We start from the raw sequence: 54772 nt of genomic DNA on the forward strand, positions 1-54772 counted from the left end.
GGAATCCAGCGTCCTGTCCACCCGCGTCAAGACCTACGTGAAGGGCAAGCTGGTCAGCGACGACACGCTGCCCACGGTGACGTCGCAGACGAAGAACCTGATGTCGGAACTGCTCGCCGCGCAGAGCGAGGCGCAGCGCAAGGGCCAGGCGGACTCGTCCAAGGGGACGAAGGACGCCAAGGCGGCGTAATCAGGGAGGGGTGCAAGGCCCTTTCCGCAGGCCGGCGGGTCTCCCCCGCCGGCCTGCCCCGCATTCATGGCATACAGCTCCGCCATATCCACCGCCTTGCGCGAGCTGGTCGACGGCGAGCCTTCGCGCGTCCACAGGAACGGATAGAAGCTGAAGCCCTGGTCCCCCGCCAGGGCCTGCGCATCGGCCTGCCAGCCGGGCCAGCGCAGCCCTTCGTAGAACTCCTCCAGTCCGCCGCCCAGCGCCCAGCGCAGGAAGTCGGTATAGCTCAGTTCCAGCGGTTCCCATTCCAGGGTGTCGGGCGCCCAGTAGTACAGGGCGCCCGCGTCCGCGCCCAGGCCGCCGCCATTGATGGCGAAGAAGCCGCCGACGGCATCGTCGGCGATCAGCAGGAAGCCGTTCGAGCGGCCTGCGTTCCAAGCGGCGATGTCGCGCGTGAGCCGGGGGTGTCCCGATCCCAGCACGCGCAGCCAGCCGCCATCGATGAGCAGGCCGCCGGTGCCGTGGGCGACCGCGCCCATGGGCGAGCGGGTGGTGACCTGCAGGCGGTGCAGCACGTCGCCGCAACGTTCGGACGGCGGTAGCACCTCGCAGGCCGTTTTCGCCCCGGCGGCCCAGGATTGCACCAGCGGCAGGGCGGATTCTTCGTGGTTTATCAGTTCGTGCAGGGGTTTCATCGATGGACGCGGGCTTGCCGTGTGGGCGCGGTGGCTTGCGGGCAGGGGCGCAAGACCGGCGGGTGGATGGGGTTCGGGCGCAGGATAGCCTTTACGCCTTGCCCGCTCAACCGGCCTTGGGCGTCGACGGTTCAGGACTGGGCGCCGGCCAGCTTGCGCGCCCCTTGCGACGACGCCGCGACGGCGGCGTTGGCGCGGGCGCGCATGTCCGTCTCGTAGGCGGCCAGCGCGGCCGGCAGATCGCCGTCCTGCACGGCGCGAGCCAGGTGCCCGGCCAGCCTGGCCGCGTCGTCCAGCGCCGTGTTGGCGCCCACGCCGCCGGCCGGGCTCATGGCGTGGATGGCATCGCCCAGCAGGGTCACGCGGCTGGCGGGCCAGGGCGCCAGCTCTGGCGCGCTGCGCACGGGCAGCATGGAGACCGACGTGGCGTCGGCCCGGTTGAACATGGCGCGCAGCCCGTCGGCGCCGGCTTCCAGCCTCGCGCCCAGGCGCTGCAGCAGCGCCGCGCCGTCGCGGCTGTCCGGGCCGAGCGCGTCCCGTCCGCCGATGACGGCCCAGTACAGGTAGTCGGCCACCGGCGTCAGCGCGCCGGCTTGGGCTGGGAAGCGGAACCGCATCGGGTCCACGACGATGGCGTAGTCCGGGCCGAAGACCACGGAGGTGCCGTCAGTGAGCCGGCCATCCAGGCCGGCGTCCAGCGGCGTCTTGCCGTAGATGCAGGCCGAGCCGGTGTCGGCGGGCGCGGCATGGGGCAGGCGCAGACGGCGGATCGCCGAATTGACGCCGTCGGCGCCGACTAGCGCATCGGTCCGGCGCGTGGCGCCGTCCGCCAGCGTCAGCAGGACGCCGCCGTCGTCCTGTTCCCGATAGTCGTTCACGCCTTGGCCGAAATGCACGCGGTCCTCGATCCCGAGCATGAGGATCTGGCGCAGCGTCTGGCGGTGCGCGCTGCGGTCGCCATCGTCGCCGTCGTCATCGGCGTCCGTGTCGCTCCAGGTGTCGGACGGGCGGCCCGCGACCGGCGCCAGGCGCGGATCCAGGAACTGTCCGGCCGATTGCGAGCGCGAGCAGGTCTGCAGGAACAGCTGGTATTGCGCGGGCGGCAGGCTGTCGGCCAGCGCGGCCTGGCCGGTCCGGTCGATGCGGATGCGGTAGCCCTGGGTGCGGCTGTCGGGCGCGGCGTCCTGTTCAAAGACGTCGAAGGCGATGCCCCGCTGTTTCAGGGCCTGCGCCAGGCACAGGCCGCCCAGGCCGGCGCCGGCGATGGCGATGTGGAAGGGGGAAGGGGTCATTGGGGGATTCCAGTGGATGTCGATGGAGACAGCGTAGGACGGGCCGCCGGAATCTCGGTAATGCTATTGAGCCTTAAAATAGCGAGAAATGGCCAAGCCTCGCATTCCTCCTTCCATCGAGCCCATCGAAGACGCCGGCGGGCCGGCGTTGATCGCGCTGCGCGGCGGCGACGATCCGGACAGCCCCTATCGGCTGGGCTCGCGCGAGTACGACTGGCACAGCCATGTGCGCGGCCAGCTGTTCTGCGTGGAGAGCGGGCTGGTGCATGTGCGCACCTCGCATGGGTCCTGGCTGTTGCCGCCGCAGCGCGCGGGCTGGATTCCGCCTGGGGAGCGCCATTGGGCCGGCGTCAGCGGCGCGGCCAGCGGCTGGAGCGTCATCGTCGCGCCCGGCGCCTGCTCGGCGCTGCCGGCGCGGCCCTGCGTGATCGGCATCAGCGAGCTGATGCAGGCGCTGGTGCGCCGGGCCGTAACGTGGACCGACCGGCGCGAACTGGCGCCGCCCGAGGCCCGCGTCGCCGCGGTCCTGCTGGACGAGATCCAGCGCGCGCCGCGCGAGCCGCTGCACCTGCCCATGCCGTCCGATCCGCGCCTGGCGCGCATCGCGCGCGCGGTCTACGAGCGGCCGGACGATCCCCGTTCACTGGATGACTGGGCGCGATGGGGCGCGGTCTCGCCGCGCACGCTGCGACGCCTGATGGCGGCGGAGACCGGCATGAGTTTCGGCCGCTGGCGGCAGCAGGCGGGACTGATCCACGCGCTGGAGCGCCTGGCGCAAGGCGAGGCGGTGGCAACGGTGGCCGACGCGCTGGGTTATGCCTCGCCCAGCGGTTTCATCGCCATGTTCCGGCGCGCGTTCGGCGCGTCGCCGGGCAGGTACTTCGCGCAGCGGCAGGAATGAGCGCCGCGCTGATTGCTCAATCGCGGGCCGCGGCCAGCGCCGTCTTGCCGACCATGTCGGCGATTTCGCCGACCATGGCGCGCGTCAGGCGCTTGGCGCCCAGGCGCCGCAGCAGCGCCTCGCGCGCCACGGCGAAGACGATGGCCTGTCCCAGGATGGCATGGGCCCGCAGGATGCTGTCGCGGCTGTCCGGCGCTTCCCGCCGGATGGCCGCGACCCGCTCCGTCACGGCTTCGTGCAGCGGCATGAACAGGCCGGCGTGGATCGCCTCGAATTTCGGCGTGGGTTGCAGCTGCTCGCGCGCCAGCAGCAGGCTGCGCGCGGCCGAGGCCTCGGAATCCAGCAGGGCGGTGGCGAAACCGCGCATGAGCGCCTCCAGCTGCGCCGCCGCCTCGCGGACCGTGGCGGGCGGCGCGTCGGGCAGGTCCAGGCGCGCGGCGATGTCCTGCGCGGTCTGTTCCAGCACGGCCGCATAGACGCCTTCCTTGCCGCCAAAATGATAGGGAATGGCGGATTGGTTCACGCCCGCCGCCTCCGACAGCTGGCGCGTGCGCACGCCTTCCAGGCCCAGCTGGCTGAACAGCGTCAGCCCGGCCAGCAGCAGCCGCTCGCGCGTGTCGGCGGCGCGGTCGGGGCCGGTGGGTTCTGTCGTCGATGTCTTCATGGTCGGTCTCGTTTCCTGCTACGTCATGGGCCGGGCTTCGCGAGGCGGCCCGGCCCTGTCCTCAGCCGTCGGCGCGCATCAGCCGGGTCGAGTTCTCGTTCAGCGCGATGCCCGCCTGTTCGCCCACGATCACCGTGCCGCCGATATTGGCCAGATGGCGTCCGAAGCCGCAATTGGGTTCGAACGCAAAGCACATGCCGGGTTGCAGGGGCAGTTCCCGTCCGACGGTCGGCAGCGGCCTGAGCTGCGGATAGCGGGCGGCCTCAGGCAGCGATTCTATGCCGGGCGCGGTGCCGAAGCCTACCGGACCGTAGGGATTGATGCTGTGGACCAGCGGATGCACATGCCAGCCGCCGGATGCCAGCAGGGGCGCTTCCATGGCGTCGACCAGGTCGCCGAAGGTATTGCCGGCGCGCAGCGCGGTCACGCCGGCCTCGTAGCTCGCGCGGGCCACGTCGGCGGCGCGCAGGATGTCCGGATGGACCTCGCCCACCGCGACCGCCGCCTGGTGCTGGGTTTCCATCAGGCCGTAGAGGGCGAAGATCTCCGACAGCACGATGTCGCCTTCGCGCAGGACCCTGGGCGCTTGCGAGCGGTACTGCCAGGCGGGAGGCCCCCAGCCGACATATTCCGGGCCCGTGCCCAGCAGGACCTCGGCGGTGTAGCCGCCCATGGCGAAGCAGGTGGCGGTGACGGCGGCCACCAGCTCGGCCTCGCTCACGCCCGGCCTGGCCGTGGCCCGCAGGGTTTCGCTCATGGCTTCGCCGATGGCGGCCGCGTAGCGGACCAGGCCCAGCTCTTCCTCGCTCTTGACCGAGGCGCGGCGGAAGAAGGCCTTGTACACCGGCACGAATTCCGCTTTGGGCAGGGCCTGCGCCATGCCCTGCAGCGTGCGCGCGGGCACGGCGCCATCGAAGTAGAAGGGCGGATAGGGTTCCAGCCCGATGACGCCGATGCGGCTGCCATCCAGCCCGCGCTCGGCCAGCCAGGCGCCGACGTCGCGGCCGGTCTTGCCCACGTATAGCTGTTCCGGCGCGATCCATTGCCGGTCGCCGCGCAGCGCGGCCTGGATGTGGTCCGCGATCATCAGCGAGGCGAAGGTATAGACCCTGGGCGCTTCGTCGCCGATGAAGACCACGATGGATCCGGGACGGTCGTTGCTGAAGTAGCAATCGGGGGAAAAGCCAGCCGGCGCGGCCGCCTCGCGGTCGCCGTAGACAACCAGGGCCCGCAGACCCTCGGCCTGCATGATGTCGCGGGCCAGGTCCCAGCGCCGGCTTCTTTCCGCCATCGACAGGGGGGCGGGAGGGGTGGGCATGGGGGTGCTCCTTGCTAGTGATTGGAATATTCAGAATAGTTCATTCAAATGAATGAATCAAATCGATGATTCAAGGACATGAAAAGGAAGGGATCGCGGCGCTTGCGGTCGGCGCAAGGCGGCGGGAGCGAGCGTAGGGTGGCGGCGCATGGTGGCCATCGGGTATGGGGCGGATCACATCCGGGGGAGGCGGGAGGAGTGCGACAGGATGCAACATCGCGAGCCAGGATCGGATGACTCAAGGCATAGGCTCAAGTCCGAAAAATAGGAAAAATCCTGGGGTGGATGATGGGAATCTCATGTTCCGACCCGGCATTTCCGATCAATTTAATGAGACTAGTCTTATTAAACCCAAGCTTGATTCGGTCTTCGTCTGATGTGAGTAAAGTCGGATAGTTCCTACACTTGCTCACAGTTAATCCGACAGAGGCTTGGTGCATGGCGTTGGAAATACATGGCCCCGCATCGGGCCTTTTTTTCGGACTCGGGCTGTCAACAGCTATTCCTGTCGGTGGGGATGAGCCGCGCGCCGACCATGCTTCCCTGCGATATCGGAGTCTTCCGGTGAAATGCTTCGAGCCGCATTGTGCGAGTTACGAGCCCGCCGCCATGCGGATTCTTGCCAATGGCAATGGCGCGCGCGGGAAGGCATCGCGCCACGCCCGCGATTCCGCAACGGCGGCATTCCGCCACGCGCCGGAATGCCGGATAATCCGGCGAACCGCGCTCGCGGGTGGATGCGGCGCGATGAAGGCGAGGCCCGTCGCGCGCGCGCATCTTCCGGACGACGGCGCCTCGATGCGGAAGGCAATAGGTTTCGAAGCGCAGAGGATGGCCGCGCATGACGCGCGGCCAGGTATCGAGGGAAACGCCCGCTCGTTGGCGTGGGGGGATCAATGAACGAATTCGGAGTAAGCGTCATCATCGCGGACGACCATCCCGTCACCGGGCATGGCATCGCGCAGACCCTGGCGGCGGTGCCGACCATCCAGGTCGGCGCGGTGGTCTCCAATACCACCGAGCTGATCATGAAGCTGGACGCCGGCAGCTACGACGTGGTGGTGCTGGACTACGTGATGCCGGGGCAGCAGTACGGCGACGGCCTGACGCTGCTCGCCTATCTGGCCCGCCGCTACCCGCAACTGCGCATCGTGACCATGACCATGCTGGATTCGCCTCCCGTGTTTCGCGCCATGCAGAAGATCGGCGTGCAGTGCGTGGTCAGCAAGTCGGACGCGATGTCGCATCTGGTGGCCGCCGTGCATGCCGCCGTGACCCAGGGGCAGTACCTGTCTCCGACTGTCGTGGATCTGCTGCGCAGGCCCGGCTCCGGCGCCGCCTCGAACCTGTCCAAGCGCGAGTCCGAGATCGTCCGCCTGTTCCGCGAGGGCTATAAAGTCACCGAAATCGCCGAAAAGCTCCACCGCAGCAAGAAGACCATCAGCGCGCAGAAGCTGGCCGCCATGCGCAAGCTGGGCATCACCCGCGATGCCGACCTGATCCGCTACCGCGAGACGGTCGAGGGTCTGGACGTGGAAGGCCTGGCCGATGCCCGGACCGACGGCTGAGGCCGCGACCGGGCGCGCCGACGCATGGAGACAGGCATGGACGCCGACGAGGACAGCACCGCCAGCTCCCGCGACAGGAGCGCGCGCGCCAACGTTTTTCCCAAGGCCATCCTGGTGGCGATGCGCAAGGCCACCGACGCGTCCTGCGGCGTGATCAGCCGCGCGCTGATCACGCATGATCCGGAAGCCATATGGCGCGAACTGCACGCGCTGTGCGGCGGGCTGCTGTCGCTGGGCAGCGTGGAACTGGCCGAGTTGTGCAAGGGCCTGCAGCACGTGTTGCGCGAGGAAGGCATCGAGGTGTTCGCCGGGCTCTGGCCGGCCCTGCGCGCCGAACTCATGGAAACGCTGGATGCCTTGCCGTCCGACCTGGACGACGACGTGTCGTCCTGAGCGCCGCTGCCAAGACTGCCTGCGCGCAAGCGCCGGGTGTTCCATAATCACCGCTGTCAGGATATCCGCCAACCCGCAAGCGAGCCCGCCCGATGCGACCCGATCTGAACCTGTTGTATGCGCTGGAGGCGCTGCTGGACGAAGGCAGCGTGGTGGCTGCCGCCCGGCGCATGCATCTGAGCGCGCCCGCCATGAGCCGGACGCTGGCGCGGATACGCGAAACCACTGGCGACCCCATTTTCGTGCAGTCTGGCCGCCAGCTGGTGCCCACGCCGCGCGCGCTTGAGCTGCACCAGCAGATCAAGGGCGCGCTCCAGGGCGCCGCCGGCCTGCTGGCGCCCGGGGAACAGGTGGACCTGAAACTGCTGGACGCGCGCTTCAACGTGCGCGCCAACGATATCTTCATCGGCATCCATGCGGGCCGCCTGTTGGACGCGATGCAGCAGGCCATGCCGCGCGCCACGCTGTGCTTCGCGCCGGAAGAGGACGACCTGGACGACGACGCGCTGCGCAGCGGCCGCGTGGACCTGTTCATCAGCGCCTCCCGCCCGCTGGGGCACGAGATCCGCGTGCAGCCGCTGTTTTCCGTCAGGGTGGTGGGCGTGGCCTGCGAGGACCATCCCCTGTTCAAGGACGAGATCACGCCGCGCCGCGTGGCGCGCTGGGGCCATATCGGCGTCTCGCGCCGGGGCAAGACGCAGGGGCCGATCGACGACGCGCTGGCCCGCCTGGGCCTGGACCGGCACGTGGCGCTGGTCGTGCCCACCGCCAGCAGCGCGCTGCTGGCGCTGCAAGGCTCCGACCTGATCCTGCCGCTGCCGGAACCGCTGGCGCGGCAGGCCTTGCGCATGGGCATGAAGATCCGCGCCTTCGAGCTGCCGCTGGCGCTGGACGGCGTGCTGATCACACAGGCCTGGCATCCGCGCCACCAGATGGCGCCGGCGCATCAATGGCTGCGCCGCGCGATACGCGAGCTGACCGCCGCCGACCGGGGCGAGGCCGGGCCCGATCCCGCGCGCTGACACGGGCCGGGCATCCGCCCGGCCCGCGTGGCGCCGCGCCGCCACGGCTGGGATGACGCGGCGCATGCATGCGCCGCGCGCATTGCTGGCGTGCGAAATCTCGACTTCTCCGCGCCCGGGCGCCTCCGTAGACTTTTTCCATCGCAGCAACAGAGGAGCGACGGAACATGTCCACGGCACAGGATACGCGGCCGCAACCCCCGGCCTGGCCGGGCGCCGCCTCGCGCGCCTGGACGCTGCTGCAGCGGCTGGACATCGCCACGCCGCGCGCCGCCTATGTCGCGCGCTCGCTGCTGGCGGCGGCGCTGGCGCTGGGCGTGGCCTACCTGCTGGAGCTGGAGTCGCCATACTCGGCGGCCTCGACCGTGCTGCTGGTGATCAATCCCAACCAGGGCGCGGTGATCGGCAAGGGCATGTGGCGCTTCATCGGCACGCTGATCGGCATGCTGGCCGCCTTCGCGCTGATGGCGGCGGCCGGACAGATGCCGCTGCTGTTCATCCTGGGCTTCGGCGCCTGGCTGGGCCTGTGCGTGGCGGGCATGACGGTGCTGCGCCATTTCCGCGCCTCCGGCGTGGTGGTGGCCGGCTATACCATCGGCCTGGCCACTTACGGCGCGATGGGCCATCCGGAGCGCACCTTCGAACATGTGATGGCGCGCGGCTCCACCGTGGCCGTGGGCGTGGCCTGCCTGACGCTGGTCGCCGCGCTGCTGAGCCGGCGCGGCGTGCGCGCCCGGCTGGAGGCGGCGTATGCCGGCCTGGCCGCGCGGGTGGCGCGCGCCATTGCGGCGCCTGACGGCGAGCGCGTTCGCCAGGGGCTGGTGGGCGAGATCTACGGCGTGGACGACCTGCTGGCCCTGGGCAAGGCCGAATCCGATGAGCTGGCGCGGTGCGCCGCCGCCGTGCGCAACGGCATGGCGGCCTTGTTCGGCGCGCTGGTCGGCGCGGGTGAGACCCTGCCGCCCGGCGCCGCCGCCCAGGCCCTGGCGACGCTGCGGGAACCGCTGGCGCGGGCCTGGAACGAGGCCGCCCGGGCGCTGGATGGAGGCGCGGCGGGGGCGTTCGCCGCGCGGCGCATCCTGGAGGACGCGCGCGGCGCTTGCGCGGCGGCGGCGACGGCGATCCCGCTGCCGGACGCCCAGGCGGATGCCGACTTGCTGATCGGCGCCGACCGGCTGCTCGAGCAGATCGACGCCTACCTGGATGCGTTGGCGGGACTGCAGGCCTTGGCGCGACCGTCGGCCGGCGCAAGCGGCGGCGTCGTGCCGGTCCGCTTTCACCGCGACTATGGCGGGGCGTTGCGCAATGGCCTGCGTTCCATGCTGGCCATCGTGCTGGCCGGCCTGTTCTGGCTGGGCACGGGCTGGCCCCACGGCGACATGATGCTGCTGGTGCTGGCGCCGTATTGCGCGCTGCTGGCGACCGCGCCCGACCCGGTCGCCGGCGCGCGCGCCTTTGTCCGCGGCACCTTGTGGGCGGTGCCGGCGGCCGCCTTCTGCGCCTTTGGCGTGCTGCCGCTGATCGACGGATTTCCCTTGCTGGTCCTGGTCCTGGCCGCGTTCTGGCTGCCGGGCGTCTACGCCACCGGCGCGCCGGCCACGGCGCTGGCGGGGCTGGCCTATCTGGTGGCCTTCAATACGCTAACGGCGGCCAGCAATCCCATGCACTACGGCCTGCCTGCGTTCCTGAACTACGCGGCGGCCTGGGTGCTGGCGACGATCTTCGCGCTGCTGGCGTTCCGCCTGATCCTGCCGCGCGATCCGGCGCGCGAGCTCGCCCGGTTGCGGGCCACGGTGCGCGACGAGGCGCTGGCGCTGCTGCGCGGCGGCCACGCGCGGCCCGAGGCCTGGCAGCAACGCCAGCAGCACCGGGTGGCCCAGCTGGGCGCGCTGCTCAGGAGCCGGCCGGCCCTCCTGTCCGAGGCGCTGGCGCAGAGCCTTGCCGCGATGCATCTGGGCCGCGAGGTGCTGCGCATCCGGCGCGCGCTGCGCCGCCGCGAACTGCCCGATGGCGCGCAGCACGCGGCCATGCAGGGCCTGGAGCGGCTGGCCCGGCAGCCGGGTCCGCCCTCGCGCGCGGCGGTCCACGCGAAACGCACGGCGCGGCTGCTGGCGCGCCATGCCGACGCGGCGTCGCCGCAGCGCGCGCAGGTGCAGAAGGTCATGGCCGCGTTCGCCGACATCCATGCACTGGCGCGCGGGCATGCCGCGTACTTCGACGCCGAGACTTCGCGGGAGCCCGAGGCATGTTGAGCGAGTTCGCCGTGGCTGGCATCTACGTGCCGCCCTTGTTCGTCTACGCCGTCGCCGCCGCGCCGGCCTGCTGGCTGGTGCGCGCGCTGCTGGCGCGCAGCGGCCTGTCCCGCCGCGTGTGGCATCCGGCGCTGTTCGAGATCGCCGTGTCGGCGGCGCTGGCGTCGGCGCTGCTTCTCTATGCCTGATCCAAAGATGATTGCCATGCCCCTGATGTTGAAGAAATCCCTCCGGATACTGCTGACCCTGGCCGTCGTCGCCACGGCGGGCCTGCTGGTCGCCGCGCTCTGGAACGCCTATGTGCTGGCGCCCTGGACCCGGGACGGACGCGTCAGCGCGCATTCGGTGCGCATCGCGCCGGAAGTGTCCGGCACGGTGGCCGAGGTGGCGGTGGACGACAACCAGCGCGTGCGCCGTGGCGACGTGCTGTATCGCATCGATCCCCGGCGCTTCGAACTGGCGGTGGAGCAGGCGCGTGCGCATCTGGCCGCCGCCGAGGAAACGCTGCGCCAGCGCGCCGAGGAGGCGCGGCGCCGGGCAGGGCTCGACGACATCGTGCCCCAGGAGGACATCCGGCGTGCGGGGCGCACCGTGGCCATCGCCCAGGCCGAGTTGCGCGGCGCGCGGGCGGCGCTGGCGTCCGCCGAGCTGGACCTGGAGCGCAGCGTGCTGCGCGCGCCGGTCGACGGTTACATCACCCATTTGCGCCTGCGCCGGGGCGACTATGCCGTGGCCGGCAAGCCGGACGTGACGATCCTGGACGGCGGCAGCTTCTGGATCACCGGCTATTTCGAGGAAACCAAGCTGCGCCGGATCCAGCCCGGCGCGCCGGCGCGGATCCGGCTGATGGGCTTCGAGTCACCGCTGACTGGCCGCGTGGCGTCCATAGGCCGGGGCATCGCCGACGAAAACGACGGCGTGGGCGATCACGGCCTGCCGGCGGTCAATCCGAGTTTCAGCTGGGTGCGGCTGGCGCAACGGATTCCCGTGCGCATCGAGATCGAGCAGGTGCCCGAGGGCGTGCTGCTGGCCGCCGGCATGACATGCAGCGTGGATGTGGGCGAGCCGGGGCAGCCGCGCGTGGCGCGCGGCCTGCTGGCGGACTGGCTGCGCGCGCTGATGTAGGAGACGGGCGATGACGCAACCGAACTTCCCTCATGCGTTCGCGCGCCGGCTCGCCGCCGCTGCCTTGTGCCTGGCGCTGGCGGCCTGCGTGGCGGTGGGGCCGGACTACGCGCCGCCCGCCGCGGACCATCCCGATGCCTGGAGCACGCCGCTGCCGGGCGTCGGCCGCGCCTCGGATCCGGTCCATTGGTGGCGCGCGTTCCAGGATCCCTTGCTGGACCAGCTGGTGGCGCAGGCGCTGGCGCGCAACCAGGACCTGGCGATCGCGCGCCAGCGCCTGTTGCAGGCGCGCGCCGAGCGTGACCAGGCCGCCAGCCGCCTGGGGCCCGAGGCGGGCGCGGGCGCCGAGGCGTCCGCTACGCGCTCGTCCACGGCCCTGCGCTATCCGCCGGGCCTGGGCGAAACCAGGACCTATCGATTGGCATTGGACGCCAGCTGGGAGATCGACGTGTTTGGCGGCCGCCGCCGCGCGCTGGAGGCCGCCGATGCGCAGGCGCAGGCCGAGGAAGAGGAGGGCCGGGCGCTGCGCGTCAGCCTGCTGGCCGAGCTGGCCTCCAGCTATGTGGCGCTGCGCTCGGCCCAGGAGCGGCAGCGGATCGCGCTCGACACGGTGGCCTCGCTGGACACCGCGCGGCGGCTGGCGCAGACGCGTTACGAGCGCGGCCTGGGCACGGCCGTGGAGGCGGCCCAGGCGCGCGCGGAGCTGGAACTGGGGCAGGCCCGCCTGCCGGCGCTGCGCGAGGAGCAGGCCCGGCTGGCGCATGCGATCGGCGTGTTGACGGGCGGCTTTCCCGGCGAACTGAAGGACGCGCTGGCGCAAGGCCCGGCGCGCATGCCCGAGCCGCCGCCCCTGCCGTCCGGCCTGCCTTCCGAGATGCTGCGCAGCCGGCCCGACATACGGGCCGCGGAGCGCCGGCTGGCCGCCGCCACGGCGCGGATCGGCGTGGCCGCCGCGGAACGCTTTCCGCGCTTCGTCATTCCGCTGGGCCTGGGCAGCGCGACCAGCCTGGTCGGCGATCTGTTCTCGCGCGCCAGCGTGGCCTGGTCGGTCGGCGCCGGCGCCAGTCAGTCGCTGTACGACGGCGGGCGGGCCGAGGCGGGGCAGCGCGCGGCGCAGGCCGGCGCCCAGGCGCAGCGCCTGGCCTATGAACACAGCGTGCGGCGGGCCTTCCAGGACGTGGAGGACGCGCTGGCCGGCTTGAATGCCGAGCGCGAGCGCCAGGCCCATCTGTCGGCCGCCGTGCGCGACAGCCTGGCCGCCCAGGACCGCGCGACGCGGCTGTACCGCAGCGGGCTGAGCGGCTATCTGCCGGTGCTGGCCGCGCAGCAGGCCACCTACCGCGCGCGCGATGAACTGGCCTTGAATGCGCTGGCCCGCAGCCGGCACGCGATCGGCCTGTACAAGGCGCTGGGCGCGGGCTGGGAGGCGCAAGTCGCGCCTGCGTCCGGCGCCGATGGCAGTTGAAGGCAAACAAGCCCTCGCGGCGCGGGCCCGACCCGCGCCGCGCTTTCACTGGAGATCCCGATGAAGCTCAACCCCGATGATTTCAAGATCCACGACGTCAGCCGTTTTCCGCTGTGCGTGTTCGACCAGGAGGCCGCGCGGGCCGGCTATGCGCCGCAGTGGGAAGCGGAGATGCTCGCGCTGCTGCGCCACGGCCAGCCCTTTTCGGTGGCCTATGTGGAGCTGCGCGCCGACGAATCCACCGAGGACCGCCGTCATCGTGCGGTCTGGCTCAAGCAGAACAAGGAGCGGCTGGCGCGCTATTGCAAGGCGCTGATCAGCGTGGAGCCCGATGCGGGACGGCGCGAGCAGGCCGCGCAGCACGGCGAGGTGGCGGTCAAGGCCTTCGGCATTCCCCACGAGGCCGTGGCCACGCTGGACGAGGCGGTGGCGCTGACGCGCCGGCTGACGTATCCGTCGCTGCCGCGCCGGGAAAGCCTGGAGGGGTGGGAGAACATCAGCTGAGCGCGCCGCCGAGCCGGCCTGCGCGCCAGGACGCCAGGGCGTCCGGCGCGGCATTCGGAGAGACGATCACTCTTCCTGCGTTCGCAGCGCCGGTACGCCCTTCTTGCGGCTGTTGCGCATGAAGGACACCAGCTGCCAGAGCACGATCAGGCCGATCACGCCGAACAGCGTGCCGCTGATCGGGCGCGTGACGAAGGTGCTGAAGTCGCCGCGGCTGAGCAGCATGGCGCGGCGGAAGTTCTCTTCCAGCATCGGTCCCAGGATGAAGCCCAGCATCAGCGGCGCCGGTTCCATGCCCAGGCGCATGAACAGGTAGCCGATGGCGCCGAAGACGGCCGTGATGTAGATATCGTCCAGGCTGTTGTTGATGCTGAAGGTGCCGATGCAGCAGAAGAACAGGATGGACGGGAACAGCACCGTGTACGGGATCTTGAACACCGACAGCCAGTAGCGCACCAGCGGCACGTTCAGGATCAGCAGGAAGCAATTGCCGATCCACATGCTGGCGACCAGGCCCCAGAACAGGTCCGGGTGGGTGCCGATCATGTTGGGGCCGGGCTGGATGCCCTTGACGATGAAGGCCGCCAGCATCAGCGCCATCACGGCGTTCTCTGGAATGCCGATGGCCATGAGCGGGATGAAGCTGGTGCGCGCGGCGGCCTCGTCGGCCGCGGCCTGGCCGGCCACGCCCTCGATCGCGCCGCTGCCGATCTCTTCGCGGTGCTTGCTGAAGCGCTTGTCGGCGGCATAGGCGGCGAACTGCGCGATGGTCGGGCCGCCGCCGGGCAGGATGCCCAGCACCGAGCCGATGACGCTGCCGCGCAGCGCGCTGGGAATGATGCGCTTGAATTCCGGCCAGCTGGGCAGCAGCTTGATCTTGCCGTTGAAGGGCGTGAGCGTGTTGCGCGCGTCCAGGTTCTTGACGATCTCGGCGATGCCGAAGCAGCCCAGCGCGATGCTGATCAGGCCCACGCCGTCCTGCAGGAAGGCCATGTCCATGGTGTAGCGCGCCAGGCCGCTGTTGACGTCGGTGCCGATCGAACCCAGCAGGATGCCGATCAGCGCCATGGCCAGGCCGTTGAGCAGGCTGCCCGCGCTGACGAAGCTGACGCAGAAGAAGCCCAGCAGCATCAGCGCGCAGTAGTCGGCCGGACCGAACAGCAGGCCGACTTCACCCAGCGCCGGCGCCATGGTCGACAGCACCACGATGGCCACGGTGCCGCCGATGAAGCTGGACAGGCCGGCCGTGAACAGCGCAAGCCCGGTCTTGCCCTTCAGGTTCATCTGGTAGCCGTCGATACACGCCACGATGCTGCTGGCGTGCGGGATCTTCATGGTGATGGCGCTGACGCTGTCGCCATACTGCGCGCCGTAGTAGATGCCCGCCAGCATGATGAGCGCGCCGCCGGTGGGTATGGTGTAGGTGATGGGCAGCAGCAGGCTGATGGTGGACAGCGGTCCCAGGCCGGGCAGCAGGCCGATCAGCGTGCCGACCGTGCAGCCGAGCGCGCAGTACATCAGGTTTTCCAGCGTCAGCGCGTGCTCGAAGCCGAACGCGAGGTTGTTGAGGATGTCCATCATAGTATCGGCAGCCCCAGGCCCAGGAGATGTTTGAAGGCGAAGGCGACCGCGATCAGGCCGACCGAAATCTTGACGTTGCGCGCCACCGAGTACGAGGTGCCGGCCAGCGTCGAGCAGAACACCAGGAAGACGATGCCCAGCAGCATGTTCAGGAAGTGCGAGATCAGCACGAAGCCGCACAGGCTGGCCAGGATGATGGCGATGTTCTTGATGCTGTAGCTCAGCGGCGCCGGTTCGACGTAGCGCGAGCGGATGACGGTGATCAGGCCGATCAGCGCGAGGCAGCCGCTGACCAGCAGCGGGAACATGCCGGCGCCGGAACGGCTGAGCGTGCCCAGGGGATAGGTGGTCGCCACGCCGCCGAAGATCAGCGCGAAGGCGATCAGGAACAGGCCCCTGACGAAATTGCGATTGTTCATATTCATGACGGACGGGCCTCCATCCGTATCGCCCCAAGGGGGCGTGCGCGTGGCTTCATTTCCTCTTTCCTTCCGAATATCCCTGGTTGGTCTTGTCGCCGCCGCAATGCGCATCCGGGACCCTCTGGCGTGGCCTGCCCATGCGCGCGTGGCCGGCGCCGCGCGGCGGCGTTCGCGCATCCGGGGGCATGCTGTGCCGCGTGCCGCCCGGGATGCGCTGAGCGCGATACTAGGGGCCGGCGCTTTCAGCCGGCTGTCGGGAAAGTGGGGAAATGCGCGGCTACGCGTATACACCTAGGGCGTCAAAGCAACAGCTTGCTGAACGCAGACTGAATCGCTCAGACCGTCCAGGGCGCAGACGCCTTCCAGCGCGCGGCGATGGCGTCGATCAGGTGGCGCACCTTGGGCGGCAGATGGCGCCGGTGCGGATAGATGGCGCAGACCGGCGCGCCCGGCGGCGCGATGTTTTCCAACACCGGCACCAGCCGGCCGGCGCGCAGGTCTTCGCCGACCAGGAACGCGCCCAGCTGCGCGATGCCCGCGCCGGCCAGCGCGGCGTCGCGCAAGGCCTCGGTATTGCCCAGCCGCAGGCGTCCCGCCACATGCAGCTGGCGCTCCTCGCCGCCGGCCGAGTAGCGCCACGGCACGACGGCGCCGGCATGGACGAAGGCCAGGGCCTGGTGGCGCGGCAGTTCATCCAGCGTCGCCGGCATGCCGTGACGCGCCAGGTAGGCCGGCGATGCGCAGGTGATCAGGCGGTGCGGCGCCAGCACGCGCCGCACCAGCCGGCTGTCGCCGTCGCCGCCGATGCGGATGGCCAGGTCGATACCGTCCCGCACCAGGTCGGTATAGTCGTCGGAGAAGCTCAGCTCGGCCTCGACTTCGGGCCAGCGGTCCAGGTATTCGCGCACCAGGGGCAGGACGTGCAGCCGGCCCAGCGACACCGGCACGTCGATGCGCAGGCGGCCGCGCGGCGCCTGTTTGCGGCGCGCCATCGCGCCGGCCGCGTTGTCCACTTCCGACAGGATGCGCGTGGCATGTTCATAGAACAGCCGGCCCTCGTCGCTCAGGCTGACGCTGCGGGTGCTCCGGTGCAACAGGCGCACGCCCAGTCCCGCCTCCAGCCGGGCGACGCACTTGCCCACGGCCGAGCGCGTCAGGCCCAGGCGTTCGGCGGCCAGCGTGAAATTGCAGGCGTCGGCCACGCGCACGAAGGCCCGCAGATCGCCGATGTGGTCGATGCCGGCCAGGGTCTTATTGTCCACGGATTGTCCCCAGTGTTTGGTAATCCAGATACTTTATCAGCGCAATGGAATCAGTAGACTGGGACAGCACATCAGGGGCCGACAGGTTCCGCTTTCCCGCGCTGGGCATGGCGCGGCATCCGGCAACGCGCCGCTGTTTTTTTCCATTGATCCGACATGAATTCCGCCACGACCACCGCGCCGGCGTCCGCCGCCGCCATTCCCGCTACTCCCGAACGCGCCAACTGGCCCGCCGTGGCGGCCGCCGGCCTGAGCACATTCTGCGTGGTCACGTCCGAGATGCTGCCGGTGGGCCTGCTGGCGCCCATCGCCGGCGAACTGGGCATGTCCACGGGCATGGGCGGCCTGCTGCTGTTCGTGCCTTCGCTGCTGGCCGCGCTGTGCGCGCCGCTGGCGGTGCTGTGGGCGGGCGCAGCGGACCGCCGCCGCGTGCTGTGCACCTTGCTGGCGGCGCTGGCGCTGGCCAATGCGGCCAGCGCGCTGGCGCCGAACCTGCCCGCCTTGCTGGCGGCGCGCGCGCTGGTGGGCTTCTGCATCGGCGGCATCTGGTCCATCGCCGGCGGGCTGGCGGGCCGCCTGGCGCCGCCGGCCGCCGTGGCATTGGCCACGTCCGTGATCTTCGGCGGCGTGGCGGTGGCCTCGGTGCTGGGCGTGCCGCTGGGCGCGGCCATCGGCGCGCTGGCCGGCTGGCGCGCGGCCTTCGGCGCGATGGGCGGCCTGTGCCTGCTGGCCCTGGCGCTGAACGCGCGGTTGCTGCCGGCATTGCCGACGGCCCGCTCGCTGCGCGCCCCGGCCTTGATGGCCGCGTTGCACAAATCGGGATTGCGCCGAGGCGTCGTCATCACGCTGTCGCTGGTGGCCGCGCACTTCATGGCCTATACCTTCGTGCGGCCGCTGCTGGAAACGCGCGCCGGTTTCGCCGAGGACTGGATCGGGCCGCTGCTGTTCGCCTATGGCGTCGCGGGCGTGGCGGGCAACTTCGTCGCGGGCCTGGGCGCGGCGCGGCGGGTGCGGCCGGTGCTGCTGGCCATCGTCGCCGCGCTGGCCCTGGTGCTGACGCTGCACGCTTGGCTGGGCGACAGGCCGCTGGCGGCGGGTGTCCTGTTGCTGGCCTGGGGCCTGGCCTACGGTGGCGTGTCGGTATCGCTGCAACTGTGGATGCTGCGCGCGGCGCCGGAGGCGGTGGAGCCGGCGACGGCCTGGTTCGTGTCGGCCTTCAACCTGGGCATCGCCGCCGGTTCGCTGCTGGGCGTGCCCACGGTGGACGCGCTGGGCTTGCAAGCCAATCTGCTGCTGGCGGCGAGTTGCCTGGTTCCTGCCATCGCGGCGCTGCTGTGGCCGCGCGGCGGCCGGCAGGCCCGGGGGCGCGGCGCTCAGGCGATCCGCCGTTTCCTATAATCCGGCCATGGCGCGCGGAAGGTCCGCGCGCAGGCACAGGAATCGCTACATGTCTGTCATCGCAAGCCAGGATGTTCACGTGGATACCGCAAAGGGCCGCCTCTACGCGCGGCGCTGGGATCCGGTCGGCGCGGCCGGCGCGCCCATCGTGCTGTTCCATGACTCGCTGGGTTGCGTGGCGCTGTGGCGCGATTTTCCCGAACAGCTGGCCAGTGAAACCGGCCGCGCGGTCATTGCCTACGACAGGCTGGGCTTCGGCTTGTCGGACCCCAATCCGGCCACGCTGGTCCGGGGCTTCATCGAAGAGGAAGCGGATGGCGATTTCGCTCGCCTGCGTGATGCGCTGGACATCGGCCCCTTCGTCGCGTTCGGCCACAGCGTGGGCGGCGGCATGGCCGTCAATGTCGCCGCGCGCCATGCCTCGGACTGCCGCGCGTTGATCACCGAATCGGCGCAGGCCTTCGCCGAGGACCGCACGGTCGCCGGCGTGGCCGATGCCAAGCGCGGTTTCGCCGAACCTGGCCAGCTCGACCGGCTGAAGAAATACCACGGCGAAAAAGCCGCCTGGGTGCTGAGCGCCTGGGTCGACAACTGGCTCTCGCCCGCATTCACCGAATGGACCCTGGACGAGGCGTTGCGCCAGGTGCGCTGCCCGGTGCTGGCGCTGCACGGGGAAGTGGACGAGTATGGCTCGCCCGCGCACCCCGAACGCATCGCCGCGCTGACGGGCGGCCGTCACCTGCTGTTGGAGAATTGCGGCCACGTGCCGCACCGCGAGCAGGGCCGCGTGGTGTTGGACGTGGTGGGGCAGTGGCTCAGGGCGAGGGACTGAGCTTGCCGGCCAGGAAGGGGGCTAGAGTTTGCGTTCCGTGAAGAGCATGACGACGCCCAGCGCCATGAGCAGTAGCGGCCAGTACTTCAGCGGAATGAAGAACAGGTCGTGCTTGGCCTGGACCACGATTTCCCGGCCCGTTGCCTTGTCGATGAACGTGCGGGGTTCGTTGCTGCGATCGACCAGTCGGCTGATGCCATAGAGAATCGCCGCGCCCAGCCACAGACCGATGCAATCTGCGAGCTTGGGATATGTCGCGAGAACGGACGCTTCCAGAAAGTGCCGTTCGATGTAGGTGGATAGCAGGATGCCCACGACGAGTGCGACTAACACCAAAAGACCATACCCGCGCCAGATAAGCATATACCGTCCCGTTGAGTTTGATTGACGTGCGCATGCCCTGCACCTGCAGGGCGCCGCAATCCTATCATCTGCATATCAGCTTTTCCAGAAATGTGTCCGAATACAAAAGTGATCATGCAGGCGGTCTATCGAGAGACGGATTGAGGTGTTCAGTGGCGGGTCCTCCTTCTTCTAGCGCGTGTCGCCTATGCCGAACTGCTGCCGCGTCCGCCTCGCGTGGACCCAATCGGGCACGCTGCGCAGCGCCAGGTCGCGCAGGCGGCTCGATGTGGGGCCGCCGACCTGGGCGAAGCGCCCCACCCTGGCTGAATCGCGTCCCAGCATGGCCGTGCGGCGCGCCCGCGCGGACTGATAGCGGGTCAGCAAGGGCTGATCCTCCAGCCCTTGCGCCAGCAGGATGCCCAGCACATGCGCGTCCTCGATGGCCTGGCAGGCGCCCTGTCCCAGGTTGGGCAGGTAGGGATGGATGGCGTCGCCCAGCAGCAGCGCGCGGTCCCGGCCCCAGGGGCCTCGGCGGGCCGGCCGGTGAAAGAACGACAGGTATTGCAGGCTGCGGGCGCGCGTCGACGTGGCCAGCTGGCGTGCATAGTCTGGCCAGTCCACCAGCCGGGGCAGCAGGCTGCCCGAGGTGCAATGGACGACGCCATCGACCGGCTGCGCGCGGTTCTCGATGAAATACCAGTAATACAGGCCGCCGCCCGAGTCGATCACGCCCAGGCGTTCGCCGGCGCCGTAGATCTCGACGGCGCTTTCCCGCGCCAGGCGGGGATGGTCGATGGCGCTCAGGCCCAGCCAGGCGCCATAGCCCGCGTAGCGTGGCGGGCCGTCGTCGAACAGCAGGCGTCTCACGGTGGAGCGCAGGCCGTCGGCGCCGATCAGCAGGTCGGCCCGCGCCTCGGCGCCGTCGCGAAAGCGCAAGGCCACGCCGCCGGCGTCCTGGCGCAGCGATTCCAGCCGACGGCTCAAGGTCACGTGTTCCGCGCCCAGCGCGTCGAGCAGCACCCGTTGCACGTCGGCGCGCGTGACGCAGATGCCGGGTTCGCCGGCCTCGTCGTAGAAGCGCTGCATGGGCACGCAGGCCAGCATCTCGCCGCGCAGCGAGCGCGCCTCGGTGGACAGAATCCGCGCGCCCGCGCGCAGCAGCGGTTCGGCCACGCCCAGCGCGCGCAGGCAGCGCATGGCGTTGGGCCAGAGGGTGAGGCTGGCGCCCAGCGGCTCCAGTCGGGAGGCCTGGTCGTAGACCGAGACGCTCAGGCCGGCCTGGCGGATGGCGAGCGCGGCGGCCAGGCCGCCGATGCCGGCGCCGACGATGGCGACGTGCTTGATGGGCATGTGAACTCCGATATGCGTGTCTTGCGGTTGCAAGGTTCTGGCGGGAACGCCGGCGTCGCAGTACAGTGCCGTGGCGTAGCCGCGCATGCCGAGGATTCTGTTCCTGGCCCGGGTCCGGGTATAGAACGGAAACGACGCGCGCGGCGGCGTCCGGCACGCGCCGTCCGGGCGCTTGCGTCCGGCAGATGCATCGCCCTTTTCCTCACTCGCTCCGACACGCGCTATGTCCCGCTCATCCTCATCCCGCCTGCTGTTGCCGCGCATCGCGCCAGCCTCCGGCGTGTTTGCCGCGGTGGAGCGCGACACGCGCGCGCTGGCGCTGTCCGACGCCGAGCGTTTCAACTACTACCCGGCAACGCCGCTGGCGGTGGTGTCCTGGATCTTCGAGGGCGCGCTGCACCGGGTCGAGGAGGCCGGGACGGCGACGGGCGAGCCGGCGCTGTCAGCGCCCTTGCCGCGCCTGACGCTGGCGGGACCGCAGCGCCGGCCCCGCGCGAGCTGGTCGCCCGGGCCGGTGCACGCCTTGTCGGCGGCGTTTCGTCCGGAAGACCTGGCGCGGCTGACCGGCGTGCGTGGCATGGCGTTGATGGACTGCATCGTGCCCGTGGCCGAGGTCGCGTCGAGCGCCTTCGTGGACGCCTGCCTGTCTGTCTTCGAGGCGTCCGACGCCAGGCCGTTCGCGCGCGTGGAAAACGCGCTGGCGCCGCTATGGCGCGATGCGCGTCCGGCCGCGCCCGCTCCCCTTCTGGGCGACTGGTTGCGCGGACTGGCTGGCAGGGCCGTGCTGTCAGGCGCTGGCCAGGGCCTGCGGCAGGCCCAGCGGCGCATCAAGGCCTGGACCGGCCAGAGCCATCGCGATCTGCAACTGTATTCGCGGGTCGAGGACGCGATGGCGCGCATGTCGGCGCATCGCCGGGACGGCGCGATCGACTGGGCCGGGCTGGCTGGCGGCGCGGGTTTCGCCGACCAGTCGCACCTGGGCCGCGAAGTGCGCCGCGTGACGGGCCTGTCGCCCGCGCGCCTGGAGGCGCGCATCGCGCAGGACGAGGCCTTCTGGTTCTATCGCCTGCTGGGCGAGCACGTCATGCGGCCCTGACGGCCTGGGGCCCCAGGCCCGTTCCGGCCGGCGGGAAGAAGCCGGTTTCCGTCGTTGTCCGCAACTGTTCCGCCAAGGCCGTCACGGTCGCCGTCGCGCCGGCGATCTGCTCGCCGATGGCGTTGGATTCCCAGGACACGCCGCGCAAGGGATGGCCCACGGCATACAGCCCTGGCCGCTGGCCGTGGCGTTGCGCGACTTCGCCGGTGGCCGGATCAGCCGCGATGCCGAAGCCGGTCGCGTGCGGCACCGCCAGGCCCTTGCCCAGCAGATTGCGCAGCAGTGCATCGTCGATGCGGGTCCAGTCGAATTCGAAGCCGCGCGTGTTGAACACGCGGTCCACCAGCAGGGGCTGCGGACGCGATTCGCCGCGCGCGCGCCAGCTGACCGCGACGCGGCCATCGGCGGCGCGGGACAGGCGCAGCACGCGGCCTGCGTGATGGCGGAAGCGGCCGGCGCGGCGCGCGTCCTGCAGCCAGGCGTTGGACTCGGGGGCGGCGCGGTGCAGTCCCAGTTCCCAGTACGGACGCAGATGGCGGATGAAGCGCAGCCGCTCGTCGGCGCTGGCCGCCGTCCACAAGGCGGGCAGGTGTGGCCGCACCGCGCCGGCCAGCCGCTGCCAGTCCTCGCCGGCGCTGGCGATGTCGCGGCGCGCGGCCTGCACGATGCGCAGCAGGTCGCGCAGGGTTGCGGGCAGGGCCTGCGGATCCAGGAAGGGCGGCCAGGGCTGCACGTCGCGCCGGGGTGCCACCAGCAGCCCGCGCCGCGAGACACTGTGGAACTCGCCGCGAAAGCCGTGGCTGTCGGCGTGGATCATGGCGTCCAGCGCCGACAGGTTGCTGCCGATGACGAGCACGTCGCGGTCGCGCGCCAGCGCCTTGGGCGGCGGCTCGGACCACAGGTCGTCGATCACCGCGCCGCGCCGGACCAGTTCGGGATCCAGCTCCAGGCCCGCTTCATGGAGCGTGCGCGGAAACAGGCCCGTGGCCAGCACTACGTAGTCGGCGCGCAGCTGGCGTCCGTCCTCCAGCCGCACGGCCCAGCGCGCCGCGCCGTCGCCGTCCAGGTCCCGCGCGCGTCCGGCCAGGTGCTTGAACGCGATTGGATGCGGCGCCTGCGCCAGCGCGTTCTCCAGTTCCGCCTGCACGTAGTCGCCATAGAGATGGCGCGGCGCGAAGCTGTCGGCGTAGGCCACGCCGGCGGGCGGACGCCAGCCGTCGCGCTCGGCCTGGTTGCGCAGCCAGTAGGCCAGATGCTCGGGCTGGTCCGGATAGAGCGTGAAGTTCTTCGCCGGCCCGTTCATCAGGTGCGCCGGGTTGCGCGTGCTGTAGGCAATGCCGCGCCCCAGTTCGGGGCGGCTTTCCACGATGGTGATGGCCAGCGGCCGGGGCGCGGCGCGGGCCAGCTTGAGCGCGGTGACGGCGCCGGCGAAGCCGCCGCCGATGATGGCGATATGGGGAGTGGAATCGCTGGGCATGTGACAGATGCGTTCTGGTTGAGTGATGGGGGCCGGCATGTGGTCCGCGTCAGGCGGCGATGGCAGGACGTTGCGCGCGGGCGCTGGCCTGCACATGCGCCGGCCGGGCCAGGCCCAGGTGCTCGCGCAATGTGCTGCCCGCGTATTCGCGCCGGAACAGGCCGCGCCGGCGCAGTTCCGGCAGCACCAGCTCGATGAAATCGTCCAGGCCGCCGGGCAGCCAGGGCGACATGATGTTGAAGCCGTCCGCGCCTTCTTCCTCGAACCATTGCTGCAACTGGTCGGCGATGCGCGCGGGCGTGCCCACCACTTGCTGGTGGCCGCGCGCGCCGGCGATCTTCAGGTACAGCTGGCGGATGGTCAGGCCGTCGCGGCGGGCCAGGTCGGCCAGCAGCAGCTGGCGGCTGCGGCCGCCGTTGGTCTCGGGCAGCTCGGGCAGCGGCCCGTCCACCGGATGGCCCGACAGGTCCACGCCGATCATGTTCGACAGCAGTTGCACGCCGACCACCGGGTGGATCAGGTCCTGCAGGCGGGCGAACTTCTCGTCGGCCTGCGCCTGGCTGTGGCCGACCACGGGGAAGATGCCGGGCATGACCTTGATGGACTCGGGGTCGCGGCCGTAGCCGGCGGCGCGGCGCTTGATGTCGCGATAGAAGGACTGGGCCTCGTCGAAGGTCTGATGGGCCACGAAGATGACCTCGGCGCTGCGCGCGGCCAGGTCGCGGCCGGCGGGCGAGGCGCCGGCCTGCACCACCACCGGCCGGCCTTGCGGCGAACGCGCCACGTTGAGCGGGCCGCGCACCTTGAAATGCTCGCCGCGATGATGCAGCGGATGCAGCTTGGCGGGGTCGAAGTACTGGCCGCTGTCGGCGTCGCGCAGGAAGGCGTCGTCCTCCCAGCTGTCCCACAGCCCCAGCACCACGTCGTGGAATTCAGCCGCGCGCGCATAGCGCTGCGCGTGTTCCACGTGTTCGTCCAGGTTGAAGTTCTGCGCCTCGCCCTGGCCGCTGGAGGTGACCAGGTTCCAGCCCGAGCGGCCGCCGCTGATCTGGTCCAGCGAGGCGAACTTGCGCGCCACGTGGTAGGGCTCGTTGTAGGTGGTGGAGACGGTGGCGATCAGGCCGATCTTCTCGGTGACGGCGGCCAGCGCCGACAGCAGCGTGAGCGGTTCGAAGTGGTCGCTGCGCGCGGTGCGCGACAGGGAGGGCAGGTCGGTGTTGCGCACGCCGACCGCGTCGGCCAGGAAGATGGCGTCGAACTTGGCGGCCTCGGCGCGCCGGGCCAGGTCCACGTAGTGGCGGAAGTTCACGGCCGCGTCGGCCTGCGCTTCGGGATGGCGCCAGGCGGCGATGTGGTGGCCGGTCTGCATCAGGAAGGCGCCGAGCTTGATCTGGCGCGGGGGGCGGGTCATGGCGTGGAGTTCCTAGTCGGATGAAAGGGAGAATCGTGGGGCGGCCTACCAGGCCATGCGCAGCGAGGCCAGCGACGGCGGCGCCAGCACGCTGGCGGCGCTGCCCAGCGGCGCGCTGTCGTCGGCGGGGGCGCCGTCCGGCTCCAGGAAATCGGACAGCACGTCGTCGCGCAGGCGGATGAAGCGCGGGTCGCTGCGGTTGCGCGCATGCGGCAGCGGCACGTCGACGATGCGGCGGATGCGGCCCGGACGCGGCTGCATGATGACCACGCGGTCGCCCAGGTAGACCGCTTCCTCGACATCGTGCGTCACCAGGATCATGGTGATGCGTTCCTTCTGCCAGATGCGCTGCAGCTCAGTCTGCAGCCGGGCGCGCGTCAGCGCGTCCAGCGCGCCGAAGGGTTCGTCCAGCAACAGCACGCGCGGGCGGTTGACCAGGCCGCGCGCGATCGCCACGCGCTGCGCCATGCCACCGGAGATCTGGTGCGGGTAGGACTGCTCGAAGCCTTCCAGCCCGACCAGGGCGATGTGCTCGGCCACCAGCTCGCGCTTTTCCGAGGCGCTGCGCGGCGCGTTGCGCAGGCCGACGGCGATGTTCTGCGCCACGTTCAGCCAGGGGAACAGGCGGTGGTCCTGGAACACGATGCCACGATCCGGGCTGGTGCCCAGCACCGGCGCGCCGCCCAGCGTGATGCTGCCGTCATGGGCGTCGTCCAGGCCCAGGATCAGCCGCAGCAGCGTGGACTTGCCGCAGCCGCTGGCGCCGACCACGGCCACGAACTGGCCGGCCGGTATGCGCAGGTCGATGCCGGACAGCACCTGCAGCGCGCCGCCCTCGGCCTGCGCGCTGGCGTAGCGCTTGCCGACGGCCTTGAGTTCCAGATCCAGGGTGTGGGGTTCTGCCATGCGTGTCGCTCCCGCGTTCATAGTGTCCGGCCGCGCAGCCGCGCGAGCCGGCGCTCGGCCAGGCGGGCCGAGGCGTTGGTGAGCCAGCCGATCGTGCCCACCACGAACATGCCGAAGATCACCAGGTCCATCTGGAAATGCTCGCTGCCCTCGATCAGCAGGTTGCCGATGCCCATGCCCGCCACCAGCAGGTATTCGGCGCCGATGGTGGCGAGCCAGGAATAGATCAGGGCCAGGTAGATGCCGGTGAAGATGGCCGGCGCGGCGGCCGGCAGCGCCACCTGGCGGAAGGTCTGCCAGCGCGTGTAGCCATAGACCCGCGCCACTTCGAGCAGCGCGGGCGGGGTCTGGCTGATGCCGTCGCAGGTGTTGACCACCACCGGCACCAGCGCGGCCAGCGACAGGAATGCCACCTTGGCGGTGTCGCCCAGGCCGAACCAGACCGAGATCAGCGGGATCCAGGCGAACAGCGAGATCTGCTTGAAGGTGTTGAAGCTGGGACCGGCCAGGCGGTTGAAGATGCGCGACACGCCCAGCGCCGCGCCCAGCAGCAGGCCGGCGAGGGTGCCGATGGCGAATCCAGTGAATTCCCGCGCCAGGCTGGCGCCCAGCGCGCGCCACAGCTTGCCGCCGGAGATCTGCTCGGCGGCGGTGGCCAGCACTTTCTCGGGCGGGACCAGCAGCGCCGAATTGACCAGGCCGGCGTGGGACAGCAGCCACCACAGCAGCACGGCGGCCACGGGCAGGACCAGCCCGCGCCAGCGGCCGGCGGCGGAGACGGGCAGCGGCTGCGCGGCGGCCGCCTCGGCGGCGTCGCGCGACAGGGCGGGGGCGGCGCTCATCGCGGCGCTCCCGCCGCCTGGATGGCCGAGCCGCGAATCAGCTTCGTCTCGGTCCAGTCCAGCGCGCGGTCGATGGTGTAGCCGATCGCGCCCACCACGATCACGGCGGCCATGACCAGGTCCAGCTGGAACAGCTGGCGGCCGTACACGATCAGGTAGCCCAGGCCCTCGCTGGAGGCCACCAGCTCCACCACCACCAGCGACAGCCAGGCCTTGGTGAAGCCCAGCCGCAGGCCGGTGAACAGCGTCGGCGTGGCCAGCGGCAGCACGATCTCCAGCACTTCCTGGCGCCGCGTGTAGCCATAGACGCGTCCCACCTCGCGCAGCGCCGGGCTGGCCTGGCGGAAGCCCTGCAGCGTGTTGAGGGTCACGGGCACCAGCGCCGCCTTGGCGATCAGGATGATCTTGAGCGCTTCGCCGATGCCCACCAGCAGCAGCACGAAGGGCAGCCAGGCCAGCACCGGGATCTGCACCAGCGCATTGAACGTGGGCAGCAGATAGGCTTCGAGCCGGCGCGACAGGCCCATGGCCACGCCCAGCAGCAGGCCCAGCAGGCTGCCGGCGGCGAAGCCGGCCAGCACGCGCCGCAGGCTGGCGGCGGTGTTCAGCCACAGGTCGCCGTTGACGGCCAGGTCGCGCAGCGTTTCCCAGACATAGGCCGGCGGCGGCAGCACCTGTGGCGAGATCCAACCCTGGCTGGCGCCCGCGTGCCATAGCGTCAGCAGCAACACGGGCAGCAGCCAGGGCGCGGCGGTCCAGGCGGCCTGGCGCGCCCAGGGCGGCAGCGGCGCGGCGCGCCAGGCGCCGGAAGAGGACAGGGCGGCCATGTGCGTCTCCGTTCAGCGCGCCGAGGCCTGGCGCTCGCCCGCGACGGCCTTGCCGGCGGCGTCGTAGCGGGTCCAGTAGCGTTCCAGGCCCTGCGTCTTGAGCGCCTGCCTCAGGTAGCGGTCGTCGAACCAGCCGTCCACCGATACCTCGCGACGGATCAGCTTGAGCTTGAGCGCGTCGGCCACCACCGCCTTGTAGCGGGCGATGATGAAGTCGTCGATCAGCGGCGAGTTGCGCGCGGCCAGGTCCTGCTTGTCGAACTCGGCGGCCCAGGACGCGTAGGGCACGCCGCTCTTTTCCCAGAGCTTGAACAGCGCGTCACGGTTGGCCTCGTCCGAGGCCCAGCGCGAGGCGCGCACGAAGACATCGACCACCTTCTGCACCTGCGCCGGGTTGTCGCGCTCGAACTCCTCGCGCACCAGCAGCGAGGCCTGGCGCGTGTACGCGGGATCCTGGCCCTGGGTGCTGTAGATGACCTTGGCCAGGCCCTGGTCGCGCACCTTGAACCATTCATAGCCGCCGAAGGCCGCGTCCACGCCGTTGGACACCAGCGCGGCCTGGGCACTGCCCGCGTCCAGGTTGACGCCCTTGATGTCACGCTCGGCCAGGCCGTGGGCGGCCAGCACGTTGATGGCGACCAGATGGCCGTTGGTGCCCCGGAAGATGGACACCTTGTGGTCGCGGATGTCCTTGATGGACGACAGCGGCGAGGCGGCCGGCGCCACCAGGTAGAGGTTGTTGCGCACGCCGCTGGCCACCAGCAGCTTGGTCTTCAGGCCGTTGGCGCGGCCCACCACCTGCGGCAGGTCGCCCTGGTAGGCGAAGTCGATCTGCTTGTTGGACAGCGCCTCGTTGACCGCCGGCCCCGCGCCCTTGAAGAACAGCCATTCGACCTTGACGCCGTCGGCCGCGAAGGCCTGCTCCAGCCAGTTGTTGGCGCGTACCACGCCGCCGGGCGAGCCGCCCCAGGTGATGGGGTCGCCGCCGCCGGCGGTGGCCACGCCGATGCGGATGGTGTCGGCTGCCCGCGCCGGGCCGGCCGGCGCGGCGGCGGCCGCCAGGAAGGCCAGCGCGGCCAGGGATCTGCGAAGGAACTGCAAGGGCTTCATGGCGGGACTCATACAGGGCGTGGCGTCAGGCGGCGCGGGTCTTGGTGTCGGTGGCGGCGGGGCGGGCGGCGAGCTTGCGCTCGATCTCCGTGCCCCGGAAAAAATCGGGATTGGCCTCGGTGTAGAGGCGGTAGGGATTGCCGAACACCAGGGCCTTGAAGTCCTGTTCGCTGATGACGCCCTGTTCGACCAGGTCCCAGCTTTCGGCCAGCGGCTCGGTCAGGTCGGGCACGTCCCAGTGGCCGATGTCGGAGGACCAGATCGCGTTGATCTTCGCGCCCAGCGGATGGACGCGGTCGTTGAAGGCGGTCGCCACGGTGCGGTCGTCGGCCTCGGAGCCGAAGTAGAAGCTGTCCACCCAGCGCTTGCGGATGTCCTCGGCCGACTCGATGCCGGCGGCGGCGAAATCGTCCAGCTCGTCCTCGTGCGGCTCGCGGCTGTGCGGCAGGGCGGAGATGCCCAGGCTGTCGCGCAGCAGTTGCGCCGGGTCCGGTTCGCGGCCACGGATGAAATCCGCGCCGTAGCGCGAGAACAGATCCTGCAGCAGCGCGAGGTCGGCGTGGGCCGGGTTGTAGTTCTGCACCGCCTTGCGGTTGCGCTTTTCCCAGCGATCGACCAGGTGCGTGTAGACGTGCGAGCCCCAGTCGGCGCCGCCTTCCAGCAAGGCCACGCGCAGGTTGGGGAAGCGGCGCGTCACGCCGCCGAAGAACAGCGCCTTGGCGAAGGCCTGCGAGCCGTCGGCGAAGTGGCCGATGTGATTGAACATGTAGTTGCTGGTGGACTGCCGGCCGGTCCAGCCCTGGCTGCCGTAATGCGTGGTGACGGGCACGCCCAGCTCGACCACCTTGGCCCAGAACGGGTCGTAGTCGTATTCGCTGTCGATGCCGTAGAAGTCGACATAGCTGGCGTGGCGGGCGATCTCCGGGTACTGATCGGCCGGATATTTGCGGGCGATGGCCTTGATGGGCCGCTTCACGCCGCCGGCGATGTTGATCACCTTCAAGCCCAGCGTCTTGACCGCGAACTCCAGTTCCTCGATGCCTTCCTGCGGCGTGTTCAGCGGGATGCCTGCGACGGGGGTGAGGCGGTCGGCGTACTTGCGGTACTGGTCGGCATGGAAGTGATTGATGGCGCGGTGCAGCGGCTGGCGCGCCTCGTCGCCCGCGCCCAGCGGCGCCAGCACGTCGTTCGGGAACAGGATGGAATAGTCCGCGCCCTGTTCGGCCAGGCGCTCGTACAGCAGCTCGGGCAGGGTGTAGGTGGCCAGATCCAGCGTGTTGCGCGTGACCCGCGCCCACCACGGCGAGCGCAGCGTGCGGTTGTCATGGCGCTCGGCCGGCGTCTGCTGGTACCAGTCCTTGCCGTCGCGCCGCGTGGGGTAGCGCGAGCCCAGCGCCTTGCGCAGTGCGTCCACCAGCTTGGAGCCGCCGTAGTGCTGGATATAGTCTTCCAGCACCGGCGCGTAGTCGTTGACGTGCACGTCGGTGTCGATGACGGGATGGTCCAGCCGCGCTTTCACGGCGGCGGATCGGGACGCTTTGGCGGGGTGCAGGCGGTCGTTCATGAGAGGCTCCGTGGTTCGGGCGGGCGGCGGTGGCGGGTTTGGCCCGCCGGCGGGGGCGGTTCATCATCGTGGGTTCGCCACCTTGGGCTGACCACATTAAGTGAGACCCCGGAAGGCGCAAACGACGGATTGGTTGTTTCTTACTGCGTCATGACCAAATGGCGCATGAGGTCATGCCGCATGACTAAATGAGGCATGACCACATAACCGGCCTGCCCGGTCGCGCGCGGATGTGCGAAGATCGCGTCCTGGCTGCCGTGGCCTGTTCCGGATGTCCCCTACCCGATGAATTCCCGCAATCGCTTTCCGGCCGGCGGCGCGCCCGCGCCGGTCCCGCGCCGGCGCCGCCTGGCCTGGCGGCTGCTGGCCGGCGTCGCGGCCCTGGCCGCCGTCGCCTATGCCGGCACGACGGTCATGGACATCCCGCCGCCCTACAGGCTGTACCAGCTGGAAGTGGCGGAACCGTCGCGCCGGGGCGAGCTGTTCCCGGCGCGCGAGGTGGCCGCGCCGGCCGTGCCCTGGGCCTTGCCCGCGCAGCCCGAGCCGCCGCCCGCGACCGTGCCCTGGAAGGGCGGACAGATCGCCTTCGACCGCTTCCTGGAACTGACGCACACGAATGCCTTCGTGATCCTGCGCGATGGCAAGCTGGCCTATGAGTGGTACCGGCCCGGCGTCGATGCGCGCACGCTGATGTCCTCATGGTCCATGTCCAAGTCGCTGGTCTCGCTGCTGGTCGGACAGGCCATCGCCCGAGGCAAGCTGCGCGAAAGCGACCGGCTGGTGGATTTGTTGCCGGAGCTGAAGACGGGCGGCGACTACGACAAGGTCACGGTGCGCGACCTGCTCGACATGCGTTCCGGCGTGTTCGTGGCCGAGAACTATCGGCCATACTGGCCCTTCACCGGCGCGGCGCGCATGTACCTGACGCGCGACCTGCCGGGCTTTGTCGCGCGGAACCGCGAGATGGAATTCACGCCGGGCAGCGCAACGGCCTATCGCAGCGTCGACACGCAGTTGCTCGGGATGGCGCTGGCGCGGGCCGCCGGCGGCAACCTGGCGGACCTGCTGGCGCGCGACATCTGGCAGCCCATCGGCGCCGAGTGGCCGGCCACCTGGAACCTGGACCAGGCCGGCGGCACGGAAAAGGCGTTCTGCTGCGTCAACGCCACCGCGCGCGATTTCGCGCGCGTCGGCCAGATGCTGGCGGACCAGGGATACGTGGCGGGGCGACAAGTAGTGCCGGGCGCCTGGGTGGCGCGCATCGCGGCGCCGGTGACGACGCCGCTGGATGGCTGGGGCTATTCCGCGCAGTGGTGGCATCGCGGCCCCGACGACGGCGAGGACTATTCCGCCATGGGCATCTACGGCCAGTACACCTACGTGCATCCCGGCCGGCGCGTGGTCATCGTCAAGCTCAGCGATCATGGCGCCGAGCAGGACGAGCGCAGCACCTACGACGTGTTCAGGGCGATCGCCCGGCGCTAGGCGCGCCGGGCATCGCCGCTCGGCGACGCTCAGCCGGGCTCGCCGTCGTACAGATGGGCGATCACCAGCTGCTTGCGGAACTCGAAGCCGCGCTGCGGCCAGGTGCCGACGTATTCGGCCAGGGCCTGCTGCCCGGCCGGATAATCCTCGCCGTTGACGCGGCAGTCCGCGCTGATCTCGCCGTTGGCGTCGCGCGCGGCATACAGACGGATCGCGGCATAGCCGCCGTCGCGCAGGATGCCGTGGAAGGCATCGAGCGAATTCGTGAACAGGCAGCAGGGACAGAACGGATGCTCTTCGTCGTGCGACGGCGCGGGCGATTCGGCATAGTGCGCGACCGGGCCGAGCACCACGCGGCGGCGCAGGCTGGCGCCGCCGTCGTCGGCCGGGAATTCCATGATCATGCAGGGACAGTCGGGCTCGTCGCTGGCGCTGTCGCGCAGCGCCACCGCGTCCGTCGCGGCCCATTGCGAGAAGCCCCGGCGGAACGCGCTGACCGCGTCTTCGCTGCTGATCGAATGCTGATACTCGAACACGCCTTCCGGCGCCAGCTCGGGGTGCCAGGCCTGGATGGTGGTGGACGTCCGCATGTTGCCGTCCTCGGACAGCTGCGCGCTCACCAGTTGCGGCAGCAGCCAGAAGCCGTCGCCGGTGCGCAGCCAGGCCTCGTCGCGCGTGGCGGGGATGTCGCGTTCCTGCAGGGCGGCGAGCAGCAGCTCGGTCAGGTCGATCTGCTCGTCCCAGCTTTCCTCGCCTTTTTCGAAGTTGATCGCGAAGGTGGAGATGTCGCCCGGATTGCCGGGGCTGACGCGGGGAGTGGGGGCGGCGGAAGATGCCATGTCGTGGAGGGTTCTGGATCAGGTGTAGGAGACGGGATCCGCGTGCGCGCGTTGCGGCGCGGGCGGGGCTGCGTCATTTATAGCGGTCTTGCCGTGACAGGTCCAGCCACGGTTACGCACGGTAAAGCCTCGACGCCCGGCACCCGCGAATTCGCGGTGTTTTCAGCGTTCAGCCGGGGCCTGACCTTGAGGCATAATGCCAGCCCATTGGCGCGGGCACCGGGCTCGCTCGGAGCAAGCCATGAGCAGGATAGAACTGCGTCGCGTCCGTAGCGGCGATGCCGCCGATCTGATCGCCGCGAATCAGGCCAACCAGCACTACCATCGGCCCTGGGTCGCGTCATTGACGGATCAGGCGGGCTTCGACGCCTGGTTCGCGCGCACGCTCACCGGACCGAACGTGGGCCTGCTCGCGCGCGAAGGCGCGTCGGGCCGCCTGGTCGGCGTGGTCAACATCAACGAGATCGTCGCCGGCGTTTTTCTCAGCGCCTATCTGGGCTATTACGGCATGTCCGAATTCCGTGGCAGCGGCATGATGGGCGAGGCTCTGCGCGCCACGGCCGAGCTGGCGTTCGGCGAACTCGGGCTGCATCGCCTGGAGGCGAACGTGCAGCCCGCCAATACGGCATCCATCGCGCTGCTGCGGCGCGCCGGATTCCGCAAGGAAGGGTTTTCGCCGCGCTATCTGCGGATTGACGGGCAGTGGCGCGACCACGAGCGTTGGGCCCTGCTGGCCGGCGAAGATGCGCAAGCTGGCGCGGAAGGGCAGGCCGGCGCAGAAGGGCAGGCCGGCGGGGACGGACAGGCGTAGCGCGCTTGCCCGGCGTCAGCCCGCGGAGGCGCGGCGCAGGATGAAGTCTTCGAGCAGCGCGGAAAAACCGGCCGGGTCCTCCAGGCTGGGCAGGTGGCCGGCGTCGATGAATTCGCGCGCTTCGGCGCCGGGGATCGTCCGCGCCGCGTGGCGCGAGCGTTCCTGTACATGTGGAAAATCCAGGCTGCCCCAGGCCACCAGCGTCGGCGCGGCGACGTCCGCCAGGCGCGGATAGGCGGGCGCGGGCTCCTGCGCCTGTCCGCCGGGCGCGGCGCGCAGCGCGATGCCGTTCATGTCCAGGAACAAGGCCCGCGTCTCGCCCGTCACGCGGCCTTCGGCGGCGAGCACGCCATCCAGCAGCTGGCGCGCCTTGCAGCGGTTGACGCGTTCCATGTCGCCGGCGGCCTCTGCCTGGCGCAGCTCGTCCATCTGCGCTTGCACCGGCGGGTCATAGACGGGCGCGGGCGCGCCCGCGATGTTCGGCGCGACCAGCACCAGGGCGCGCACGCGCGCCGGATGCAGCAGCGCCATGTCCAGCGCGACGCGGCCGCCCGCCGAGGCGCCCACCAGGATCGCCGGTTCGCCGTCCGTCAGCGCGTCCAGCACCGCCAGCAGGTCCGTGACCTGGGCATGGTCTTCGGGATCGGCGCGGGTCAGTCCATAGCCGCGCCGGTCGTAGGCGATGGCCCGGCCGCGCGCGGCGTGGCGGGGCGCGACGGCGTGCCACATGCGGCGGTCGCACACGCCGGCGTGCAGGAACACGATGGGGGCGCCTTGGCCGCAGACGCTGGCCGCCAGCCGGGCGCGCCCGGATGTGATCCATTGGGGGGAATCCATGCCTGATCCTTGGGAGCTGAAGCAGGCGTCCATGCTACAGCGACAGGCCGTATCGTGTCCGGCCCGCGCCCGTCCCCGGCGGATTGCCTCAGGATTCCGCGTGCAGGGCCGCGAGCAGTCGCGAGTAGGTCGGCGCCAGCCGGCGCAGGCATTGGGCCGCGCTGGCGTCGCGCCGCGTGACCAGTGGATGTTGCAGGGCGCCGATGTATCGCGCCTGCTCGGCGGCCACGGCGGCGGCCCGCGGGCAGCCGGCGCGGGCCAGGCAGGCCGCCGCGTCGCTGGCGCGACGCGCGCCGACTCGGACCGCGAAATGGATCAGATGCATCCGGAGCGCGTCGTCGCAGCCGTCGAGCAGCCTGTCCGCCAGCGCTTCGGCGGCGTCGGCGTTGCCCAGCGTGCCGGCGGGAACGGGCCGTCGCGGATCCATGGCGAGCCAGCGCGCGGCGGCTGGCAGCGCGGCGCGGATGGCCTCGGTCTCCGAGACCGCCGAGATGCGCGTGAAGCCCGTGCGCAAGGTGTAGGGCGCGCCGTAGTCCACGGTATCCGCCGCCCAGGCGGCCATGAAGTCGGCCAGCGGCAACGTGGCATAGGGGAAGCCTTGCGGGTCGTGCATCAGCACGCAGCCGTCCTCGATCGCCAGCGCGACGACATAGTGATCGGCCTGGATCGGTCCCGTCATGCCAGGCTGATGCCGGAAGTATCCCATCTCGACCGGACCGATCCAGGCAGGACCATGCGCCAGCGCGTCGTGCAGACGTTCCAGCGCCTCGCCCGCGCTGCCGCCGCAACTGCGGTCCGAACGCCAGCCCAGCGCCGCCAGCGCGCCGTCGAAGCCGGCGTCCGGATTCCAGCCATGGGGATCGAACAGCGGCAGCGCGCCCCCGAGCATCTGCATGCCGAACGGACTGCCGGTGGCGAATTCGATGACGGCGGTCGACGGGGCGTGTTCGCCGAACATCATGGCGAAGCTGTTGGCATAGCAGTAAGGGCCGGAGCCGATGTAGGGCAGGTGCCGCATGGAGCCTCAGGGTGCGATGGGATAGGCGACATCGAAGCGGGCGCCGCCGGTGCCCGGGTGGATTTCGTAGGGACTGCCGGCGCAGCAGGAACCGGCCTGGCCTTCCAGCCAGCGCTCGATCGCGTCGTATAGGCGCAGCACCTGTGGATAGGTTTGCAGCGCGGCCGGCGCGGGCAGATAGGCTTCGCGTCCGGCAGGTCGCAGCCGCAAGCTCAATTCGCCCGAGGGTTCCAGGTGGCCGGCATAGGCGATGGCGGCTTCGATCCGGCCGGCGCCATCATGGCCCACGGCTTCGTGGAAATGCAGCATCAGCGGGCCGTCGGCGGGCAGGCCGGCGCGGGCCAGGGCGTCGCGCAGCGCCGAGTCGGCGTGTTGGGCGAAGGGTTCCAGGCCGTCGATATCGACATGGGTCTGCAGGTACGCCAGCCTGGCGGCGGGCACGTCGCGCACGCGCACGGCGCCAGCCAGTCCGGCATCGCCGTCGGCAGACTGGCGGACGATGGCGTCCACCAGCTCACTCTGTTCGGCCAACCGGTCCGCCTGCGCGGCCAGCCAGGCGCGCAGCTCGGCCGCGCGCGTCATCTCGTCCAGCGCCAGCAGGCGCGCGACGCGGGCCACCGGCAGGCCCAACCGGCGTAGCCGGGCTATCAGCCGGGCCGTGGCGGCCTGGCTGATCGCGTAATAGCGATAGCCCGTGGCCGGGTCGATGCGATCGGGCACCAGCAGGCCTTGATCCGCATAGAGCCGCAATGCCTTCGGCGACAGCTGGGTCAGGGCGCCGAAGCGGCCCGCGAGCAGATGGGTGTCGGTCATGGGCGCGAGTGTGGGGCTTGCCCCTGGGGCGAGGTCAAGCGGGCTGAGCGTCCCGCCGCCCGGGCGGCGGGACGGCATTCAGCGCGCCTGCGCGAGCGAGGCCATCGACTGGCGCATGAAGCCGAGCAGCTCATCGCTGGCCCAGGTGCCGGCGGTGAGTCCGGGCTCGCTCATCAAGGCCTGCCGGAACTTGGCGTGGGTGGCGGGATCCTTGCCGGCGTAGCTGCTGAACAGCGTCATCCAGCGGCGGGCCAGGGCCTGGCCGGCGGGCGAGCCCGGCGCGTGGCCGGCGTCGATGGCGTCGCGCGCGTCGGCCATGAGCTGCGGCCATTCGGCGGCGCGGTCGTCGTAGTGGGCGCGCAGATGGCGGATCTCCCCGGGCGTCAGGTACTTTTCATAGACCAGCAGCTTGCTTTCCGAGAAGGCGCGCAGCACGTAGTCGCGCATGGCCGGCGAGATGCCGACGTGTTCCTGCATCGACGGCTCGCGTTCGTACATGGCGTTCAGCTTGACCAGCAGGCGCGGATCGCCGCCGGTGTCGCGGACCAGCAGCGTCATCCAGCGCGTCGCCAGCTCGCGCGGCCGCCGTGCCTCGGGCGCGACGCCGGCGTCGATCTGGGCGCGCACCTCGGCGATCAGCGCCAGCCAGTCGGCGTCCGGCGAGCCGCTCTGGCTGCTGCGATACATGGGCAGGCGGTCGAGTTCGTCTTGCGAGAAGTATTTGTCGTACATGGTCATCAGTTCCAGAGTGTTGAGCCAATCGGCCAGCTCCGGTTCCGCGCCGCCGAGCAGCTGGCCGTGCAATTGCGCCAGTCTTGCGCGCAGTTGCGCGGCCTGCTCGATCTGCCGGTCGAGGGCGGCGATCTGCCGCGCCACGATGCCGGCCAGCGGGACGCCGGGCTGGTCCAGGAAGGCGCCGATCTCGGCCAGCGACAGTCCGAAGCGGCGCAGCGCCTGGATCTGGTGGAGCCGGGCGATGTCGTCGCGGCCGTACAGCCGGTAGCCGTTCTCGGCGCGCGCCGAGGGACTGAGCAGACCGATCGCGTGATAGTGGTGCAGCGCGCGGACCGTCAGTCCGCTGCGCTTGGCCAGTTCTCCTACTTTCAGCTGCATCGTTTCCCTCCGTGAGTGGCGCAGACCGAACTCTGGAGCGTTACGTTACGTGAGGGTCAAGCGGAAAGGCAATGTCTCGTTTGGGCCACAATAGGGACTGGCGCCGCGCCTGGCCGCGCGGCTTTTCCGCTTCCCGCTTTTCGGATCCCGCCATGTTCAATGACCTGTTCCTGCTCGGCAAGCTCACCGGCCTGGGCCTGGTGATCATGCTGCCCCTGGCCAATCCCCTGACTTCCATGACCATGCTGCTGTCGCTGGGACAGCACATTCCGTACAAGGAGCGCGCGCGGCAGATCCGCCAGGCGGCGTTCTACGTGGTGGGCATCATGCTGGTGACCTACTACGCCGGGGCCTGGATCATGAGCACCTTCGGCATCTCGATCCCCGGGCTGCGCATCGCGGGCGGGCTGATCGTCATGGTGCTGGGCTTCAGCATGCTGTTCCCCAAGGCGCAGCCCGAGGACGCGCCCGAGGTCGAGCAGACCGACGCGGCGGCCCGGCGCGGCGCCGCCCCCAACATCGCCTTCGTGCCGCTGGCCATGCCGGGCACGGCGGGGCCGGGCACCATCGCCATGATCATCAGCGCGGCCTCGTCGATGAATTCCGATGAACTGGCGCATGTGCCGGCCTGGGTGCTGGCGGTGGTGCCTGTCGTGGTGTTCGCGCTGCTGGGCCTGATCTTCTGGATCTGCCTGACCTCGGCCGGCAAGATCGTGGCGCTGATCGGCCATGAAGGCGTGGAGGCCATCTCGCGCGTGATGGGTTTCCTGCTTGTCTGCATGGGCGTGCAGTTCGTGATCAACGGCGTGCTGGAGATCGCGCACGGACTGCCCTGAGCGGGGGCGGGCGGAGCGCATCCGGCTGCCGGGCCGGCGCGTCCGCCCGCGGTCTTACCTGGCGAACTTCTTGGCGCCGGCCACGCACAGGATCACGCCCACCGTGACGCCCAGCATGGCCACGCTGACGTGCTCGTGCAGCAGGCCCGCCGCCAGCGCCAGCCCGAAGAAGGGCTGCAGCAGCTGCAACTGGCCAACGGCGGCGATGCCGCCCTGGGCCAGGCCCCGATACCAGAACACGAAGCCGATGAACATGCTGAAGAGCGCCACATAGGCCAGGCTGATCCAGGCCGGCGTGCTGATGTTGGCGAAGGTCGGGGGCGCCAGCGTCCAGGTCATCGCCGCCATCACCGGCAGCGACAGCACCAGCGCCCAGGAGATCACCTGCCAGCCTCCCAGCGTGCGGGACAGCCTGCCGCCCTCGGCATAGCCCAGCCCGCAGACGATGATGGACGCCAGCATCAGCAGGTCGCCCTCGACCGAGGCGCTCACGCCCTGGGTCAGCGCGAAGCCGACCACGAAGAGGCTGCCCAGGATCGAGAACAGCCAGAAGGCCGGGCGCGGCCGCTCGCCGCCTCGGATCACGCCGAAGATGGCGGTGGTCAGCGGCAACAGGCCGACGAAGACGATCGAGTGCGCCGAGGTCACGTGGCGCAGGGCCAGCGCCGTCAGCAGCGGAAAGCCGACCACCACGCCGAGCGAGACGATGATGAGCGGGATGATGTCCTGCCGCGCGGGGCGCTTCTGCCGGAACAGGAACAGCACGGCGACGGCCAGCAGGCCGGCGATGGCGGCGCGCGCCACCGTCAGGAAGAGGGCGTCGAACTCCAGGACCGCGACCCGGGTGGCGGGCAGCGAGCCGCTGAAGATGACGACGCCGAGAAAACCGTTGATCCATCCGCTCGCGGTCCGGTCGTCCGGCTTGTTCCGCAAGATAGCTGTCTGTTGCATGATTGCCTGCGCAAAATGGCGTTGCTGGAAAAAGGCAGCGGCCAGGCCCGTGGAGGGCCGCCGCCGCCGGCAGGGGATCCGTTCGGGGGAACGCGGACCCTGCCGATGCAATGCTATGCTCGCTTATCAGTACAATCAAACAATTGTCATGGATACATCGACCCATGCCGCAAGCCCGTTACAAGCAGCTGGTTGACGCCTACGCCGCCGATATCCGCGAAGGGCGCCTGGCCCCGGGCACGCGCCTGCCCACCCACCGGCAGCTCGCCGCCAGCCAGGGGCTGGCCCTGGTCACGGCCTCGCGCGTGTACGCGGAACTGGAATCCATGGGCCTGGTCAGCGGCGAGACGGGCCGAGGCACTTTCGTGCGCGAGCCGGAATGGCCGACCTTCCTGGGTACGGACACGCAGACGGCCGCCGCCAGCATGGCCGACCTGAGTTTCAACTATCCGTCGCTGCCGGGCCAGGCCGAGCAACTGCGCGCCGCCTTGCGCCAGCTGGCCCAGTCCGGCGACCTGGACGCGCTGCTGCGCTACCAGCCGCATGGCGGCCGGCCCCATGAACGCGCCGTCGCGGCGCGCCATCTGGCCACGCACGGACTGCGGGCGCCGGCCGAGCGCGTGCTGATCGTCTGCGGCGCCCAGCATGGGCTGGCTGTCGCCGCCACCGCCCTGCTGCGGCCGGGCGACGTGGTGGCGGTGGATGCGCTGACCTACTACGGCTTCAAGGGCGTGGCCGAGGCGCAGCGCCTGGAACTGGCGCCGGTCCCGGTCAGCGCCGAGGGGCCGGACCTGGACGCGCTGGATCGCCTGTGCCGCGCCCGCCGCGTGCGCGCCATCTACTGCATGCCGACGCTGCACAATCCGCTCGGGTGGGTGCTGGACCAGGCCGGTCGCGAGCGCCTGGTGGCCATCGCGCGCCGCCATGACCTGATCGTGATCGAGGATCAGGTCTACGGCTATCTGGTGCATCCGCAGCCGGCGCCGCTGGCGGCCCTGGCGCCGGAGCGCACGGTCTACGTGTCCGGCCTGTCCAAGAGCGTGGCGGCCGGTCTGCGGGTCGGTTTTATCGCGGCGCCCGATGCCTGGCTGCCAGCCATGGAACGGGTGATCCGCAGTTCCACCTGGAACACGCCCGCCGTCATGTCCGCCATCGCCTGCATGTGGATGGAGGACGGCACGGTGGCGGCGCTGGAACAGGCCAAGCGCGAGGACGCGCGGGCGCGCCAGGCGCTCGCGCGACGCGTGCTGGCGGACCTGCCGGTGGTCGCGCATCCCTCGTCGTACTTCCTGTGGATCCCGCTGGCGGAAGAGGCGCGCGCCGACCAGATCGCCATGTCGCTGCAGCGCCAGCAGGTGGCGGTCACGACCGCCGAGCCGTTCGCCACCACGTCCCAGGTGCCGCACGCGATCCGGCTGGCGCTGGGCTCGGTGGACATGGCGGTGCTGGAGGACTCGCTGGAGAAGATCAGGCGAGCGGTGCCGGCGTATTGAGGAAGGGATCGGGATTGAGCAGCGCGTTTTCCAGCGCGCCTTCCATCACGGCCAGCATCCCCGTCCGCGTCTCGCGTTTCGCGGTGAAACCCGCCATCGCCAGCCGCAGCGCCGGGCAGTAGTAGGCCGCCGTGCCCCAGTAGCCCAGGTGGAAATACACCTCGGCGCCGCCGATGCGCTTGGCGAACAGGCCCAGGCGGTAGCCGTCGGCGCCCTCGTGGGCGCCGGGCGCCAGCATCTCGGCCAGCGTGGCGGGGCGCTCGTAGACGCGGCCTTCGAACAGGTCGGCGGTCCAGCGCGCCAGATCGCGCGCCGACATGACCAGTCCGCCGCCGCCATAGAGATCCATCGTGGCGCTGACGTCGGTCACGTCCCGCTCGCCCAGGAACTGGCGCGCGCGCGGCGCGGCGCTCGCCGGCGCGGGCTCCGCGATTTCCCACCAGGTCGTGGCCAGGCCCAGCCGGTCGAAGCCCAGCTCGCGGCGCGCCACGGCGGCCAGCGAGTCGCCGGCCGCCCGTTCGATGATCTCGCCCAGCAGCACGTAGCCGGTGTCCGAATACTGGAACTTCGCGCCCGGTCGGCCGATGGGGCGGGGCCGGGAGGTGAAGCGGCGCAGCTGCTCGCCGCGCGTCCACGCGTGCGCCGGGTCGGCCAGCACGTCGCGGATATAGGCATCGTCGGCATGATCGGAAAGCCCGGCGCTGTGCTGCATGAGCTGGCGCGCAGTGATCGCGTCGCAGGCGTAGCCGGCCGAACGCAGCAGGTCCAGGTGCGCCGGCGAGAGCAGGCCGGCGATGGGCGCGTCCAGGTCCAGCAGGCCGCGCTCTTTCAGGCGCAGCGCGATGGCCGCGGTCATGGTCTTGGTGTTGCTGGCGCTGCGGAACGGCGTATCCAGCGTCAGCGCGCGGCCGGCGGCGGCATCGGCCATGCCGGCCGCGACGCCCCAGGGACGGGCCGCGCCGGCGCCGGCGATGCAGAGGGCCGTGGGCGCGTCCAGCGCGCGTACCGGGGCGTTCAGGACATCGGGATTCACGCGTGCTCCTTGGATCGGTTCATTGTTCGTTGTGGCCAGGCGGCAGGCAGAAGCGCAGGAAGCCGTCGCCGGCGAGCTTGTGCACATACTCGTCCGGGGATTTCTCGAAACCCAGCCGATGGTAGAACTTGGCGCCGCCCGCGTTGCCGTCGTCCACGGTCAGCCGGAGATGAGTGTAGCCATTGCCCAGCCCGCGCCGGGCGACCTCGCGCAGCAGCCGTTCGCCGATGCCCGCGCCACGGCGGGCGGCGTCCACATAAAGATCCTGCACGTAGATGCCGGGCTCGCCCACCCAGGTCGAGAAGAAGGGGAAGTACAGGCACATGCCGGCGAAGCCGCCGGCGTCCTCGGCCAGCATCACTTCGAATTCCGGCCGCTCACCGAAACCGTGGCGCTCCAGGCCCTCGCGCGTGCTGCGCAGGCGTTCGGGCACGCCCAGCGACGCCGCCAGTTCCTGGAGCGCGCGCAGGATCGCGCCGCAATCGGATTTGGCTGCGATGCGAAAGCGCAGGTCTGGCGGAGGCGTGACGGGCATGGCGTCCTGGGCGGCGTGGCGGCGAAGGACAGACCATAGCAGAGACGAGGAGGGCGCGCCGCGCGTCCGCGGCGGCAGGGCGCGCGGGGGCGGCAGATGTCAGCGCGTCGCCAGTCCGCCGGCGTTATTCGCCTCGCCCTGCGCGCGGATCAGCGAATAGGCGATGTAGTACTTGTAGATATTGCTGACGTACTGGACCGTTTCGCGACCGATGCGTTGCGACGCCACGCGCTCGACGTTGTTGAACCAGACGTTGGGATCCAGCCCCAGCTTGGCGGCTTCCTTGCGCAGCCTGTTCACGCGGCCGGGACCGGCGTTGTAGGCGGCGAAGGCGAACAGGCCCTTATTCAGCTCGGTCATGGGTTCGTTGGCGTAGTAGCGGTCTATCGTCTGCCGCACATACTTGATGCCGCCCCGGATATTGTTCTGCTCGACATGGATGCTGCCGACCTGCAGCTCCTTGCCGGTGGCGGGCATGATCTGCATCACGCCGATCGCGCCGACCGCGCTCTTGGCGTTCTGGTTCAGTCGCGATTCCTGGTATCCCTGGGCCACCATGAGCAGCCAGTCGATGTTGTACTCCTGGCCATAGCGTTGGAAATGCGTGGTCAGGCGATGAAAGCGTTCCAGGTCTTCCGGATCGGCCGCGTGCTTCACCCATTTGGTCGACATCAGGTACTTCTTGAACTGCTGCTTGCCGAAGGCGGTGTCGCCGCGATGTGCGTCCATGAAGGGATTGATCGCGGCGGCGAGCAGCGGCGAGTCCTTGCGGAAGGCGAACGCGACGTCGTTGCCGGCGTCCACGGTCAGGTCCTCGCGCACGACGATGCCGGGAAAGATCTGCTTCCAGAAATTGGCCAGATAGCGGTCGGCGACGGTGATCTTCACGAGATCGGCGTTGACCATCTCCAGGATGTCATCGGTTTCGAAAACGCCGGGCGCGTCGCGGATCACGATGGGACGCTTGCCGCGCGCCTGCAGCGCGGCGCTGAGCGTCTTGAGGCTGCTGTAATAGCTGCTGGACGGGTTGACGAGCACTTCCCTGCCGGCCAGGTCGTCCAGCGACGCGAGCGGCGGGGCGCTCGCCGAGGTGACGATGAGCTCGCGCACGCCGGAGGCCAGCGGATGTGAAAAGTCCACCTGCGCGCGGCGTTCGTCCGTGATGGTCAGGTTGGCGGCGACGAGGTCGCCCTTGCCGGCCAGCAGGTCCGGGATCAGCCGGTCGCGGGGCGTGGGCAGGAAGACCACGTGGATCCGCGCGTAGTGCGCCTTGACGCCGGCGTTCAGGCGCTTCTCGAACTCCGTCATCATGTCGACGATGAGGCCGCGCTGCGTGCCGCCCTTGTCCAGGAAGTAAAGCGTCTTGTTGTACGGCACCAGCACGCGGAGCTGTTGCCGCTTCTTCATGCCGTCCAGGTCGCCGGTCCAGGGCTTGACGTTGTAGGCCAGGCTCAGCGGATCCTTGCCCTGTGCCGCGGGCGCGGCTTGCGCGGTGGTGAAAAGGGCGGCAAAGCACAATGCCGCGGCCACGACGAAACGCGAACGCATGATGTCCCTCTCCTGGTAGCGCCCGCCATGCTTGTCGCGCAGGGTCGGGCAACAGCTCTTCTTGTGGTCCGGTCCTGGCCGTGAAGCTTGGGGGCGGTCGCCGGATGGTGCGTCGTTATGCGTTGAAATATATCGTAATTCGAAGTCGAAAAATGGAACTCTTTGCCGCGACTGCAACGATTGTTGTTTTCGCGCCCGGGGTCGGGGAAGACCCTGGGCCCGGCCGTGATCCCGGCCGGGCCGGCGGGCGCTGCCTGCCCGGCGGCTCAGTCCGCCTCGTCGATGCGCACGGACACCGGGAAGTGGTCGCTGTAGCCATCCACGTTCACGTTGCGCGCGGCGTCGCCCTTGGGCAGGCCGAAGCGGATCGGCCCTTCGCCGACGCGATGGTCCACCATCTCGGGATAGGCTTCGATGCGCGCGCTTTCCACCCGCGCGCGCAGCGCGCCGGATCCGGCCAGCAGGCCGCGCGCGACCAGGATCTGGTCGAACACATTGCCGTCGCCGCTGAAATACAGCGTGCCGTCCAGATCGCGCGCCTTGCCGCGATGGTCGACCGCGGCCTGCGTCAGGTAGCGCCAGCTCAGGTTGTAGAACCGGGCGCTCTGCGCGCGCGCCACGTCGCCCTGCTCGCGCGTGGCGCCGGCGTGGATCGTGAGCGAGGCGTCGAACGGATCGTCGTTGAAATCGCCCATGGCCAGGATGGCCGCGTCGGGCCCTTTCACCTCGCGGATGCGCTCGTGCCAGTAGCCCAGCGTTTCGCCCGCCGTGGCGCGGAAACCCGCCGAATACTGCGGCCCGCGTCCGGCCGGCGCCGAGCGCGACGGCCAGTGGTTGGCCAATGCGATCAGCTCGTTGCCGGCGGCGGTGACGAAGGTGCATTGCGTGATGTCGCGCGTGCCGGTGCGGCGCATGACCCAGTGCGAGAACAGCTCCTTGCGCCTGGGCTTGAGCCGCTTGCCGTCCGTGATGAAGGCCGTGTCGATGCCGCGCTGCTCGCGTTCCGCGTCCACGTGGATGATGTCGTAGGCGCGGTCCGGCAGCAGCGCGTTGAGCCGCTCGGCCAGGGCCTGCAGGGCGTGGCGGTTCTCGACCTCGCAGACGCCCAGCAGGTCGGGCCCCTGGTCGTCGCCCATCCGCGCGATGATGGCCGCCAGCTGCGCCACCTTGCGCTCGAACAGCTCAGGGGTCCAGCCTCGCAGATCGTTGCGCAGCCTGTCGGCCAGCCAGGGTTCGCGCTCGGGGTAGCCCTCGGGCGCGAACAGGTTTTCCAGGTTCCAGAACGCCACCAGATAGTCCATCGGATCGTCCTCCATGCCGCGCGTCGGGCGACGCGGCCTCGCCTTGCCACGCGAGGATTGTTCAGGCCGCAGGTTGCAGCTTCATGAGCGGAAATATTGGACGGGAGGGACGGTCGTGACTCTTCTAGAGGTCTGATTTCGTTCACTTTTTAACGAGGGTTTTCACCGAGTCATTCGTGCGCGATTGGACCTAGTATTGCGCCCGTTGCGCCGGCCCGCAGCCGCGATACGCCGGCGTTCGTATGTCAGCTTCAGGAAGGAACAGCATGCGCAGCAGTCCGACGCGTCCCGGGCAGGACGTTCCCTTTTGCCTGCCGCCCCTGGAACGGGTCGAAGTGGCCAGCTTCGAGATTCCGCCGGGCGCCTGCGATACGCACGCGCACGTCGTGGCGGCCGACGCGCGGGCCTATCCGATGGTGCCCGAGCGCAGCTACACGCCGCATCCGGCGACCGAGCAGTCCTATCTGTCCATGCTGGACGCGCAGGGCATGGCGCGCGGCGTGCTGGTGCAGATCAGCGTCTACGGCACCGACAACCGCTACATGCTGGAAGTGCTGCGCCGCCATCCGGACCGGCTGCGCGGCATCGGCGTGGTGGCGCCCACGGTGACGGACGCCGAGCTGGAGGCCATGCACGCCGCCGGCGTGCGCGGCCTGCGCATCAACGTGCTGTTCGGCGGCGGCATCGGCTTCGACGCGATGGAGACCCTGGCGCGGCGCATCGCCGGCCTGGGCTGGCACATGCAGTTCCTGATGGATGCGCGCCAGCTGCCCGAGCTGATGCCGCGCATGCGCAAGCTGCCGGTGCCGGGCGTGATCGATCACATGGGCCACATGCCGGTGGCGCAGCGCACGGACAGCGCGGGCTTCCAGGCCATGCGCCATCTGCTGCGCGAACACGGCTGGTGGGCCAAGCTGTCCGGCGCCTATCGCATCAGCGAACGCCACGACAGCCACGACGACGTCACGCCATGGGCGCGGGCGCTGATCGAGGCCGCCCCCGACCGGCTGGTATGGGGCAGCGACTGGCCCCACGTGCACATCACGCGCATGGTCGACACGGGCAGGCTGCGCAACCAGCTGGCGGACTGGGCGCCGGAGCCGGAGATGCGCAAACGCATCCTGGTGGACAACCCGCAGCGGCTGTACGGCTTCCCGGCAGTCTGAGCGCCCTGGCCACGCGGGGGCCAGGCAAGCCCGCATCGCTTATTCATCCGCGCCGCGGCGGCATCCGCGCGCGCATCTTCCCCTTGCAACATCAAAGAGGCATCCGCATGCAATGGTACAAAGAGCTCAGCGTCACCGAGCGCCGCACGTTCATCGGCGCCTTTGGCGGCTGGGCCGTCGACGCGCTCGACTTCATGGTCTTCACCTTCGTGATCTCCACGCTCATCAATTTGTGGGGCATAGACAAGGGTCAGGCCGGCATGCTGGGCACCGTCACGCTGCTGTTCTCGGCGCTGGGCGGCTGGCTCGCCGGCATCCTGGCCGACCGCTACGGCCGCGTGCGCGTGCTGCAATACACCATCCTGTGGTTCTCGGTCTGCACGGTGGCCATCGGCTTCGCGCAGAACTTCGAACAGCTGTTCGTGCTGCGCGCGCTGCAAGGCCTGGGCTTCGGCGGCGAGTGGGCGGTCGGCTCGGTGCTGATGGGCGAGATCGTCCGCGCCCAGCATCGCGGCAAGGCCGTGGGCACGGTACAGAGCGGCTGGGCGGTGGGCTGGGGCGCGGCGGCGATCCTGTACACGCTGGCCTTTTCGCTGCTGCCGCCCGAATGGGCCTGGCGCAGCCTGTTCTGGATCGGCGTGCTGCCGGCCTTCCTGGTGCTGTACATCCGCAAGCACGTACCCGAGCCCGAGGTGTTCCAGCGCAACCTCGCCAAGCAGAAGGACGCGGCGCAGCGCACGTCCTTCTGGGCGATCTTCTCGCCGGCCCTGCTCAAGACCACGGTGGTGACCTCCTTGCTGTGCACGGCGGTGCAGGGCGGCTACTACGCGATCACGACCTGGCTGCCGACCTTCCTGAAGACCGAGCGCAACCTGTCCGTGCTGAACACGGGCGGCTACCTGCTGGTCATCATCCTGGGCTCGTTCTACGGCTATATCGTCGGCGCCTATCTGGCCGACCGCCTGGGCCGGCGCGCCAACCTGCTGATCTTCTCGGTGCTGTCGGCGGCCAGCGTCTACCTGTACACGCAGGTGCCGCTGAGCAATGAACAGATGCTGGTGCTGGGCTTTCCGCTGGGCTTCGCCGCCTCGGGCATCTTCAGCGGCATCGGCGCCTACCTGACCGAGCTGTTCCCGTCCTCGGTGCGCGCCACGGGACAGGGCTTCGCCTACAACTTCGGGCGCGGCATCGGCGCGCTGTTCCCGAGTCTGGTGGGTTTCCTGAGCCAGACGCATGGGCTGGCCTGGGCCATCGGCGCCTTCGCCACCGGGGCCTATGTGATGGTGATCCTGACCGCGCTGCTGCTGCCCGAGACCAAGGGGCGCGAGCTGTCCTGAGCGCGACGCGGACGGGACCGGCGCGCGCCGGTCCCGTCCGTGATCAGCCGAACACCGGCCGGAAGAAGCTGCGCTCGTAGCTCAGGATGCAGCGCGTGTCTTCGGCGTACTTGAACGCCGCCGCGCATGCCGGATCGTCCTTGGACTGATTCCTGTACGTTTCATAGGCCGCCAGGCTGGGGAAGGTGAACAGCGCCAGCGCGATGTTGTTGGCGCCTTCGGAGGGCAGGAAGTAGCCGTGGTGGCTGCCGCCGAATTTCTCGACCAGCGGGATCCAGAGTTTCCCGTAGTGTTCGAATTCGGCCAGCTTGGACGGGTCGATGACGTAGCGGAGATAGCAGGTGACCATGGAATGCGCCATGCCTTGTGTGGGTGGGTGAGATGCGCAGCCTAGGCAGACGCGCGACTCGCGTCAACCGCGAGAGGCCCGTCTGGCCATGCTGTCTTCAGGCGTCGGCCTCGCGCGCCGCGCCGGTCAGCCAGTCCTTCAGCGCCGCCAGGGCCGGTGCCGCGCCGGGGGGCGCGGCCTTGGGTTCGATCAGGCCGTATTCCGAGCCGTCGGGCGCGAAGCCCAGCGGCGCGGCCAGCCGGCCGCTGCGCAGGTCGTCCAGCGCCAGGATGCGCGGACAGAGCGCCACGCCCAGGCCGGCGGCGGCGGCTTCGACGATCAGGAAATGGTGGTCCAGGTAGCGCGTGGCGCGCGGCGCGGCGCGGCCGGGCTGCTGGCCCAGCCAGTCGTCCCAGGCCGCCGGGCGCGTGCGCGAGGCCAGCGCCACATAGTCGCCGGCCTCGAAGCCGGGCAGCAGGGCCGGGGTCATGACCGGCCCCATGCTTTCGCGCATCAGCGGCGTGACGCGCCAGTCGGGGTGCACGGGGAAGTCCAGCCGGCGCAGCGCCAGCGAGACCTGGTCGCGCGAGAAATCCAGCGGCCCGCCGCCGACCGACAGGTGCAGCTCGATCTCCGGATGGCTGTCCTGGAAGGCGGATAGCCGAGGGATCAGCCAGCGCATCGCCACCGAGCGTTCGCAGGACAGCACCACCGGACGCTTGGCGTCGCGGTCGCGCAGCGAGTCGATGGTGTCGTTGATGAGGGCCAGCGCGCGGCCCATGGCCGAGGCCAGGGCCTGGCCTTCGGCCGTCAGGCGCAGGCCGCGGCCGGCCGGCTCGAACAGCTCCAGGCCCAGGTCGTCGCTCAGCTTGGCCACGCGCCGGCTGACCGCGCCGTGGGTGAGCGCCAGCGCGTCGGCGGCCGCGCGCATGGAGCCCAGCCGGGCGACGGCCTCGAAGGCGCGCATGTCGTTCAGGGAAGGGCGTCGGGTCGTTTTCATTGGTGAGTTTCCATCACCATAAAAAGTCAGAAAGTATGGATTTTTCTGCCTGGTGATCTGCATTTTAATCACCAATATGAATACGCAGAAAGACCCCGCGAACCAGGTCGGCATCATCGCCGACGACCTGACCAGCGCCGCTGATGGCGCCGGCCCTTTCATGGAATGGGCCGGCGTGGCGCATATCAGCCGGGGCGGCCTGACGCGTTCCGACGCGCCGGTGCTGTCGGTCGACACCGGCAGCCGCGCGCTCGGCGAGGCCGAGGCCGGCCAGGTCGTGTGGCGCGCCGCGCGGGCGCTGGCCGAGTGCGGCACCTTGTACAAGACCATGGACTCGACGCTGCGCGGCCATGTGCGCGAAGAGCTGTCGGCCGCGTTTCGCGCCAGCCGCCGCCAGCTGCTGGTGGTGGCGCCGGCCTTTCCCGACGCGGGCCGGCTGACGCTGGGCGGCAACCAATACGTGCACGGCAAGCTGGTGGCCGCCAGTTCCTATGGCCAGGACCCCGTGCATCCGGCGCGCACCTCGCGCATCCTGGACCTGATTGATCCGGCCCTGGGACCGTCCATCGTGGTGCCCGAGGAGGCGAGTGCGGCCGAGTTGCGCGCCGCCGCCGGCAAGGCGCGCGTGCTGGTGCTGGACGCCAGCAGCCAGCAGGCGCTGAACGACCGGGTGGCGCAACTGTCCGCGCACTCCTGTCTGTGGGCCGGGTCTCCGGGCATGGCGCAGGCGCTCGCTTTCCAGCTGGGCGTGCGCGCCGCCGCGCCGCAGGCGCCGCGCCGCGCGTCGCGCGTGCTGATCGTGGTGGGTAGCGCCAACCGCGTCAGCCATGAACAATGCGCCGCGCTGCAGGCCGCCGGCGCGCAGCGCATCCAGGACGCCGACGAGATCCGCGCCGACGCTTCCGTCGTGTTCCTGCAGGCGCCCGCGCAGCCCGACGGCGATTCGGCCAGGGTGCTGGCCGGTCTGGTCAGGCAGGCCCGCCGCGCGCTCATGGCGCACAGCTTCGACGCCCTGATCGCCACCGGCGGCGATACCATGGCCGCCCTGCTCGACGCGCAGGCCATACATGCCTTCACGCTGCTGTCCGAACTGGAGCCCGGCTTTCCGCTGGGCATCACCGGCCTGGCCGGCCGCGACCGTTCCCTGCTGCTCGCGATGAAGGCGGGCGGCTTCGGCGGCCCCGATACGCTGCGCGCCGCCGCCTGGCGCCTGCTCGGCCAATAACCGTCCCTTTCCTCCTGGAGCCCTCAATGTCCGCTTCCGCACTGCCCATGGCTGTGACCATGGGCGACCCCTCCGGCATCGGCCCGGAGATCGTCGCCAAGACCCTGTTGCAGCCCGACTACGCGCGGCGCTGCTTGGTGGTGGGCGATGCCGCCGTGATGGCGCGCGCGCTCGATGCCCTGGGCGCCGCCGATCGCCTGCGCGTGGTGCGCGACGTGGACGAGGCCGTGTCCGCCGCGGCCTTCGAGCCGGACGCCATCCGCCTGTTGCCTTCGTCCGAGATGGCGGCCCTGCCGCCGCTGGGGCGGGTAGATCCGGCCAGCGGCAAGGCCGCCTACCAGGCCATCTGTCACGCCATCGACCTGGCCCGCGACGGGCGCGTGGCGGGCATGGTGACCGCGCCCATCCACAAGGAGGCGCTGTCCGCCGCCGGCGTGCCCTATCCCGGGCACACCGAGATCCTGGCCGACCGCGGCGGCGCCGGGCGCGTGGCCATGATGCTGGCGAACGACGTCATCGCCACCGTGCTCGTGACCATCCACTGTTCGCTGCGCCAGGCCATCGAGCGCGCCGATTTCGACGCGCAGATGTCGGCCATCCGGCTGGCGCACCAGGGCGGCCGCGCGCTGGGCGTGGCCGCGCCGCGCGTGGCGGTGGCGGGCCTGAATCCGCACGCCGGCGAAGGCGGGCTGTTCGGCGACGAGGAAGCCCGCATCATCCTGCCGGCCATCGAGGCCGCGCGGAGCGAGGGCATCGACGCCAGTGGCCCCTGGCCCGGTGACACGGTCTTCATGCAGGCGCGCCAGGGCCGTTTCGACGTGGTGGTGGCGCAGTACCACGACCAGGGCTTGATCCCGGTCAAGTACCTGGGCCTGGACCAGGGCGTCAACATCACGCTGGGCCTGCCCTTCGTGCGCACCAGTCCCGACCACGGCACGGCGTTCGACATCGCCGGGCAGGGCAAGGCCGATCCGGCCAGCCTGCAGACCGCCATCGACTACGCCTTCCGCCTCGCCGCCCATTCCTAGGATCAGACGCCATGAGCCATCCCGACTTCATCTTCATGCTGACGCGCAACGACCGCACCGTCGCGGGCGCCGCCGAGTACCTGGAAACCGCGCTGGAGGCCGGCGTGCGCCACATCGGCTTCAAGGACATCGGCCAGCCGGTGGAAGAACTGGCGCGGCTGAACCAGCGCATCAGGGCGGCGGGCGCGTCCAGCTACCTGGAAGTGGTATCGCAGGACCTGGACAGCGAACTGACGTCGGTGCGGGTGGCGCTGGAACTGGGCGTGGACTACCTGCTGGGCGGCACGCATGTGGACGAGGTGCTGCCGCTGCTGGCCGGCTCGCGCATCCGCTACTACCCGTTTCCCGGCGAAGTCTACGGCCACCCCAGCATCCTGGGCGGCACGCTGGAGGAGATCGTCGCCAGCGCCCGCCGCATCGGCGCGATGCCGGGCGTGCATGGGCTGGACCTGCTGGCCTATCGCGCCAGCGTCGACGTGCCGATGCTGATGGCCGAGGTCTGCCGGCAGGCCGACGTGCCCGTGATCATGGCCGGCTCCATCGACACCACGGCGCGCATCCAGATCGTGCGCGACGCGGGCGCGGCGGGCTTCACGGTGGGCACCGCGGCGCTGGACGAGCGCTTCCCGGCCCCCAGGCCCGGGCTGCTCGCGCAGCTGCGGACCATTCTGGCGGCGGCGTCCTGAGCCGCGTCTTATTCATTGTCCGCGCCGAGGAATTGCCTCAAGGGCGCGGGCAAGCGCATTCATAAGCTGTTCCGTTGCACAGGCAGTACCCAGACCAACAAGTCGTAGCCGGGCGGCAAGCCCGAGAACGATGGGCCGGCGACCATCCGCAAGGAGTTCGCAATGAGGAAGCACACATTTCCCTGTGACGGCTGGATCGCGGCATTGCGCGCCGTGGTCCTGGGCGGGGCCGTCCTGGCCGCGGCCGCGCCTGGCGCGGCGGCCGCCGATTTTCCCGAGCGCCCGCTCAAGATCGTCGTGCCCTATGCCCCGGGCGGCTCGACCGACGTGGTGGCCCGCATGCTGGGCGAGAAGCTGGCCGCGAAGTTCGGGCAGCCGGTGCTGGTCGAGAACCGGCCCGGCGCCAGCGAGCAGATCGCCTCGGCCTACGTGGCCAAGTCCACCGCCGACGGCTACACCATCATGTTGGCGACCATGGCCGGCCTGGCCGTCAATCCCTGGCTGTACCAGCTGCCCTACGACGTGTTGCATGATTTCGCGCCCGTCGTGGCCGCCGTCAAGATGCCGAGCTTCATCGTGGTCCATCCCCAGACGCCGGTCAAGACGGTGCCGCAGCTGACCGACTATCTCAGGAACAGCCGCGTGAGCTACGCGACCGCCGGCACCGGCACGCCCAGCCACCTGGCCATGGAGATGTACAAGAAGTACGCCAAGGTCGACGCCGAAAGCGTGCAGTACAAGGGCGGCGCGCCGGCCCTGCAGGACGTGATGGCGGGCCATGTTCCGGTGATGGTGGCGCTGGCGCCGGAGGCGCTGCCCTATATCAAGGCGGGCAAGCTCAGGGCCCTGGCCGTGACCAGCGCCGGACGGTCTCCCTTCCTTCCCGACGTGCCCGCGGTCACCGAGTACCCCGACCTCAAGGGCTTCGAGATCGATCAATGGCTGGGCTTCGTGGCGCCGGCGGGCACGCCCGGCGCCGTCGTCAACACGCTCAACCAGGCCATCAATGAAGCGCTGGCGGATCCGCAGGTGCGCTCCAGGCTGGCCGAGCTGTCCATCCTGCCGCAAGGCGGTTCGGTCGCGCACTTCACGCAGCTGATGCGCAACGAGAACGTGAAATGGAAGCAGGTCATCAAGGAGGCCGGCATCAAGCTCCAGTGAGGCTGGCGGCGTCCTGCCGGGCGCCGCACCGCTTGTCGCACCCGCAGTCCATCCCTTATCCCGCGAGAACCATCATGCTCTTGACCTCCAGCCCCTGGCTGCACGAACGCAGCTGGACTTCGGTCCAGGAATATCTCAAGCACGACGACCTGATCCTGGTCCCGATCGGCGCCACCGAACAGCACGGCCGCCACACCCCGCTCATGGTCGACACCGGCTGGGCGATCGCCGTGGCCGAAGGCGCGGCGCTGGCCACCGGCACGCTGGTCGCTCCGCCGCAGCACGTGGGCTGGTCGCCGCACCACCTGGCCTATTGCGGCGCGCTGACCTTTCGTCCCGAGACCTTGATCAGCGTGATGGTGGACATCGGCGAATCGCTGATCCACCACGGCTTCAAGAAGATCGTGTTCGTCAACGGCAACCGTATCGCCAACCTGCCGCCGATGGAGATCGCCGCGGCCAAGCTGCGCTTTTCCACCGGCGCCTACGTGTCCGTGGTCGACGCCGGCCTGATCGCGCGCAGGGAAGTCGGCGAGATCTGCCAGGCCGGGGAAAACGGCCATGGCGGCGACAGCGAGACCTCGTTCATGCTGCATTGGCGTCCGGACCTGGTGGACATGTCGCAGGCCGCTCCCGGCAAGCCGCACCAGACGGGCGGATCGTTCCCGACCAATCCCATGCCCTATCAGCCGCCGTTCGACCAGAACGTGATCTCGGTGCGCATCACCGCCGACGAAATGCTGCGGGGACATGAATCGGGCATCAGCGGCGACGCCACCGTGGCCGACGCGGACAAGGGCAGGCGCGTGCTGGAGGCCATCGTGCGCAACACGGCCCGGCACATCGAGGAGGCCCGGCGCCTGCAACCCGAGGTCAGGCGCCCGCCGATTCCGATCTGACCGCCGCCGGCGCCACCGATGCGCCCTGGATGCCGTGGCGCGCGAGCGCGTCGGCGACGAAGCCGCCGGCCTTCATGCGTTCGACGAAATCGGCCAGGTGGCGCCGGGCCTCGGCCGGATAGTCCTTGGGGCAGCCCATGGCCTGGCGGATCACCATGAAGCGGCCCGGCAGCAGGCGCAGCCCGGCATGGCGGGCCGCGTCGGCCTCGAGCTGCTGGCGCACGCCGGCGGCCACGTCCAGTTCTTGTTCCAGGAAGGTGTCGACCACGGCGGGCGAGGTCGGCGCGCGCACGATCTCGGCCGCCTTCAGCTCGCGCGTCAGGTACAGGTCATAGGCGCTGCCCTTGCCCACGGCCACGCGCAGGCCGGCGCGGTCCACTTCTTCGTTGGCGCGCAGCGGCGAGTCCTGCCGCACCAGATAGGCGCCCTCGATCAGCACATAGGGCTCGGTGAAGGCGATGCCCGCGCCGCGCACGGGATCGACGGCGAAAAAGCCGATGTCCGCCTGCGCCTGCGTCACGATGTCGACCGACTTGCCGGCGGCATCCACCACCACCAGTTCCAGCTCGACGCCGAGCTCGCCGGCATAGGCTCGCGCCAGGTCGACCGAGACGCCGGCGGGCTGGCCGCTGGCCGCGTCCAGGCGGGCAAGGATGGGATTGCCGAGATTGATCGCGGCGCGCAGTTTTCCGGTGGGGCAGAAGGCTAGGGCGATGGATGGGCTCATGGCAGGCGCGCGGGTCGGGGCCCGCGGATCAGGGTGGCGCGTTCGGACGCCCGGCGTCGGGCGAACGCAGGATGGGGGTGATGAGGGCGATGTTGTGCAGCGTGCTCGACAGGTGCTCGCGCATCGCGTCCGAGGCCTCCTGGTTGCGTTCGCGTTCCAGCAGGTCGAGGATGCGCAGGTGCTGCTCGCAGTGTTCGCGGTAGCGCTTGCGGTCGCGCATCGAGCGGTACGACAGCAGCCGGCGCACGCGGTTCACGCGGCGGATGGCGTCGATGAAGAAGGCGTTGCCCGACGCTTCGACCAGCGATTCGTGAAAGCGCACGCCGCGATCGTGCAGCTGGTCCGCGCTGTCGGTCTCGATGCCGCCGTCCAGCAGGTGTTTTTCGGCCTGGCGGCAGCGCGCCAGCACGGCGGGATCGAGCCGGTAGCCGGGTTCCAGCAGCGCCGCCGGCTCCAGCGCCAGCCGCAGCCGGTAGGATTGCAGCAGCGCATCGGGCGTGCGCATCATGGCCGAGAATTCCCAGCCGTAGCCGGGCCGGCGCTCGATCCAGCCTTCGGCGCCGATGCGGTCCAGCACGGCGTTCAGCTGGCTGGCCGTCAGGCCGTAGCGCTGGCGCAGCAGCGACTCGGTGACGGCATCCGGCAGCGAGCCGCCCAGCAGGTCGTCGGCGATGCGGAAGTAGGCCTCGCGCGCCGGATCCGGCGCGTTGTCCAGCGACAGCGCCAGCGCATCCGGCAAGTCCTGCGCCACGAAATAGCCGCGGTTCGGCATGCGCGCCACCAGGCCCTTGTCGGCCAGCTGGCGCAG

The 54772-nt window shown here is 70.1% G+C and carries 53 protein-coding genes (1 of these 53 running past the window's edge); 23 read left to right on the forward strand and 30 right to left on the reverse strand.

Annotated elements, in window-relative coordinates; genetic code table 11:
• Window positions 1-33: 33 nt before the first annotated feature.
• On the reverse strand, window positions 34-867 hold the full coding sequence (locus AC6LJ9_RS05225) for a DUF2625 domain-containing protein (RefSeq protein ID WP_498146702.1): 834 nt from the start codon (window positions 865-867) through the stop codon (window positions 34-36).
• A 131-nt stretch (window positions 868-998) separates the two neighbouring features.
• The gene (locus tag AC6LJ9_RS05230) at window positions 999-2159 is read right to left on the reverse strand and encodes an FAD-dependent oxidoreductase (protein WP_498146703.1); all 1161 of its coding nucleotides are present in this window, start codon (window positions 2157-2159) and stop codon (window positions 999-1001) included.
• An 88-nt stretch (window positions 2160-2247) separates the two neighbouring features.
• Between AC6LJ9_RS05230 and AC6LJ9_RS05235 the strand changes: the two genes are divergently transcribed.
• The gene (locus AC6LJ9_RS05235) at window positions 2248-3060 is read left to right on the forward strand and encodes an AraC family transcriptional regulator (RefSeq protein WP_498146704.1); all 813 of its coding nucleotides are present in this window, start codon (window positions 2248-2250) and stop codon (window positions 3058-3060) included.
• A gap of 16 nt (window positions 3061-3076) precedes the next feature.
• On the opposite strand, the gene AC6LJ9_RS05240 is transcribed toward AC6LJ9_RS05235, so the two are convergent.
• Both AC6LJ9_RS05240 and AC6LJ9_RS05245 read right to left on the reverse strand, forming a co-directional pair.
• On the reverse strand, window positions 3077-3724 hold the full coding sequence (locus tag AC6LJ9_RS05240; protein ID WP_498146705.1) for a CerR family C-terminal domain-containing protein: 648 nt from the start codon (window positions 3722-3724) through the stop codon (window positions 3077-3079).
• Window positions 3725-3785: 61 nt separating this feature from the next.
• A complete protein-coding gene (locus tag AC6LJ9_RS05245; RefSeq protein ID WP_498146706.1) occupies window positions 3786-5042 on the reverse strand; it encodes a M24 family metallopeptidase in 1257 nt (418 codons plus the stop codon).
• Window positions 5043-5938: 896 nt separating this feature from the next.
• On the opposite strand from AC6LJ9_RS05245, the gene AC6LJ9_RS05250 reads away from it, so the two are divergent.
• From AC6LJ9_RS05250 to AC6LJ9_RS05285, 8 genes are all read left to right on the forward strand, one after another.
• A complete protein-coding gene (locus AC6LJ9_RS05250) occupies window positions 5939-6610 on the forward strand; it encodes a response regulator (protein WP_498146707.1) in 672 nt (223 codons plus the stop codon).
• Window positions 6611-6646: 36 nt separating this feature from the next.
• Entirely contained in the window at window positions 6647-7003 is a 357-nt protein-coding gene (locus AC6LJ9_RS05255) for an Hpt domain-containing protein (RefSeq protein ID WP_498146708.1), read from the forward strand.
• Between the two features lie 92 nt (window positions 7004-7095).
• Entirely contained in the window at window positions 7096-8025 is a 930-nt protein-coding gene (locus AC6LJ9_RS05260; RefSeq protein ID WP_498146709.1) for a LysR family transcriptional regulator, read from the forward strand.
• Between the two features lie 167 nt (window positions 8026-8192).
• Entirely contained in the window at window positions 8193-10277 is a 2085-nt protein-coding gene (locus AC6LJ9_RS05265) for an FUSC family protein (protein WP_498146710.1), read from the forward strand.
• Complete coding sequence (locus AC6LJ9_RS05270) at window positions 10271-10465, forward strand: DUF1656 domain-containing protein (RefSeq protein WP_498146711.1); 195 nt, start codon at window positions 10271-10273, stop codon at window positions 10463-10465. Before AC6LJ9_RS05265 ends, AC6LJ9_RS05270 begins: the two co-directional genes overlap by 7 nt.
• A gap of 16 nt (window positions 10466-10481) precedes the next feature.
• Entirely contained in the window at window positions 10482-11402 is a 921-nt protein-coding gene (locus tag AC6LJ9_RS05275; protein WP_498146712.1) for an efflux RND transporter periplasmic adaptor subunit, read from the forward strand.
• Between the two features lie 10 nt (window positions 11403-11412).
• Window positions 11413-12867, forward strand: a complete 1455-nt coding sequence (locus AC6LJ9_RS05280) for an efflux transporter outer membrane subunit (protein WP_498146713.1) — start codon at window positions 11413-11415, stop codon at window positions 12865-12867.
• Window positions 12868-12927: 60 nt separating this feature from the next.
• Window positions 12928-13371: a hypothetical protein gene (locus AC6LJ9_RS05285; RefSeq protein WP_212319258.1), complete on the forward strand. Its 444-nt coding sequence runs from the start codon at window positions 12928-12930 to the stop codon at window positions 13369-13371.
• Window positions 13372-13437: 66 nt separating this feature from the next.
• On the opposite strand, the gene AC6LJ9_RS05290 is transcribed toward AC6LJ9_RS05285, so the two are convergent.
• The 3 genes from AC6LJ9_RS05290 to AC6LJ9_RS05300 all read right to left on the reverse strand — a co-directional run bounded on the left by AC6LJ9_RS05290 (window position 13438) and on the right by AC6LJ9_RS05300 (window position 16636).
• Entirely contained in the window at window positions 13438-14949 is a 1512-nt protein-coding gene (locus AC6LJ9_RS05290; protein WP_498146753.1) for a tripartite tricarboxylate transporter permease, read from the reverse strand.
• Window positions 14949-15371, reverse strand: a complete 423-nt coding sequence (locus tag AC6LJ9_RS05295; protein WP_498146754.1) for a tripartite tricarboxylate transporter TctB family protein — start codon at window positions 15369-15371, stop codon at window positions 14949-14951. The genes AC6LJ9_RS05290 and AC6LJ9_RS05295 overlap by 1 nt, the downstream gene beginning before the upstream one ends.
• A 338-nt stretch (window positions 15372-15709) precedes the next feature.
• Window positions 15710-16636, reverse strand: coding sequence for a LysR family transcriptional regulator (locus AC6LJ9_RS05300; protein ID WP_498146714.1), 927 nt, complete (start codon window positions 16634-16636; stop codon window positions 15710-15712).
• A 156-nt stretch (window positions 16637-16792) separates the two neighbouring features.
• Here AC6LJ9_RS05300 and AC6LJ9_RS05305 point away from each other — a divergent pair, with 156 nt between their 5' ends.
• A complete protein-coding gene (locus AC6LJ9_RS05305) occupies window positions 16793-18034 on the forward strand; it encodes an MFS transporter (RefSeq protein WP_498146715.1) in 1242 nt (413 codons plus the stop codon).
• Between the two features lie 49 nt (window positions 18035-18083).
• On the forward strand, window positions 18084-18866 hold the full coding sequence (locus tag AC6LJ9_RS05310) for an alpha/beta fold hydrolase (RefSeq protein ID WP_498146716.1): 783 nt from the start codon (window positions 18084-18086) through the stop codon (window positions 18864-18866).
• Window positions 18867-18887: 21 nt separating this feature from the next.
• Here AC6LJ9_RS05310 and AC6LJ9_RS05315 read toward each other — a convergent pair whose 3' ends face one another.
• Both AC6LJ9_RS05315 and AC6LJ9_RS05320 read right to left on the reverse strand, forming a co-directional pair.
• A complete protein-coding gene (locus tag AC6LJ9_RS05315; protein ID WP_498146717.1) occupies window positions 18888-19181 on the reverse strand; it encodes a hypothetical protein in 294 nt (97 codons plus the stop codon).
• 219 nt (window positions 19182-19400) lie between these two features.
• Window positions 19401-20561 (reverse strand): FAD-dependent oxidoreductase, encoded by a 1161-nt coding sequence (locus tag AC6LJ9_RS05320; protein WP_498146718.1) that lies wholly within the window; start codon window positions 20559-20561, stop codon window positions 19401-19403.
• Window positions 20562-20784: 223 nt separating this feature from the next.
• Between AC6LJ9_RS05320 and AC6LJ9_RS05325 the strand changes: the two genes are divergently transcribed.
• Complete coding sequence (locus AC6LJ9_RS05325; RefSeq protein ID WP_498146719.1) at window positions 20785-21657, forward strand: helix-turn-helix domain-containing protein; 873 nt, start codon at window positions 20785-20787, stop codon at window positions 21655-21657.
• On the opposite strand, the gene AC6LJ9_RS05330 is transcribed toward AC6LJ9_RS05325, so the two are convergent.
• The 7 genes from AC6LJ9_RS05330 to AC6LJ9_RS05360 are packed head-to-tail and all read right to left on the reverse strand — an operon-like array spanning window position 21644 to window position 29794.
• Complete coding sequence (locus AC6LJ9_RS05330; protein ID WP_498146720.1) at window positions 21644-23134, reverse strand: FAD/NAD(P)-binding protein; 1491 nt, start codon at window positions 23132-23134, stop codon at window positions 21644-21646. The genes AC6LJ9_RS05325 and AC6LJ9_RS05330 overlap by 14 nt on opposite strands.
• Window positions 23135-23183: 49 nt before the next feature.
• Window positions 23184-24545 carry an LLM class flavin-dependent oxidoreductase gene (locus AC6LJ9_RS05335; RefSeq protein WP_498146721.1) on the reverse strand — a complete coding sequence of 454 codons (1362 nt, stop codon included), beginning with the start codon at window positions 24543-24545 and terminating at the stop codon, window positions 23184-23186.
• A gap of 45 nt (window positions 24546-24590) precedes the next feature.
• Window positions 24591-25451, reverse strand: coding sequence for an ABC transporter ATP-binding protein (locus tag AC6LJ9_RS05340; protein WP_498146722.1), 861 nt, complete (start codon window positions 25449-25451; stop codon window positions 24591-24593).
• A 17-nt stretch (window positions 25452-25468) separates the two neighbouring features.
• Window positions 25469-26293 (reverse strand): ABC transporter permease, encoded by an 825-nt coding sequence (locus AC6LJ9_RS05345; protein WP_498146723.1) that lies wholly within the window; start codon window positions 26291-26293, stop codon window positions 25469-25471.
• On the reverse strand, window positions 26290-27120 hold the full coding sequence (locus AC6LJ9_RS05350) for an ABC transporter permease (RefSeq protein WP_498146724.1): 831 nt from the start codon (window positions 27118-27120) through the stop codon (window positions 26290-26292). Before AC6LJ9_RS05350 ends, AC6LJ9_RS05345 begins: the two co-directional genes overlap by 4 nt.
• A gap of 12 nt (window positions 27121-27132) precedes the next feature.
• A complete protein-coding gene (locus tag AC6LJ9_RS05355) occupies window positions 27133-28230 on the reverse strand; it encodes an ABC transporter substrate-binding protein (protein WP_498146725.1) in 1098 nt (365 codons plus the stop codon).
• Between the two features lie 25 nt (window positions 28231-28255).
• Entirely contained in the window at window positions 28256-29794 is a 1539-nt protein-coding gene (locus AC6LJ9_RS05360; RefSeq protein ID WP_498146726.1) for an amidohydrolase family protein, read from the reverse strand.
• A 285-nt stretch (window positions 29795-30079) separates the two neighbouring features.
• Between AC6LJ9_RS05360 and AC6LJ9_RS05365 the strand changes: the two genes are divergently transcribed.
• Window positions 30080-31279 (forward strand): serine hydrolase domain-containing protein, encoded by a 1200-nt coding sequence (locus AC6LJ9_RS05365; protein WP_498146727.1) that lies wholly within the window; start codon window positions 30080-30082, stop codon window positions 31277-31279.
• Window positions 31280-31308: 29 nt separating this feature from the next.
• Here the strand turns inward: AC6LJ9_RS05365 and AC6LJ9_RS05370 are convergent, their stop codons facing one another.
• Entirely contained in the window at window positions 31309-32118 is an 810-nt protein-coding gene (locus tag AC6LJ9_RS05370) for a DUF6348 family protein (protein ID WP_498146728.1), read from the reverse strand.
• 241 nt (window positions 32119-32359) lie between these two features.
• Between AC6LJ9_RS05370 and AC6LJ9_RS05375 the strand changes: the two genes are divergently transcribed.
• On the forward strand, window positions 32360-32929 hold the full coding sequence (locus AC6LJ9_RS05375; RefSeq protein WP_498146729.1) for a GNAT family N-acetyltransferase: 570 nt from the start codon (window positions 32360-32362) through the stop codon (window positions 32927-32929).
• Between the two features lie 15 nt (window positions 32930-32944).
• Here the strand turns inward: AC6LJ9_RS05375 and AC6LJ9_RS05380 are convergent, their stop codons facing one another.
• The 4 genes from AC6LJ9_RS05380 to AC6LJ9_RS05395 form a co-directional block, all read right to left on the reverse strand.
• Window positions 32945-33766, reverse strand: coding sequence for an alpha/beta fold hydrolase (locus AC6LJ9_RS05380; protein WP_498146730.1), 822 nt, complete (start codon window positions 33764-33766; stop codon window positions 32945-32947).
• A gap of 88 nt (window positions 33767-33854) precedes the next feature.
• A complete protein-coding gene (locus AC6LJ9_RS05385) occupies window positions 33855-34784 on the reverse strand; it encodes a YobF C-terminal domain-containing protein (RefSeq protein WP_498146731.1) in 930 nt (309 codons plus the stop codon).
• 6 nt (window positions 34785-34790) lie between these two features.
• The gene (locus AC6LJ9_RS05390) at window positions 34791-35597 is read right to left on the reverse strand and encodes a MerR family transcriptional regulator (protein WP_498146732.1); all 807 of its coding nucleotides are present in this window, start codon (window positions 35595-35597) and stop codon (window positions 34791-34793) included.
• 78 nt (window positions 35598-35675) lie between these two features.
• Window positions 35676-36710 carry a MerR family transcriptional regulator gene (locus tag AC6LJ9_RS05395; protein ID WP_498146733.1) on the reverse strand — a complete coding sequence of 345 codons (1035 nt, stop codon included), beginning with the start codon at window positions 36708-36710 and terminating at the stop codon, window positions 35676-35678.
• Window positions 36711-36862: 152 nt separating this feature from the next.
• Between AC6LJ9_RS05395 and AC6LJ9_RS05400 the strand changes: the two genes are divergently transcribed.
• Window positions 36863-37546: a MarC family NAAT transporter gene (locus tag AC6LJ9_RS05400; RefSeq protein ID WP_498146734.1), complete on the forward strand. Its 684-nt coding sequence runs from the start codon at window positions 36863-36865 to the stop codon at window positions 37544-37546.
• A gap of 54 nt (window positions 37547-37600) precedes the next feature.
• Here AC6LJ9_RS05400 and AC6LJ9_RS05405 read toward each other — a convergent pair whose 3' ends face one another.
• Window positions 37601-38497, reverse strand: a complete 897-nt coding sequence (locus AC6LJ9_RS05405) for a DMT family transporter (protein ID WP_498146735.1) — start codon at window positions 38495-38497, stop codon at window positions 37601-37603.
• 164 nt (window positions 38498-38661) lie between these two features.
• Between AC6LJ9_RS05405 and AC6LJ9_RS05410 the strand changes: the two genes are divergently transcribed.
• On the forward strand, window positions 38662-39990 hold the full coding sequence (locus AC6LJ9_RS05410; protein ID WP_498146736.1) for an aminotransferase-like domain-containing protein: 1329 nt from the start codon (window positions 38662-38664) through the stop codon (window positions 39988-39990).
• Here the strand turns inward: AC6LJ9_RS05410 and AC6LJ9_RS05415 are convergent.
• From AC6LJ9_RS05415 to AC6LJ9_RS05430, 4 genes are all read right to left on the reverse strand, one after another.
• Window positions 39965-41023 carry a serine hydrolase domain-containing protein gene (locus AC6LJ9_RS05415; RefSeq protein ID WP_498146737.1) on the reverse strand — a complete coding sequence of 353 codons (1059 nt, stop codon included), beginning with the start codon at window positions 41021-41023 and terminating at the stop codon, window positions 39965-39967. The genes AC6LJ9_RS05410 and AC6LJ9_RS05415 overlap by 26 nt on opposite strands.
• Window positions 41024-41042: 19 nt before the next feature.
• Window positions 41043-41558 carry a GNAT family N-acetyltransferase gene (locus tag AC6LJ9_RS05420; RefSeq protein ID WP_498146738.1) on the reverse strand — a complete coding sequence of 172 codons (516 nt, stop codon included), beginning with the start codon at window positions 41556-41558 and terminating at the stop codon, window positions 41043-41045.
• 99 nt (window positions 41559-41657) lie between these two features.
• Window positions 41658-43106 (reverse strand): MltF family protein, encoded by a 1449-nt coding sequence (locus AC6LJ9_RS05425; protein ID WP_498146739.1) that lies wholly within the window; start codon window positions 43104-43106, stop codon window positions 41658-41660.
• 266 nt (window positions 43107-43372) lie between these two features.
• Window positions 43373-44422, reverse strand: coding sequence for an endonuclease/exonuclease/phosphatase family protein (locus AC6LJ9_RS05430; protein WP_498146740.1), 1050 nt, complete (start codon window positions 44420-44422; stop codon window positions 43373-43375).
• A 251-nt stretch (window positions 44423-44673) separates the two neighbouring features.
• Between AC6LJ9_RS05430 and AC6LJ9_RS05435 the strand changes: the two genes are divergently transcribed.
• Window positions 44674-45573, forward strand: a complete 900-nt coding sequence (locus AC6LJ9_RS05435) for an amidohydrolase family protein (protein WP_498146741.1) — start codon at window positions 44674-44676, stop codon at window positions 45571-45573.
• A 107-nt stretch (window positions 45574-45680) separates the two neighbouring features.
• Window positions 45681-46910: an MFS transporter gene (locus tag AC6LJ9_RS05440; protein WP_498146742.1), complete on the forward strand. Its 1230-nt coding sequence runs from the start codon at window positions 45681-45683 to the stop codon at window positions 46908-46910.
• A 43-nt stretch (window positions 46911-46953) separates the two neighbouring features.
• On the opposite strand, the gene AC6LJ9_RS05445 is transcribed toward AC6LJ9_RS05440, so the two are convergent.
• Window positions 46954-47259 (reverse strand): NIPSNAP family protein, encoded by a 306-nt coding sequence (locus AC6LJ9_RS05445; protein ID WP_212316696.1) that lies wholly within the window; start codon window positions 47257-47259, stop codon window positions 46954-46956.
• Between the two features lie 97 nt (window positions 47260-47356).
• Entirely contained in the window at window positions 47357-48238 is an 882-nt protein-coding gene (locus AC6LJ9_RS05450) for a LysR substrate-binding domain-containing protein (protein ID WP_498146743.1), read from the reverse strand.
• A 76-nt stretch (window positions 48239-48314) separates the two neighbouring features.
• Here AC6LJ9_RS05450 and AC6LJ9_RS05455 point away from each other — a divergent pair, with 76 nt between their 5' ends.
• From AC6LJ9_RS05455 to AC6LJ9_RS05475, 5 genes are all read left to right on the forward strand, one after another.
• Window positions 48315-49463 carry a four-carbon acid sugar kinase family protein gene (locus AC6LJ9_RS05455; protein ID WP_498146744.1) on the forward strand — a complete coding sequence of 383 codons (1149 nt, stop codon included), beginning with the start codon at window positions 48315-48317 and terminating at the stop codon, window positions 49461-49463.
• 26 nt (window positions 49464-49489) lie between these two features.
• Window positions 49490-50491 carry a 4-hydroxythreonine-4-phosphate dehydrogenase PdxA gene (gene pdxA / locus AC6LJ9_RS05460; protein WP_498146745.1) on the forward strand — a complete coding sequence of 334 codons (1002 nt, stop codon included), beginning with the start codon at window positions 49490-49492 and terminating at the stop codon, window positions 50489-50491.
• 11 nt (window positions 50492-50502) lie between these two features.
• Complete coding sequence (locus AC6LJ9_RS05465) at window positions 50503-51177, forward strand: 4-hydroxythreonine-4-phosphate dehydrogenase (RefSeq protein ID WP_498146746.1); 675 nt, start codon at window positions 50503-50505, stop codon at window positions 51175-51177.
• A gap of 162 nt (window positions 51178-51339) precedes the next feature.
• Window positions 51340-52338, forward strand: coding sequence for a Bug family tripartite tricarboxylate transporter substrate binding protein (locus AC6LJ9_RS05470; RefSeq protein ID WP_498146747.1), 999 nt, complete (start codon window positions 51340-51342; stop codon window positions 52336-52338).
• Window positions 52339-52412: 74 nt separating this feature from the next.
• The gene (locus AC6LJ9_RS05475) at window positions 52413-53237 is read left to right on the forward strand and encodes a creatininase family protein (protein WP_498146748.1); all 825 of its coding nucleotides are present in this window, start codon (window positions 52413-52415) and stop codon (window positions 53235-53237) included.
• Here AC6LJ9_RS05475 and AC6LJ9_RS05480 read toward each other — a convergent pair.
• Both AC6LJ9_RS05480 and AC6LJ9_RS05485 read right to left on the reverse strand, forming a co-directional pair.
• The gene (locus tag AC6LJ9_RS05480; RefSeq protein ID WP_498146749.1) at window positions 53212-53964 is read right to left on the reverse strand and encodes an ABC transporter substrate-binding protein; all 753 of its coding nucleotides are present in this window, start codon (window positions 53962-53964) and stop codon (window positions 53212-53214) included. The two genes, AC6LJ9_RS05475 and AC6LJ9_RS05480, sit on opposite strands and share 26 nt — an antisense overlap.
• A gap of 28 nt (window positions 53965-53992) precedes the next feature.
• On the reverse strand, window positions 53993-54772 hold the 3' portion of the coding sequence (locus tag AC6LJ9_RS05485) for a GntR family transcriptional regulator (protein WP_498146750.1). 135 nt of this gene lie beyond the right edge of the window; only the last 780 of its 915 coding nucleotides appear in the window; the start codon falls outside the window, past its right edge; the stop codon is at window positions 53993-53995.

Source organism: Achromobacter sp. 1011811831 (assembly GCF_059760905.1).

What these genes read in the sequence shown, in the direction of transcription:
- AC6LJ9_RS05225 (WP_498146702.1), bottom strand. Translation starts at nt 867, where the DNA reads ATGAAACCCCTGCACGAACTGATAAACCACGAAGAATCCGCCCTGCCG.
- AC6LJ9_RS05230 (WP_498146703.1), bottom strand. Translation starts at nt 2,159, where the DNA reads ATGACCCCTTCCCCCTTCCACATCGCCATCGCCGGCGCCGGCCTGGGC.
- AC6LJ9_RS05235 (WP_498146704.1), top strand. Translation starts at nt 2,248, where the DNA reads ATGGCCAAGCCTCGCATTCCTCCTTCCATCGAGCCCATCGAAGACGCC.
- AC6LJ9_RS05240 (WP_498146705.1), bottom strand. Translation starts at nt 3,724, where the DNA reads ATGAAGACATCGACGACAGAACCCACCGGCCCCGACCGCGCCGCCGAC.
- AC6LJ9_RS05245 (WP_498146706.1), bottom strand. Translation starts at nt 5,042, where the DNA reads ATGCCCACCCCTCCCGCCCCCCTGTCGATGGCGGAAAGAAGCCGGCGC.
- AC6LJ9_RS05250 (WP_498146707.1), top strand. Translation starts at nt 5,939, where the DNA reads ATGAACGAATTCGGAGTAAGCGTCATCATCGCGGACGACCATCCCGTC.
- AC6LJ9_RS05255 (WP_498146708.1), top strand. Translation starts at nt 6,647, where the DNA reads ATGGACGCCGACGAGGACAGCACCGCCAGCTCCCGCGACAGGAGCGCG.
- AC6LJ9_RS05260 (WP_498146709.1), top strand. Translation starts at nt 7,096, where the DNA reads ATGCGACCCGATCTGAACCTGTTGTATGCGCTGGAGGCGCTGCTGGAC.
- AC6LJ9_RS05265 (WP_498146710.1), top strand. Translation starts at nt 8,193, where the DNA reads ATGTCCACGGCACAGGATACGCGGCCGCAACCCCCGGCCTGGCCGGGC.
- AC6LJ9_RS05270 (WP_498146711.1), top strand. Translation starts at nt 10,271, where the DNA reads ATGTTGAGCGAGTTCGCCGTGGCTGGCATCTACGTGCCGCCCTTGTTC.
- AC6LJ9_RS05275 (WP_498146712.1), top strand. Translation starts at nt 10,482, where the DNA reads ATGCCCCTGATGTTGAAGAAATCCCTCCGGATACTGCTGACCCTGGCC.
- AC6LJ9_RS05280 (WP_498146713.1), top strand. Translation starts at nt 11,413, where the DNA reads ATGACGCAACCGAACTTCCCTCATGCGTTCGCGCGCCGGCTCGCCGCC.
- AC6LJ9_RS05285 (WP_212319258.1), top strand. Translation starts at nt 12,928, where the DNA reads ATGAAGCTCAACCCCGATGATTTCAAGATCCACGACGTCAGCCGTTTT.
- AC6LJ9_RS05290 (WP_498146753.1), bottom strand. Translation starts at nt 14,949, where the DNA reads ATGGACATCCTCAACAACCTCGCGTTCGGCTTCGAGCACGCGCTGACG.
- AC6LJ9_RS05295 (WP_498146754.1), bottom strand. Translation starts at nt 15,371, where the DNA reads ATGAACAATCGCAATTTCGTCAGGGGCCTGTTCCTGATCGCCTTCGCG.
- AC6LJ9_RS05305 (WP_498146715.1), top strand. Translation starts at nt 16,793, where the DNA reads ATGAATTCCGCCACGACCACCGCGCCGGCGTCCGCCGCCGCCATTCCC.
- AC6LJ9_RS05310 (WP_498146716.1), top strand. Translation starts at nt 18,084, where the DNA reads ATGTCTGTCATCGCAAGCCAGGATGTTCACGTGGATACCGCAAAGGGC.
- AC6LJ9_RS05320 (WP_498146718.1), bottom strand. Translation starts at nt 20,561, where the DNA reads ATGCCCATCAAGCACGTCGCCATCGTCGGCGCCGGCATCGGCGGCCTG.
- AC6LJ9_RS05325 (WP_498146719.1), top strand. Translation starts at nt 20,785, where the DNA reads ATGTCCCGCTCATCCTCATCCCGCCTGCTGTTGCCGCGCATCGCGCCA.
- AC6LJ9_RS05330 (WP_498146720.1), bottom strand. Translation starts at nt 23,134, where the DNA reads ATGCCCAGCGATTCCACTCCCCATATCGCCATCATCGGCGGCGGCTTC.
- AC6LJ9_RS05335 (WP_498146721.1), bottom strand. Translation starts at nt 24,545, where the DNA reads ATGACCCGCCCCCCGCGCCAGATCAAGCTCGGCGCCTTCCTGATGCAG.
- AC6LJ9_RS05340 (WP_498146722.1), bottom strand. Translation starts at nt 25,451, where the DNA reads ATGGCAGAACCCCACACCCTGGATCTGGAACTCAAGGCCGTCGGCAAG.
- AC6LJ9_RS05345 (WP_498146723.1), bottom strand. Translation starts at nt 26,293, where the DNA reads ATGAGCGCCGCCCCCGCCCTGTCGCGCGACGCCGCCGAGGCGGCCGCC.
- AC6LJ9_RS05350 (WP_498146724.1), bottom strand. Translation starts at nt 27,120, where the DNA reads ATGGCCGCCCTGTCCTCTTCCGGCGCCTGGCGCGCCGCGCCGCTGCCG.
- AC6LJ9_RS05355 (WP_498146725.1), bottom strand. Translation starts at nt 28,230, where the DNA reads ATGAAGCCCTTGCAGTTCCTTCGCAGATCCCTGGCCGCGCTGGCCTTC.
- AC6LJ9_RS05360 (WP_498146726.1), bottom strand. Translation starts at nt 29,794, where the DNA reads ATGAACGACCGCCTGCACCCCGCCAAAGCGTCCCGATCCGCCGCCGTG.
- AC6LJ9_RS05365 (WP_498146727.1), top strand. Translation starts at nt 30,080, where the DNA reads ATGAATTCCCGCAATCGCTTTCCGGCCGGCGGCGCGCCCGCGCCGGTC.
- AC6LJ9_RS05370 (WP_498146728.1), bottom strand. Translation starts at nt 32,118, where the DNA reads ATGGCATCTTCCGCCGCCCCCACTCCCCGCGTCAGCCCCGGCAATCCG.
- AC6LJ9_RS05375 (WP_498146729.1), top strand. Translation starts at nt 32,360, where the DNA reads ATGAGCAGGATAGAACTGCGTCGCGTCCGTAGCGGCGATGCCGCCGAT.
- AC6LJ9_RS05380 (WP_498146730.1), bottom strand. Translation starts at nt 33,766, where the DNA reads ATGGATTCCCCCCAATGGATCACATCCGGGCGCGCCCGGCTGGCGGCC.
- AC6LJ9_RS05385 (WP_498146731.1), bottom strand. Translation starts at nt 34,784, where the DNA reads ATGCGGCACCTGCCCTACATCGGCTCCGGCCCTTACTGCTATGCCAAC.
- AC6LJ9_RS05390 (WP_498146732.1), bottom strand. Translation starts at nt 35,597, where the DNA reads ATGACCGACACCCATCTGCTCGCGGGCCGCTTCGGCGCCCTGACCCAG.
- AC6LJ9_RS05395 (WP_498146733.1), bottom strand. Translation starts at nt 36,710, where the DNA reads ATGCAGCTGAAAGTAGGAGAACTGGCCAAGCGCAGCGGACTGACGGTC.
- AC6LJ9_RS05400 (WP_498146734.1), top strand. Translation starts at nt 36,863, where the DNA reads ATGTTCAATGACCTGTTCCTGCTCGGCAAGCTCACCGGCCTGGGCCTG.
- AC6LJ9_RS05405 (WP_498146735.1), bottom strand. Translation starts at nt 38,497, where the DNA reads ATGCAACAGACAGCTATCTTGCGGAACAAGCCGGACGACCGGACCGCG.
- AC6LJ9_RS05410 (WP_498146736.1), top strand. Translation starts at nt 38,662, where the DNA reads ATGCCGCAAGCCCGTTACAAGCAGCTGGTTGACGCCTACGCCGCCGAT.
- AC6LJ9_RS05420 (WP_498146738.1), bottom strand. Translation starts at nt 41,558, where the DNA reads ATGCCCGTCACGCCTCCGCCAGACCTGCGCTTTCGCATCGCAGCCAAA.
- AC6LJ9_RS05425 (WP_498146739.1), bottom strand. Translation starts at nt 43,106, where the DNA reads ATGCGTTCGCGTTTCGTCGTGGCCGCGGCATTGTGCTTTGCCGCCCTT.
- AC6LJ9_RS05430 (WP_498146740.1), bottom strand. Translation starts at nt 44,422, where the DNA reads ATGGAGGACGATCCGATGGACTATCTGGTGGCGTTCTGGAACCTGGAA.
- AC6LJ9_RS05435 (WP_498146741.1), top strand. Translation starts at nt 44,674, where the DNA reads ATGCGCAGCAGTCCGACGCGTCCCGGGCAGGACGTTCCCTTTTGCCTG.
- AC6LJ9_RS05440 (WP_498146742.1), top strand. Translation starts at nt 45,681, where the DNA reads ATGCAATGGTACAAAGAGCTCAGCGTCACCGAGCGCCGCACGTTCATC.
- AC6LJ9_RS05445 (WP_212316696.1), bottom strand. Translation starts at nt 47,259, where the DNA reads ATGGTCACCTGCTATCTCCGCTACGTCATCGACCCGTCCAAGCTGGCC.
- AC6LJ9_RS05450 (WP_498146743.1), bottom strand. Translation starts at nt 48,238, where the DNA reads ATGAAAACGACCCGACGCCCTTCCCTGAACGACATGCGCGCCTTCGAG.
- AC6LJ9_RS05455 (WP_498146744.1), top strand. Translation starts at nt 48,315, where the DNA reads ATGAATACGCAGAAAGACCCCGCGAACCAGGTCGGCATCATCGCCGAC.
- pdxA (WP_498146745.1), top strand. Translation starts at nt 49,490, where the DNA reads ATGTCCGCTTCCGCACTGCCCATGGCTGTGACCATGGGCGACCCCTCC.
- AC6LJ9_RS05465 (WP_498146746.1), top strand. Translation starts at nt 50,503, where the DNA reads ATGAGCCATCCCGACTTCATCTTCATGCTGACGCGCAACGACCGCACC.
- AC6LJ9_RS05470 (WP_498146747.1), top strand. Translation starts at nt 51,340, where the DNA reads ATGAGGAAGCACACATTTCCCTGTGACGGCTGGATCGCGGCATTGCGC.
- AC6LJ9_RS05475 (WP_498146748.1), top strand. Translation starts at nt 52,413, where the DNA reads ATGCTCTTGACCTCCAGCCCCTGGCTGCACGAACGCAGCTGGACTTCG.
- AC6LJ9_RS05480 (WP_498146749.1), bottom strand. Translation starts at nt 53,964, where the DNA reads ATGAGCCCATCCATCGCCCTAGCCTTCTGCCCCACCGGAAAACTGCGC.